The organism is Bacteroides oleiciplenus YIT 12058 (genome assembly GCF_000315485.1).
GTDB classification, from domain to species: domain Bacteria; phylum Bacteroidota; class Bacteroidia; order Bacteroidales; family Bacteroidaceae; genus Bacteroides; species Bacteroides oleiciplenus.
Window position 1 is genome coordinate 1 of sequence record NZ_JH992943.1, and the last position, 57,671, is coordinate 57,671.

Annotated in this window: 42 protein-coding genes and 2 riboswitches (1 of these 44 running past the window's edge); of the genes, 22 read left to right on the forward strand and 20 right to left on the reverse strand. The window is 43.9% G+C overall.

Features of this window, described 5'->3' with window-relative positions:
• On the forward strand, positions 1–1,770 hold a 1,770-nt coding region (locus HMPREF9447_RS16590), incomplete at its 5' end, for a VapE domain-containing protein (RefSeq protein WP_009130910.1).
• A gap of 113 nt (positions 1,771–1,883) precedes the next feature.
• Here the strand turns inward: HMPREF9447_RS16590 and HMPREF9447_RS16595 are convergent.
• Positions 1,884–2,120, reverse strand: a complete 237-nt coding sequence (locus HMPREF9447_RS16595; RefSeq protein WP_009127735.1) for a DUF4248 domain-containing protein — start codon at positions 2,118–2,120, stop codon at positions 1,884–1,886.
• Positions 2,121–2,349: 229 nt separating this feature from the next.
• Here HMPREF9447_RS16595 and HMPREF9447_RS16600 point away from each other — a divergent pair, with 229 nt between their 5' ends.
• The 3 genes from HMPREF9447_RS16600 to HMPREF9447_RS16605 all read left to right on the forward strand — a co-directional run bounded on the left by HMPREF9447_RS16600 (position 2,350) and on the right by HMPREF9447_RS16605 (position 6,375).
• A complete protein-coding gene (locus HMPREF9447_RS16600) occupies positions 2,350–2,850 on the forward strand; it encodes an HU family DNA-binding protein (protein ID WP_009130911.1) in 501 nt (166 codons plus the stop codon).
• Between the two features lie 56 nt (positions 2,851–2,906).
• Positions 2,907–3,002: a smalltalk protein gene (locus HMPREF9447_RS28510; protein ID WP_009127739.1), complete on the forward strand. Its 96-nt coding sequence runs from the start codon at positions 2,907–2,909 to the stop codon at positions 3,000–3,002.
• Positions 3,003–3,435: 433 nt separating this feature from the next.
• Positions 3,436–6,375, forward strand: coding sequence for a PAS domain-containing hybrid sensor histidine kinase/response regulator (locus HMPREF9447_RS16605; protein ID WP_187389041.1), 2,940 nt, complete (start codon positions 3,436–3,438; stop codon positions 6,373–6,375).
• Positions 6,376–6,418: 43 nt separating this feature from the next.
• Here HMPREF9447_RS16605 and HMPREF9447_RS16610 read toward each other — a convergent pair whose 3' ends face one another.
• Complete coding sequence (locus tag HMPREF9447_RS16610) at positions 6,419–10,429, reverse strand: hybrid sensor histidine kinase/response regulator transcription factor (protein ID WP_009130913.1); 4,011 nt, start codon at positions 10,427–10,429, stop codon at positions 6,419–6,421.
• A 355-nt stretch (positions 10,430–10,784) separates the two neighbouring features.
• On the opposite strand from HMPREF9447_RS16610, the gene sucC reads away from it, so the two are divergent.
• Entirely contained in the window at positions 10,785–11,933 is a 1,149-nt protein-coding gene (gene sucC, locus HMPREF9447_RS16615) for an ADP-forming succinate--CoA ligase subunit beta (RefSeq protein ID WP_009130914.1), read from the forward strand.
• Positions 11,930–12,805: a succinate--CoA ligase subunit alpha gene (gene sucD, locus HMPREF9447_RS16620; protein WP_009130915.1), complete on the forward strand. Its 876-nt coding sequence runs from the start codon at positions 11,930–11,932 to the stop codon at positions 12,803–12,805. Before sucC ends, sucD begins: the two co-directional genes overlap by 4 nt.
• A gap of 50 nt (positions 12,806–12,855) precedes the next feature.
• Here sucD and HMPREF9447_RS16625 read toward each other — a convergent pair whose 3' ends face one another.
• The gene (locus tag HMPREF9447_RS16625) at positions 12,856–13,728 is read right to left on the reverse strand and encodes a pyridoxamine kinase (protein ID WP_009130916.1); all 873 of its coding nucleotides are present in this window, start codon (positions 13,726–13,728) and stop codon (positions 12,856–12,858) included.
• Positions 13,729–13,855: 127 nt separating this feature from the next.
• A complete protein-coding gene (locus HMPREF9447_RS16630) occupies positions 13,856–15,541 on the reverse strand; it encodes a putative transporter (RefSeq protein WP_009130917.1) in 1,686 nt (561 codons plus the stop codon).
• A 123-nt stretch (positions 15,542–15,664) separates the two neighbouring features.
• Positions 15,665–15,869, reverse strand: a riboswitch (cobalamin riboswitch).
• Between the two features lie 91 nt (positions 15,870–15,960).
• A riboswitch (cobalamin riboswitch) is annotated at positions 15,961–16,179 on the forward strand.
• 128 nt (positions 16,180–16,307) lie between these two features.
• On the opposite strand from HMPREF9447_RS16630, the gene nrdD reads away from it, so the two are divergent.
• From nrdD to HMPREF9447_RS16655, 4 genes are all read left to right on the forward strand, one after another.
• Positions 16,308–18,401, forward strand: a complete 2,094-nt coding sequence (gene nrdD / locus HMPREF9447_RS16640) for an anaerobic ribonucleoside-triphosphate reductase (RefSeq protein WP_009130918.1) — start codon at positions 16,308–16,310, stop codon at positions 18,399–18,401.
• Positions 18,385–18,846: an anaerobic ribonucleoside-triphosphate reductase activating protein gene (nrdG, locus tag HMPREF9447_RS16645; protein ID WP_009130919.1), complete on the forward strand. Its 462-nt coding sequence runs from the start codon at positions 18,385–18,387 to the stop codon at positions 18,844–18,846. Before nrdD ends, nrdG begins: the two co-directional genes overlap by 17 nt.
• Positions 18,847–18,950: 104 nt before the next feature.
• Positions 18,951–21,371 carry a sensor histidine kinase gene (locus tag HMPREF9447_RS16650; protein WP_009130920.1) on the forward strand — a complete coding sequence of 807 codons (2,421 nt, stop codon included), beginning with the start codon at positions 18,951–18,953 and terminating at the stop codon, positions 21,369–21,371.
• Between the two features lie 50 nt (positions 21,372–21,421).
• The gene (locus HMPREF9447_RS16655) at positions 21,422–22,624 is read left to right on the forward strand and encodes an MFS transporter (RefSeq protein ID WP_009130921.1); all 1,203 of its coding nucleotides are present in this window, start codon (positions 21,422–21,424) and stop codon (positions 22,622–22,624) included.
• Here HMPREF9447_RS16655 and HMPREF9447_RS16660 read toward each other — a convergent pair whose 3' ends face one another.
• Positions 22,625–22,969: a type II toxin-antitoxin system RelE/ParE family toxin gene (locus tag HMPREF9447_RS16660; protein WP_009130922.1), complete on the reverse strand. Its 345-nt coding sequence runs from the start codon at positions 22,967–22,969 to the stop codon at positions 22,625–22,627.
• Positions 22,969–23,214 carry a hypothetical protein gene (locus tag HMPREF9447_RS16665; protein WP_148374843.1) on the reverse strand — a complete coding sequence of 82 codons (246 nt, stop codon included), beginning with the start codon at positions 23,212–23,214 and terminating at the stop codon, positions 22,969–22,971. The genes HMPREF9447_RS16660 and HMPREF9447_RS16665 overlap by 1 nt, the downstream gene beginning before the upstream one ends.
• A gap of 221 nt (positions 23,215–23,435) precedes the next feature.
• On the opposite strand from HMPREF9447_RS16665, the gene fldA reads away from it, so the two are divergent.
• Both fldA and HMPREF9447_RS16675 read left to right on the forward strand, forming a co-directional pair.
• Positions 23,436–23,942, forward strand: a complete 507-nt coding sequence (gene fldA, locus HMPREF9447_RS16670; protein WP_009130924.1) for a flavodoxin FldA — start codon at positions 23,436–23,438, stop codon at positions 23,940–23,942.
• A 22-nt stretch (positions 23,943–23,964) separates the two neighbouring features.
• A complete protein-coding gene (locus HMPREF9447_RS16675; protein WP_009130925.1) occupies positions 23,965–24,318 on the forward strand; it encodes a DUF2023 family protein in 354 nt (117 codons plus the stop codon).
• Between the two features lie 87 nt (positions 24,319–24,405).
• Here HMPREF9447_RS16675 and ccsA (HMPREF9447_RS16680) read toward each other — a convergent pair whose 3' ends face one another.
• From ccsA (HMPREF9447_RS16680) to HMPREF9447_RS16715, 8 genes are all read right to left on the reverse strand, one after another.
• Positions 24,406–26,460 carry a cytochrome c biogenesis protein CcsA gene (gene ccsA / locus HMPREF9447_RS16680; RefSeq protein ID WP_009130926.1) on the reverse strand — a complete coding sequence of 685 codons (2,055 nt, stop codon included), beginning with the start codon at positions 26,458–26,460 and terminating at the stop codon, positions 24,406–24,408.
• Positions 26,447–27,601, reverse strand: coding sequence for a Rid family hydrolase (locus HMPREF9447_RS16685; RefSeq protein ID WP_009130927.1), 1,155 nt, complete (start codon positions 27,599–27,601; stop codon positions 26,447–26,449). The genes ccsA (HMPREF9447_RS16680) and HMPREF9447_RS16685 overlap by 14 nt, the downstream gene beginning before the upstream one ends.
• A gap of 12 nt (positions 27,602–27,613) precedes the next feature.
• Positions 27,614–28,348, reverse strand: coding sequence for a hypothetical protein (locus tag HMPREF9447_RS16690; protein ID WP_009130928.1), 735 nt, complete (start codon positions 28,346–28,348; stop codon positions 27,614–27,616).
• A 20-nt stretch (positions 28,349–28,368) separates the two neighbouring features.
• Positions 28,369–29,580, reverse strand: a complete 1,212-nt coding sequence (locus HMPREF9447_RS16695; RefSeq protein ID WP_009130929.1) for a porin — start codon at positions 29,578–29,580, stop codon at positions 28,369–28,371.
• A 47-nt stretch (positions 29,581–29,627) separates the two neighbouring features.
• Positions 29,628–31,061 carry a di-heme oxidoredictase family protein gene (locus HMPREF9447_RS16700; RefSeq protein ID WP_044138408.1) on the reverse strand — a complete coding sequence of 478 codons (1,434 nt, stop codon included), beginning with the start codon at positions 31,059–31,061 and terminating at the stop codon, positions 29,628–29,630.
• A gap of 131 nt (positions 31,062–31,192) precedes the next feature.
• A complete protein-coding gene (locus HMPREF9447_RS16705; RefSeq protein WP_009130931.1) occupies positions 31,193–32,311 on the reverse strand; it encodes an imelysin family protein in 1,119 nt (372 codons plus the stop codon).
• Between the two features lie 37 nt (positions 32,312–32,348).
• A complete protein-coding gene (locus HMPREF9447_RS16710; protein WP_009130932.1) occupies positions 32,349–33,710 on the reverse strand; it encodes a hypothetical protein in 1,362 nt (453 codons plus the stop codon).
• Between the two features lie 105 nt (positions 33,711–33,815).
• Positions 33,816–34,130 carry a hypothetical protein gene (locus HMPREF9447_RS16715; protein ID WP_009130933.1) on the reverse strand — a complete coding sequence of 105 codons (315 nt, stop codon included), beginning with the start codon at positions 34,128–34,130 and terminating at the stop codon, positions 33,816–33,818.
• Positions 34,131–34,299: 169 nt separating this feature from the next.
• On the opposite strand from HMPREF9447_RS16715, the gene HMPREF9447_RS16720 reads away from it, so the two are divergent.
• Genes HMPREF9447_RS16720 through HMPREF9447_RS16730 form a run of 3 tightly spaced genes read left to right on the forward strand, consistent with a single transcriptional unit; the run spans position 34,300 to position 38,517 of the window.
• Positions 34,300–34,911: a TetR/AcrR family transcriptional regulator gene (locus tag HMPREF9447_RS16720; RefSeq protein WP_009130934.1), complete on the forward strand. Its 612-nt coding sequence runs from the start codon at positions 34,300–34,302 to the stop codon at positions 34,909–34,911.
• 58 nt (positions 34,912–34,969) lie between these two features.
• On the forward strand, positions 34,970–36,790 hold the full coding sequence (locus HMPREF9447_RS16725; protein WP_009130935.1) for an ABC transporter ATP-binding protein: 1,821 nt from the start codon (positions 34,970–34,972) through the stop codon (positions 36,788–36,790).
• Positions 36,787–38,517 (forward strand): ABC transporter ATP-binding protein, encoded by a 1,731-nt coding sequence (locus HMPREF9447_RS16730; RefSeq protein WP_009130936.1) that lies wholly within the window; start codon positions 36,787–36,789, stop codon positions 38,515–38,517. Before HMPREF9447_RS16725 ends, HMPREF9447_RS16730 begins: the two co-directional genes overlap by 4 nt.
• Positions 38,518–38,631: 114 nt before the next feature.
• Here the strand turns inward: HMPREF9447_RS16730 and hcp are convergent, their stop codons facing one another.
• Complete coding sequence (hcp, locus tag HMPREF9447_RS16735; RefSeq protein ID WP_187389044.1) at positions 38,632–40,284, reverse strand: hydroxylamine reductase; 1,653 nt, start codon at positions 40,282–40,284, stop codon at positions 38,632–38,634.
• Between the two features lie 196 nt (positions 40,285–40,480).
• Here hcp and HMPREF9447_RS16740 point away from each other — a divergent pair, with 196 nt between their 5' ends.
• Together HMPREF9447_RS16740 and HMPREF9447_RS16745 are read left to right on the forward strand one after the other, a co-directional pair.
• A complete protein-coding gene (locus tag HMPREF9447_RS16740; protein WP_009130938.1) occupies positions 40,481–41,119 on the forward strand; it encodes a Crp/Fnr family transcriptional regulator in 639 nt (212 codons plus the stop codon).
• An 82-nt stretch (positions 41,120–41,201) separates the two neighbouring features.
• On the forward strand, positions 41,202–41,891 hold the full coding sequence (locus HMPREF9447_RS16745) for a Crp/Fnr family transcriptional regulator (protein ID WP_009130939.1): 690 nt from the start codon (positions 41,202–41,204) through the stop codon (positions 41,889–41,891).
• Positions 41,892–41,958: 67 nt separating this feature from the next.
• Here HMPREF9447_RS16745 and HMPREF9447_RS16750 read toward each other — a convergent pair whose 3' ends face one another.
• Genes HMPREF9447_RS16750 through nrfH form a run of 5 tightly spaced genes read right to left on the reverse strand, consistent with a single transcriptional unit; the run spans position 41,959 to position 47,391 of the window.
• Positions 41,959–43,251, reverse strand: a complete 1,293-nt coding sequence (locus HMPREF9447_RS16750; RefSeq protein WP_009130940.1) for an alginate export family protein — start codon at positions 43,249–43,251, stop codon at positions 41,959–41,961.
• Between the two features lie 8 nt (positions 43,252–43,259).
• Entirely contained in the window at positions 43,260–44,051 is a 792-nt protein-coding gene (ccsA, locus tag HMPREF9447_RS16755; RefSeq protein WP_009130941.1) for a cytochrome c biogenesis protein CcsA, read from the reverse strand.
• Entirely contained in the window at positions 44,048–45,280 is a 1,233-nt protein-coding gene (locus tag HMPREF9447_RS16760; protein ID WP_009130942.1) for a cytochrome c biogenesis protein ResB, read from the reverse strand. The genes ccsA (HMPREF9447_RS16755) and HMPREF9447_RS16760 overlap by 4 nt, the downstream gene beginning before the upstream one ends.
• A gap of 11 nt (positions 45,281–45,291) precedes the next feature.
• On the reverse strand, positions 45,292–46,773 hold the full coding sequence (nrfA, locus tag HMPREF9447_RS16765) for an ammonia-forming cytochrome c nitrite reductase (RefSeq protein WP_009130943.1): 1,482 nt from the start codon (positions 46,771–46,773) through the stop codon (positions 45,292–45,294).
• A gap of 27 nt (positions 46,774–46,800) precedes the next feature.
• Entirely contained in the window at positions 46,801–47,391 is a 591-nt protein-coding gene (nrfH, locus tag HMPREF9447_RS16770; RefSeq protein WP_009130944.1) for a cytochrome c nitrite reductase small subunit, read from the reverse strand.
• 161 nt (positions 47,392–47,552) lie between these two features.
• On the opposite strand from nrfH, the gene HMPREF9447_RS16775 reads away from it, so the two are divergent.
• The 5 genes from HMPREF9447_RS16775 to HMPREF9447_RS16795 form a co-directional block, all read left to right on the forward strand.
• On the forward strand, positions 47,553–50,303 hold the full coding sequence (locus HMPREF9447_RS16775; protein WP_009130945.1) for a heparinase II/III domain-containing protein: 2,751 nt from the start codon (positions 47,553–47,555) through the stop codon (positions 50,301–50,303).
• 267 nt (positions 50,304–50,570) lie between these two features.
• Entirely contained in the window at positions 50,571–53,372 is a 2,802-nt protein-coding gene (locus tag HMPREF9447_RS16780; protein ID WP_009130947.1) for a two-component regulator propeller domain-containing protein, read from the forward strand.
• Between the two features lie 305 nt (positions 53,373–53,677).
• Positions 53,678–54,193 carry a sigma-70 family RNA polymerase sigma factor gene (locus HMPREF9447_RS16785; RefSeq protein WP_009130948.1) on the forward strand — a complete coding sequence of 172 codons (516 nt, stop codon included), beginning with the start codon at positions 53,678–53,680 and terminating at the stop codon, positions 54,191–54,193.
• Between the two features lie 40 nt (positions 54,194–54,233).
• Positions 54,234–55,484 carry a DUF4959 domain-containing protein gene (locus tag HMPREF9447_RS16790; protein ID WP_009130949.1) on the forward strand — a complete coding sequence of 417 codons (1,251 nt, stop codon included), beginning with the start codon at positions 54,234–54,236 and terminating at the stop codon, positions 55,482–55,484.
• A 78-nt stretch (positions 55,485–55,562) separates the two neighbouring features.
• A protein-coding gene (locus tag HMPREF9447_RS16795; RefSeq protein ID WP_394330302.1) for a SusC/RagA family TonB-linked outer membrane protein crosses the window boundary here: on the forward strand, positions 55,563–57,671 show its 5' portion. The gene runs 1,143 nt beyond the window's last position; only the first 2,109 of its 3,252 coding nucleotides appear in the window; its start codon is at positions 55,563–55,565; the stop codon falls past the right edge of the window.

Here is a 57,671-nt window from a genome sequence, read left to right on the forward strand (position 1 = left end):
GCCTGCAAGGAATACTATGAACAGTTGCTCGGCGTAGAAGTGGACGGAAGTGGGAAAGATATATCAAGAGGATTCTTCACATCCTACGATGAGAAAGCCTATCTGAACGAAGAACTACTGAAGGAGATGGACGAGACACTGACAGATATTGTTCCACCCGAAAAGCCACAGGTAGGAAGAAAGAAAAGTGGTAAGGCGATAAGTGATAAGGTGGTAAAGGAGAGAGCTGTGAGTGATGATAAGGTGATAGGTGGTAAAAGTGATAAAGTGGAAGCCGAGCCGTGGGAAAAGATGGAATTCAACAAGGCAGTGCTCGCGGTAAAGAGAGTGTCGAAGTTTGAACCCGGAAACAGGGACAGTTTCATGTTCGCACTGGGAAATAAGTGTTATGCAAAAGGGTTGGAAGAAAGCGTAGTGATACGCCTGGCGCAGGAGAAGTTCGGAAGTGACGGGTTCAATGCGGGTACGCCCATACACAACGCATACATCTATACCGACAAGACCACGGAAGCTGCCATGCACAAGGAAGAGAAAACGGATACCATCAATCAGGTGCTCGATTTCCTAAAGACACATTATGACATACGAAGGAACGTGATACTGGACCGACTGGAATACCGCGACTTCAATGAGAAGGAGGAGAAATGGAAAGGAAAGTTCCGGCCCATGAGGGCGAGAAGTTTCAACTCCATATTCCTGCAACTCCAACTGGCAGGAATCAAGTGTTTCCGAAATTTCCTACAGGCGGTCATCGATTCGTCCTATGCAAGAGATTTCAATCCTTTCATGGACTACATCGGGAAGCTGAAACCATGGGACGGGGTGACAGACTACATCGGCGAGCTGGCGGACACCGTGCAGACCGAAGACCGGGAGTTCTGGCTGAAGAGTTTCCGAAGGTGGTTCGTGGGGATGCTGGCGGGCGCATTGCAGGACGACACGGTGAACCACCTGGTCATCATCCTCTACTCCGAACAGGGAAAAGGAAAGAGCACCTGGATACGCCGATTGCTGCCACCCGAATGGAAAGAGTATTACCGCAACGGCATGGTGGACCCGGGAAACAAGGATCACCAGATACTGCTCAGTACACATGTTATCATCAATATGGAAGAGTTTGAAGGAGTCAGAGTCGGAGACATGGCGGGACTCAAGCGGATTATCACCCAGGAGAGCGTGACCGAACGCAAGGCGTACGACATACAGGCCTATAACTTTGTGCGCCACGCATCGTTCATTGCCAGCACCAACAGCCGACAATGCCTGCAGGATATAGGCGGGAACCGCCGCTTCCTCCCCTCCTCCGTCACCTCGCTGGATTACCGCACACCGGTCAATTACGAAGGGATATATACGCAGGCTTACGCATTGTTGCAGCAAGGATACCAATATTGGTATGAGGGCGGAGAAATAGACGAGCTGAACCGACACAATGAGCTGCACCGCATGAAAGACCCGGTGGAGGAAGACTTGTTCGTATACTTCCGCAAGCCGGAACCCGAAGACCTGCATGTGAAGTGGATGCCGGCGGCAGCCATACTCAGCAAGATTTCAACCTACGGGAAGATACAGGTGAACAGGCAGACGACACAGACGTTGGTGCTGTCCCTGGAAAAGTATGGATTCCGGACAAGAAGAAACGAACAGGGAAGCACGGAGTATGAAGTGGTGGACCTGATGGAAGATGAAATAAACAATGGGTTCAAAGAAAAGAAGGAGGAAAAAGGAAAAGAAAGGGGAAAAGAGGAAGAAGGACAACTACCTTTTTAAGGCTCTTTTAGGAGTAGAAAAGGGAAGATAAATAGCATTATAATGAAAATCCCGTATGGTATCAATCATACGGGATTTTCATTATAATCAAATTCAGAAGAGGGTATCAGTCATTAGGGTTCCCCCAGCGTATTCACAATCAGGCGGACCTGCCGGCGGGTATAGCGATGGTCGCCGGGAGACTCAGCAGCCTGATACATGGCCTTGTGAAGGTCAGGGTTACGGCTGATCCAGTAACGCATCTTGCGCATGGCGGGAACAATGGGCATGTCGGGATTATACAAATGGGCAAGTTCGGACTTGCTGTAGGAACGAATGACGAAGGGTTCTTCGATACAATGATTTTCCATGTCAGTGAATGATTTATGAATTATAAAATAGGAATTGTTTTACCACTCAAAGGTACAAATTTACAGCCATATACAGAAAGGACTGTCACAATATAATCATCTGGAATACATATATTTATCATACAAGCACAAGGACAACAATGTACGACAAAACCACAGATACGGATAACGTATCTTTGTATCACCAACCTGCAGGAAGGGAAAAATAATAATTAAAAATTAAAAAGTTATGGCAGTACCATTTAAAAAGACGGTCCACAGAAAGGACCTGAGGGACAAGCAGTCGCCGATGATGTATTACCCGCGTCTGGTGACCATGGGGCAGAGCGCAAACCTGGAAAGCATTGCGTATGAGATGAAAGAGAAGAGTTCGTTGTCGTTGGGAGACATCAAGAGTGTATTGACGAATTTTGTGGAAGCGATGAGGACGGCTTTGTATAACGGACATTCCGTGAATATACAGGACTTCGGGGTATTCAGCCTTTCGGCACGCACCGCAGGGGTGGAGACAGAGAAGGAATGTACGGCAAAGAATATCAAAAGCGTACGGATCAATTTCCGCCCATCCACCAGTGTAAAACCCAATCTGACTTCGACACGCGCCGGAGAGAGAATCGAATTCCTTGATATAAAAGCGGCTCTGGAAGGCAAGCCGGGCTCAGGGGAAGACAAGCCTTCGGGAGGAGGTGGCTCAGGAGAGGGAGGACTGGAAGAAGACCCACTGGGATAGAATCCAAAGCCAAAGGCTTTGGAAATTAAAAATGAAAGAATTAAAAATGAAAGAGCATGAAAAAATCAATCTGGGATAAAATACTCAAAGTAGTAATTGCGGTAGCTTCGGCTATTGTAGGGGCACTGAGTGCTAATGCAATGAATGTGTAAAAAGGTAAAGTAAATACTCTCTAAAAGTGAATAAGGCTGTTTTCGAAAACAAGACAGCCTTATTTTTAGTAAATAAGGCTAACCTATCAGAAATTCAGATATAGCCAGTATTATTTTACATGATAAAACTATAATTCACAACAATAACAGGGGAAATGTTTGTTAATTAGAGTTAATACAATGCAGAAAACAAGTATAAAAAAACTTGCTTTTGTATTTTTGTATCAATATCCAATATTAATTCAATACAAAAAACACTTAATAATTGATTATGAGACTTTTTTTATCCTGGAAACATATAATCAGCCTCTGTTTTGTTCTACTACACTTAAGTTTATCCAATACGGCCGTAGCCAAAGAACAACATCGGCTACTTATTATTAACTCATACAATGAAGGAGCCCCATGGAGTCAGACTCTTATAAACCCTATTATGCTTCAAACGTCTTCAATAGAAGATGTCAGTGCCGACTTAGTGCATATAAATGGGACATTTATCCGCAATGACTCATTGTACAACCAAATGGAAGAAGGAATCTTCCAGCGTTATGAAAAAAACAAGCCGGATTACCTGGTGCTCATAGGCAATATAGCCTTCACTCTAAGAGACCGTATTCAAAAAGAATGGGGAGACATTCCAATGGTATTAATTGCCAACGAAGACACCTATGCCCCACGAGGATATTATTTCACAGGAAACTCCATAAATATGACAGATAACAAAGCCCTCCCCCTGAACAACATCAGAGAGCAATATAACTTCACATTTATCGAAGCCCCGAATATGTATAAAGAAACCATTGACATGATGGTACAGATGTTGCCCCAAATGAAGAAGATCGTATTTGCGGCAGACGAACTTTACCAGAATCAACGACTGGACCGGCTGATACACTCGTACATTACATTAAAATATCCGAACATCAAATACGAACGTCTGGTAGGTAAAGAAGAAAACAGCAGGCGACTGCAAGAATACTTACTGAAAGATGATCCGACCACAAGCATATTGTTTTCTACCTGGTTCTATGAACGTGAAAACCTTTTCGGATCGCCTACACTCATCAGCGGCGATTTTCAATTAGTAGCATCTTCATCTCAACCGGTATTCGCATTGAGAGGGGCATATATCAACAAAGCAGGATTCATTGGTGGATACTTTTATGACCAAACAGAATTAGAGAAATCATTAACTGCCATTATCGAAGAAATGCTCCGGGGAAAAGAACTACGTGACATTCCATTCGTATATAGTAAAAAGTCATACCCGCTCGTCAACTATGCACAACTGAAATTGAGTGGCCTGAATGCAGACCTTTGTCCGTCAGATACAATATTCTTGAATAAACCACTCACATTTTGGCAAAAATATAAATGGTGGATCATCAGCGGAACAATTCTGCTGCTTTCACTTGTGGTCATTGCGCTTATAATATACTTGTTTCAGCGAAAGAAAATAGCCCTGTTCAGTGCCCATAATACCCTTGTATGCAACATGCCCATATCATATACCCAGGCAAAAGTGGCTTTCGATGAAAAGGGAGAGGTAACAGATATAAAATACCAGGCCGGCAATAGCTTGTTCAATAGTTTGTTTACAGTAAATGAGGATAATGATACGAATAAGAATTCGCTTTCACAGATTGAATGTCTTCCTCAATTTATACAAATGGTATTCAGAGAAAAACAAGCGATTACCTTCACACACTATTTCAAGCAGACCCACACTTTTTACGAGTTCATTATCTGCCAGTCGTCCGAAAAGTACACCATAGATATTTTCGGGGTTGACATCACAGCACGCAATGAAGCGGAAAATGCGTTGCGGGAAATCAATAAGAAGCTGGAAATGACCTTGAGCGTGGCCCGAATCATTCCTTGGCGCTGGGATCTGAAAAGCGATATGATTACTTGTGAATCCGAACAGGTACTGGCCCATATGAATTTTACCAAAGAAGAAGGTTCCACTCCCCAGGCACACATCATAAAGGCTTCTGAATACTTCCGGAAAATACACCCGGAAGATGTGGAACGCATGGAACAAGTCTATATGAATCTTGTATCCGGAGAATTACAACATGCCAAAGAAGAGTTCCGCATCATCACCGAGGTGGAAGGACGGAAATTTATAGACTGGCTGGAAACCAATGCGGTAGTAGACCAATACGATGAGCAAGGATGTCCGATATCCTTGGTAGGTTCGCTGCTATTGATCACAGAACGCAAGAGACAAGAAAAGGCATTGATAACAGCCAAAGAGAAAGCCTTGGAATCCGAACGGCTAAAATCCGCATTTCTGGCTAATATGAGCCACGAAATACGTACACCACTGAATGCTATCGTAGGATTCTCCAGCCTGCTAACCGCCACTGAGGATGAACAAGAACGTGAAGAATTCATCAGTATCATAGAGAATAACAACCAACTTCTCCTGCAACTTATCAGCGACATTCTGGACTTGTCGAAAATAGAAGCAAATACTCTTGAGTTCAATTACCAGAACGTTGACCTGAACGGATTGGCAAGAGACGTGGAGAGTACAGTACGACGCAGGCTGAAAGCGGGTGTCGTTCTGGAATTCATTCCCGGAGTTACTGAGTGCCATGTACAAACCGAAAAAAACCGACTCTCACAGGTACTTATCAATCTGCTGGTCAATGCTACTAAGTTTACTTCGGCAGGCAGCATCACATTCGGCTATAAAATCCGTGGAGAAGAACTTTATTTTTATGTAAAAGATACAGGTTTAGGTATCTCACAAGAAGACCAAGACAAGATATTCGAGCGATTTACCAAAGTGAATACTTTCACTCAGGGAACGGGATTGGGACTTTCTATCTGCAAAAACATTATCGAAAAGATGAAAGGTCATATCGGAGTAGAATCCGAGGGTAAAGGCAAAGGCAGTACATTCTGGTTTACAGTACCATATAAGCCGGGAGCAGTTGCACAACAGAAGAAACAGCAGCAAGTTGATCTTGCCCCCAAAGCACCTCAGCAAAAACCTGTCATCCTGATAGCAGAAGATAATGAAAGCAACTACTTGCTGTTCAATTCTATTCTTAACAAAGAGTACGATCTGGTGCATGCCTGGAACGGTGAAGAAGCCATAGAATTATACCGGAAATTCCAGCCGCATGTCATCATCATGGATATCAATATGCCCAAAATGGACGGATACGAAGCAGCACGAGAGATACGGAAATTCTCAGCAACAGTACCTATTATTGCCGTTACGGCATATTCTTTCTCTTCGGATAAAGAAAAAGTTATGAAAAACGGATTCAACGGTTATGTACCCAAACCGGTTGACGCACACATCCTGAAAGAAAAACTCCACAATACGATCAAACAAAACATTGCAGCAATATAATAGCAAGGAGGGCCTCCACCCTCCTGCTATTCATTTTCTTGCCTTAATCTGAATTTTCTTTTTCTGCCGTTCCTTTTCCCCTATATTCACTGGGGCTGACTCCGAAATGTTTCCGGAATACTTCCCTGAAATATTTTGCATCGCAGAACCCGGTCTTATCCGCAATTTCCGTGATAGAGTACTCCCCTTCCTTCAACATCCGGGCAGCACACTGCATACGGATGAGACGAACATAATCTGCCGGAGAACAATCAGTTAATGCTTTCACTTTATTGTAGAAACTGCTACGGCTCATGTGGTGAAGTGAACAAAGCATGTCTACCGTAAAATCCGGATCAGCCATATTCTTCTCCACATTTTCCCTGACGGAAGCAATGAATTTCCAGTCAAGTGTATCCCGGCATCCTTTCGGCCATTTTTCATTTTCAAAATCCGAACTGCCATACTTTTTATACAGCAAAAGCCTGTTGGCTATCAGCCGGTCGATACTTGCCTTCAGGATATTGATGCTAAAGGGCTTGGCTATGTAGTCATCCGCACCGATTTTCAGTCCTTCCAGCATGTTCTTTTCATCTCCCAATGCAGTCAGCAGAAGCACCGGAATATGGGAAGTCTCGATATTACCCTTTATAGCCGCACACAATTCATCTCCCGACATTTCCGGCATCATGATATCCGACAGCACAAGATGCGGCTTGAACTCGGACAAAATTTCAAGCGCTTCTTTCCCATTAAGACAGGACTGCACCTGATAATCCTCACCAAGCGTATTTGTCAGGTAGATGCGTAAATCATCATTATCTTCCACTACGAGGATACGCTGCGAAGAAGCCGGATTCTGCTTGGGCGTAACTGATGGAGAAAACGGAGAAATAACTTCGGGCACAGTGGCGGGATGCTCCGGAGTTTGGGGAGTGATAGTAGCTTTATGAAAATGTTTGTTTCCTTTAGGGAAAACGATTTTTACTTGTGTGCCTTGTTCCGCTGTACTCTCTATAGAGATTTTACCACTATGTAGTTGTACTAATCTATGCACCAGCGCCAAACCGATGCCACTGCCACTCACTTTAAGATTGATGACATTACTACCCCGGAAATAAGCATGAAATAATCCTTTCTGTTCATTGCGGGGAATTCCAATACCTGTATCTTTCACCTCAATGCACCAATTGTCCTCACACTCTGAAGCGGAAACATGAATACTTCCATTTTCAGGCGTATACTTCATGGCATTCGACAGGATATTTTTCAAAATAGAATCCATCTTGTCCCTGTCAAACCAGACATTCAGATAACTGAAATGACTCTCATAATCCAGTCGGATATGCTTGACACTTGCATACGAACGGAAAGTATCGCAAATGCCGGACATATACGAACCCAGTTCATACTCGGACACATACAAGCGGGATGAGTAAGTGTCGATACGTTCAAAATTGATGAGATTGGTCGTAAGCCGCAAAAGTACATCCACATTCCGCAATGCCATACTTACATGGCTCTTCCCTTCTTCATTCACCATGTCCCCATTCCGTAGTTCCTCCAACGGAGCCTTTATCAACGTCAGAGGCGTCCGGATATCATGAGCTGTATTGATAAAGAAACGTGCTTTTTCTTCTGACGCTTTCTTCTGTTTTCTCAACGTGACGATACGGAACAGAATCACACATACCAGAACCGCCAGCAGGACATAACCGGCTATAGCCCACGGAGTAGCCCATAGTGGAGGAGAAATAATAATCAGCATACTGCGCTGTTCATAGCTCTTATATTTCTCCTCATTGGACACCGAACGCACATGAAGCATATACTTACCCGATGGAATATTGGTAAAACGCATCAGCCCGTCAGCCGAAGGAGCTGTCCATTCTTCATAAAAACCTTCCAATTTCCATGAGTATAACACATTGGAAGGATAATCATAATTGATAGAAGAAGCTCTCAATGAAAAAGTATTCTGCCCATACTTCAGTCGTAAGACCTCTGTATTGTTGAGATCCGTTTCCAGAGGTGATCCTTCATCACCGGGATACACAGCCTGATAAGATATATTCAAATCACTGAGCAGCATCGGAGAAAAAGCGGGAACCGGAATGTGCATATCCGAAGGAAAACCGATAACCCCATCATTACTTCCCAAGACAAAGCGCCCGCTGCTATGCAGAATTCCGGCACCGGGATTAAAGCAGACACTCATAAGCCCTTGTTCTCGGGTCCAGTTATTGAAAGACATCCTGCGAGGAGAGAAATGAACAATCCCGTTTTCCGTACTAAGCAATAAGTCTCCGTCCGGTTTAGGAAGAATCGTATAAATATTGTTGGAAATAAGGGCACAATTGTCCGTATAGTATTGGGCAAAAGCTTCCTCTCCGGGATCGTAGAGTACCAGGCCGGAACCGCTGGTACCTATATACAACACACCGTCATCTCCCTGATACAAAGCACAAATATGCGATGATTCCACCGGCATATCAATGCTGCGGTACTTCCCGGAAACCTTGTCGAGCAAATACAATCCCATCGAAGTACCGATCCACATTGAGGAACTATCCTTCTCTTGAATACAAGTGATGGAACTCAATCCCGGATATAAACGGGATTTTCCACCTGTCAGATCAAAGCACTTCAGGTTATAAAAACCGCCTGACCAGATATTGCCTTCCGAATCTTTCTTTATATCACGTATATACTGATCGGGACGTAAATCAAGGTGAAAAAAAAGTGAAGAAGCGATATAATCAACCGTTAGTGTACGTTTATCTATCTGGTAAAGACCGGAAGTGAAGCCACCTGCCAGAATAATACCCGGTGAAATTTCGCAAAGTGTCAGAAAAATGTGGTTCTTATCTTCCAACTCATGATCGAAAGTACTGAAGAAGGAATGCCACTCACCCGTACCGGAATTATAAAGACTGATACCGTTACTGGTACCGAACCAGAGATCACCGTCACTGTCTTCAATGACATCATGTACCTGATCATTGACAAGCGACTGGCGGTTACCAACCGAATGACGTGTCCAGCGATACCCTCCATAGCGGTTGTCACGAATGGTTATACCACTGGGATAATTGGCAATCCAGATACGGCCATCATCGTCCACATACACATCATTGATATTGTTGCCGTTCATTCCGTTATGAATCGTATAATCAGCTACAATGTAAGGAACTGCATGGCATGAATCGACATTCATTCGGTAAATACCTTTCCCGTCAGTAGCTATCAACACCTCCTTTTCGCCCAAGGGCACAATCCGCTTGACGTTCACATCGCTAAGGGTTCTGTCCGAACTGGTTTTCGAAGAAGTACTGAGATCACAAATCCATATCCCCTGTTTGAAAGTACCGACAAACAGTTTTTTTAAGGTATCCGAGAAAAACAACTCGCTTACCGGTATATGAAGATTATAGGCAGATTTGCATGTGAGTGACATACGTTGCTCATCCAGTATAGCCTGATACAGTCCGGATTCAGTACCTATGAAGAAGTTCATCCCGTCCATCTGTTCTATGGAGGTGATGTTACTGATTATGCCGCATGACAACCGGAAAGCCTTTTCTGTATGGGTGTCAAACAATGTAATCTGCTCCTTACTACATAACCATATACGGCCGGAATGATCCATATAACTATGGGTGATATTCGGTGAAGCAATTCCTTTCTCCGGCAGAGAAGGCATATACACCTGTTCAAAGCGGTCGCGTCCCGGCTCATAACGGAAAATGCGGCCTCTTCGCCCTATTCCCCACAAAACACCGTCACCAGCTATATAAAGCCAGTTCAGGCTAAACTGCATATTAAGTCTCTGTCCTTTATCCGTCAGTTCGTAATGTTTGATTTCCTTACCATTGTAACGGTCCGGACCTTCCTGAGTGAGAAACCACATGTATCCCAAAGAGTCTTGCAGAATACGGTAAACTTTCTGGCTACCCAGCCCATCCTCCATGTTTATGTATCTATATGCTTGGGCTGCACATACCTGAGTAAAAAATACGAGTATGGCAAACAGCACGGAGGTGTTTCTCAATTGATAGAATCTTCTCCTGTTCATCACGGTTCGTGTGTGTTATCACATTAAAATACAAGATTAATACGCAAAAATACGTAAAAAGGAAGAAAAAATCATAGGATAAAAAACGTTTTTTTTCGTACTAAAATTCACTTATTATCACCTTGGAAATATTTTTAAAATGACAAAATATAACAAGTAATAAATCATAAAAACAAAAAGAACTGATTTTCATAAAAATAGAACGTAATTACTGAAATATTTCAGTAATTACGTGTAAATAACATTATAAAAAAAATTGCCGGCCTCTTTCTTTTATTATTATTAATCACTTATTTGACAACATTTTAGTCCTTCCGTTTGTTTATGATAGACAGTAATCCATAATCCATAGTCCATGAAAGCACATGAATATCAGGCAAAAGAGATTTTCTCCCGTTATGGTATCCCGGTAGAACAGCACGTGTTATGCAGTACCCCCGATGAAGCAGTGACTGCTTTCCGGCAATTAGGAGTGAACAAAGTAGCTATCAAAGCCCAGGTGCTGACCGGTGGACGAGGAAAAGCCGGAGGCGTCAAGCTGGCAGACAGCGAAACACTTGTGAGGCAACATGCTCAGGAAATCCTTAATATAACCATCAAAGGATTTCCAGTAACCCGAATCCTGATTAGTGAGGCCGTAGACATCGCGGCTGAATACTACACCAGCTTCACCATCGACCGTAACGCTCGCTCAGTCGTCCTCATCATGAGTGCGGCAGGCGGAATGGATATTGAGGAAGTGGCCCGTAAAACTCCGGAAAAGATTATCCACTGCAACATTGACCCACTGATAGGATTGCCCAAATATCTAGCACAACGTTTTGCATTCACGCTCTTTAAACAGGCGGAACAGGCCAAACGCATGACCACTATCCTACAGGATCTCTACAAAGCTTTCATAGAAAATGATGCTTCACTGGCCGAAATCAATCCACTGGTATTGACGGCTAAAGGCACACTGCGGGCTATCGACGCCAAAATGGTATTCGATGATAACGCACTCTACCGCCATCCCGACGTACAGGCTCTTTTTGAACCGACTCCGGAAGAACAACTGGAAGCTACGGCCAAAGAGAGAGGATTCAGTTATGTACGCATGGACGGTGATATTGGCTGCATGGTGAATGGAGCCGGACTGGCAATGACCACAATGGATATGATTAAACTCTATGGCGGTTCGCCGGCAAACTTCCTGGATATCGGAGGCAGCTCAAATCCTGTGAAAGTGATTGAAGCCATGAAGATACTGTTGAATGATTCGAAGGTAAAAGCTGTCTTCATCAATATATTCGGCGGCATCACCCGTTGTGACGATGTGGCCATCGGCCTGATACAGGCTTTCGACCAGTTGCAAACAGACATACCCGTCATTGTAAGGCTAACGGGAACCAACGAAAATATCGGCAGGAAATTATTAAAGGACAGCAACCGTTTTCAGGTGGCGGAGACTATGAATGAAGCTACCCTGATGGCAGTAAAATCTGTGAAAGGAGAAACATTATGAGCATACTTATCGATAAATCGACCCGCCTGTTGGTGCAAGGAATAACAGGCCGAGACGGGCACTTTCACGCTGTGAAAATGAAAGAATACGGCACTCATGTGGTAGGCGGTACCTCTCCTGGAAAAGGCGGCAGCACCATCGATGGACTTCCCGTTTTTAATACCATGTACGAAGCGGTAGAAAAGACGCAGGCCAATGCCTCCATCATATTCGTGCCGGCAAGTCATGCGGCAGATGCCATTATGGAAGCGGCTGATGCGGGAATCAAACTGATTATTTGTATCTCCGAAGGTATCCCCACCCTTGATGTAGTAAAGGCTTATCGCTTCACCCAACTAAAAGGTGCAATGCTTATCGGCCCCAATTGCCCCGGTTTAATATCTCCGGAGAAAAGTCTGGCAGGCATCTTGCCCGGTAATGTTTTTAAAAAAGGAAATGTCGGAGTCATCAGCCGCAGCGGCACATTGACTTATGAGATAGTTTACCACCTTACGGTCAATGGCATGGGACAGTCCACCGCCATCGGTATGGGAGGCGATCCTGTAGTGGGCCTTTACTTCCGCGAATTGCTGGAGATGTTCCAGAACGATGAGGACACGGAAGCCATCGTCATGATTGGTGAAATTGGCGGAAATGCAGAAGAACTGGCAGCCGAGTATATAAAGAAGCACGTGACCAAACCCGTCGTAGCCTTCATAGCCGGGCAATCGGCTCCTCCGGGAAAACAAATGGGACATGCAGGAGCTATTATTTCCGGCAGTTCAGGTTCGGCAGAGGGGAAGATTGCAGCACTCACAGCAGCAGGAATACGAGTAGCCAAAGAACCGGCAGAAGTTCCGGTCTTATTAAAAGAGTCACTTCCAAACAAATAACATAACTCATAAGGGGTTGGTCCGAAAGCGGATTCAGCCCCTTATCCCATTCAAATCAATTCGTAGCTGGCACTTTGGATTGGCATATCCAAATTATGCAGTACTTTTTCAAGCAAAATACCCTCCCGATTATCATACTCATAACCGAAAGTGGCACGGATGCCCTGAAGAATGAATTGCGTGGCACGATCCAATGCAATGGGAAGACTGTCGCCTTGCAATAAGGCTCCGGTGATGACGCTCGTAAAGGTATCTCCCGTTCCCGGATAATGCGCGGGCAAATACGGGCAGGTAATTTTCCAGTAGCGGTCTCCTACCCGATTATAAGCATATACTGAGGTCTTGTGACTCTCGCCATGAACGGGAACACTGGTAATAATGACTACTTGCGGGCCTGCATCGGACAAAAGCCGGAGATAGGTCTTCAATTCTTCATCGGTATTATCTGCTTTGTAAGGCTTGTCCATCAGATAGAAGAGTTCAGTCAGATTCGGAGTAATTACGTCCGCCTTTGCAGTCAAATGGCGCATCTCCCGAATCATAGACTCGTCAAAGTTAGTATAGAGTCGTCCGTTGTCTCCAAGTACCGGATCTACCACTACCAAGTCATCCGGCTGGCGAAAATCATCTATAAAGTCCGAAACAATCTGCACCTGTCGCGGAGAACCCAGATAGCCTGTATAGAAAGCATCAAACTGTATATCCAGCTTCTTCCATTCGGCAATAATCCGAGGCATTTCATCCGTCAGGTCAAGGATAGAAAACTGCGGGTATTGTGTATGGCTGGACAGTACGGCCGTCGGCAAGGGACAGACCTGAAAGCCCATTGAGGACAGAATAGGGATAACGACTGTGAGGGATACGCGTCCAATACCCGATAGGTCATGAACCGCTGCTATTTTCTTTACTTTATTTGTGTACATCTTAGAGTTTATTACGCAATACTACCACATTCTTCTTTCACACAAAAAATCCCCGCAAAGATAACTTTACGGGGAGTAAAGAACAAGCTTAAAGAGAAAATGTTTAGAGATATTAAAAAATAAAAGGTCAGGCTAATGCAAGTATCAATATTTGTGCCGTAAGCACACGTAAGAACATAGTAAGCGGATAAACCGTAGCATATCCCACGGCAGGCGCATCACAAGAGGTCAAGTCATTGGAATACGCCAATGCCGGCGGATTGGTGGTTGAACCGCCCAATACCCCGATCAGCGTATAATAATTCAGTTTAAAGACATACCGCCCTACAAGGCCTGCTATCAGTAACGGAACGATAGTGATTATGACACCATATCCTACCCAGACATAACCGCCGTCATAAATCACTGTTTCTACAAAACCTTTGCCCGCACCCAGTCCGACACAGGCCAGGAAAAGAGAAATTCCAATCTCCCGCAGCATCAGGTTGGCACTCATAGTAGTATAGGTAATTAACTTATATTGAGGTCCGAAACGGCTGATCAGAATGGAAACGATAAGAGGTCCGCCCGCCAACCCTAATTTTACGGGTTGCGGAATCCCCGGGAATACAAAAGGGGTGCTACCCAGAATACACCCCAATGCTATACCCAGAAATATAGGTATCAGATTCGGATGATCCAGGCGCTTCATTGAATTCCCCAACACCTTTTCCGCATGGCTCACCGCCAACTCACTACCTACGATAGTAACACGGTCGCCCATCTGTAACTGCAACTGTGGAGCAGCTACCAAATCGACCCCCGAACGATTCACACGGGTGATACTGGCACCGAAATTATTACGTATCTTCAATTGCGAAAGCATCTTCCCATTCAGCTCCGGTTTGGTAATCAGGATGCGGCGGGAAATCAGCTTTTTGTCCAATTGTTCCCATTGCATGTCAATCTGTTTGCCGAAGAAGACAGTAATCGCTTCAATATCCTTGGGAGTAGAAATTATCAGGATTCTATCATGCAAATGCAATACTGTATCAGAATTTGCCAACTCAGTTTCCTGTCCGTCGTTATACCGCACACGCGAAATCACAAAATTGCGGTTCATCAACGGACGTATATCTTTTATCTTCTTTCCGTCGATAGCTTCATTGCGGATTTCCAACGATATAGGCCGTACAGTGAGCTCCTGTAAATGTCCCAATCCGCGCTCGGCTTCCGCTTCTTCCGTTTTGGTATCGATACGCAGGATATACTTCAAAGCTATTAACGACAAAATAATGCCCACCACACCCAACGGATAAGCGACTGCATATCCCAATGCTATCTCAGGCGCATCCACACCATTCAAATCGCTGTTTGCCTGCTGGGCGGCTCCAAGACCCGGAGTATTGGTAACGGCACCCGACAAAATGCCCACCATAGTGGTGATAGGCGTGCCCGTGACAAAATGCAATATAATCGTGATAACCACCCCAAGAAAGACTACCAACATAGCCAGCAGATTCAAAGTCAACCCGCCTTTCTTGAAAGCTGAGAAAAACCCCGGCCCCACTTGCAAACCTATGGAGTAAACAAACAGTATCAATCCGAACTCCTTCATAAAATGAAGCAGGTGTTCATTCAAAGTCATATTAAAATGTCCGAACACAATACCTACAAAGAGTATCCATGTGATACCCAATGAAACTCCCGCGACTTTGACCTTAGCCAGCATGATGCCAAATGCTATCACAAGCGAAAGAATCAACACGGAATGAGCCACTCCACCACCCCAGAGATCCGGGTATCCTTCAAACAGGTTACTTAATAATTCCATAATTTAAAGCATATATAATTATACCACAACATAGACATACCTTTTTCATCAGGCACCCCTCTCGCATGAATTATAAAAAAACAATTATTCTTTGCGCACTGTTCCCCTAATCCCACGAGTGGAAACAGTCTTTAACGAATGGCAGGTCTTCTGACTGACTCCCCTTCTGATTCCTTCCCGGCCTTCAATTCACAGCCAGTGGCAAAAGTATTTATCAGAAAGTTATGGAGTTTCACAGCAGCGGGACTGTCCGGGATTTACACCCGATTCCCTTTTAATCCGAATGACGGAAAACGTTCATCCGAAACCAATTCGGGGCAAAGATAGCGGAAATTATCATTGAACATCCTTTTTAAAACAAAAAATGTAAGCCGGGAATATTTTTTCCTATCATCCGTTGGATTATAGATTTTATTTCTAACTTTGTCAGCGATAACGGTTTCCAAATCACCGCAAGCGTGAAACGGAATTAAAAGGGAATCCTGTGAAAATCAGGGACTATCCCCGTAGCTGTAAGTTTCATCTCCCTACCATGTGGAGAAAAGAGTGTGGCATTCTTTAGCCACTGGTCGTGCAAAGACCGGGAAGGCGCCACAACGGAAACAAGTCAGAAGACCTGCCGATATCTGTAATCATTCAGGCTTTCGGGTGAAAAGCAATAGATGCATCCTTCAAGATTCATTTTATTACTCTGTCTCCGTATTTTGCCGTATGATTAATATAGCTGAACAAAGAATATTTGTTTGTTAAATCTTAAAATACAGGTATGATTAATTCGGAAACATTCATCGTCAAGAGAGATGGTAAAAAAGAAGCTTTCTCGCTTGACAAAATCAAAAATGCAATAAGCAAAGCATTCTTATCGGTAGGTAGTTTCGCCACACAGGACGTTATCACCAACATACTCAGCCGCGTGAACATCAGTGATGGAACCAGTGTAGAAGATATACAGAACCAGGTAGAAGTGGCATTGATGGCTGAACATTATTACAGTGTAGCAAAAGCGTTCATGCTATACAGACAGAAACATCTGGAAGACCGCGAAGTACGCGACAAACTCCGCTTCCTGATGGATTACTGCGATGCCTCCAACCCTGCCACTGGTAGTAAGTATGACGCTAACGCCAATGTGGAAAACAAAAATATAGCCACACTGATAGGCGAACTCCCCAAATCGAACTTTATCCGTCTGAACCGCCGTTTGCTGACTGACCGTCTGAAGGACATGTACGGCAAGGAACTTTCAGACCGCTACATCGAATTGCTGAACCAACACTTCATATACAAGAATGATGAAACCAATCTTGCCAACTATTGCGCAAGTATCACCATGTATCCGTGGCTGATAGGCGGAACTGCATCCATAGGCGGTAACTCCACTGCACCCACTAATCTGAAGTCTTTCTGTGGAGGATTCATCAATATGGTATTTATCGTATCGAGTATGCTCAGCGGCGCCTGTGCCACTCCGGAATTCCTGATGTACATGAATTACTTTATAGAAAAGGAGTTTGGAGAAGATTACTACCAGCATCCGGAACAACTTGCCGATTTGTCTACCAAACAAAGAACCATAGACAAGATCATCACCGACTGCTTTGAGCAAATAGTATATTCCATCAACCAGCCTACCGGTGCCAGAAACTTTCAGGCAGTGTTCTGGAATGTGGCATACTACGACAAATATTATTTCAACAGTCTTTTCGAACATTTTGTCTTCCCTGACGGAAACGCTCCTCATTGGGAATCATTGAGCTGGTTACAAAAACGTTTCATGAAGTGGTTCAATAAGGAACGTACCAAAGCCGTTCTTACCTTCCCCGTGGAAACAATGGCTTTGCTAACCAAAGACGGAGATGTATTGGATAAGGAATACGGTGACTTCACGGCTGAAATGTATGTGGAAGGGCACTCTTTCTTTACATATATGAGTAATAACGCCGACTCGTTAAGTAGCTGCTGTCGTTTGCGTAATGAAATACAGGATAACGGATTTAGTTATACCCTGGGAGCAGGCGGCGTATCTACCGGATCAAAAAGTGTGTTGACTATCAACCTGAACCGTTGCATCCAGCATGCAGTGAAATCCGGATTGCTTTATCATTTCTTCCTTGAAGAGGTAGTAGATCTGGTACACAAGGTACAACTGGCCTATAACGAAAACTTAAAGCATCTGCAAAGCAAAGGAATGTTACCCTTGTTTGATGCCGGGTACATCAATATGGGACGCCAATACCTGACAATCGGTGTAAACGGGCTGGTGGAAGCCGCCCAGTTCATGGGAATTGAAATCAACGATAATCCTAAATATGAAGCTTTTGTGCAGGAAATTCTGGGAATTGTAGAGAAATACAACAAGAAATATCGAACGAAAGAAATACTCTTCAACTGCGAAATGATACCGGCAGAGAATGTAGGTGTGAAACATGCCAAATGGGACAAAGAAGCCGGTTTCCAGACCTTCCGCGATTGCTATAACAGTTACTTCTACATTGTAGAAGATGAGTCGCTGAACATTATAGATAAGTTCCGTCTGCACGGACACAGGTACATAGAGCACCTGACGGGTGGTTCGGCACTCCACATGAACCTGGAAGAGCATTTGAGCAAAGAGCAATACAGACAATTACTTCGGGTGGCCGCCACTGAGGGCTGCAATTACTTTACTTTCAATATACCTAACACGGTTTGCAATAAATGCAACCACATTGACAAAAGATACTTGAAAGAGTGTCCGGAATGTCATAGCCAGAACGTGGATTATCTGACCCGCGTCATTGGCTACATGAAACGAATCAGCAATTTCTCTCAAGCCCGGCAAAAGGAGGCTGCCCGAAGATATTATGCTGAAGTACACTGATTATGACATCGTTTTCCAGGAGATACCGGATGAGGTGACATTGGCAATCAACCTATCCAATTGTCCGAACAGGTGCAAAGGTTGCCACAGTCCTTATCTGCAAAAGAACATTGGAGAACCGTTGACAGAAGAAAGCCTTTCCGTACTTTTACAGAAGTACGGAAAGGCCGTTACATGCGTTTGTTTCATGGGTGGAGATGCCGCTCCTTATGACATAGCACATTTGGCTGAATTTCTCCAGAAGCAGCAGATTGCTTCGGTAAAAGTCGGCTGGTATTCTGGAAAGTCGGAATTACCCGCAGAATTCTCCACACAGAACTTTCAGTATATCAAACTCGGACCGTACATAGAAAGTTGTGGTGGTCTAAAATCTGAAAAGACCAACCAAAGGCTTTACAAGATTCTACAGGGGAAAATGAATGATATTACATATCGGTTTAGATAGGTATAAACATTCTTTTTACAACAAAACCACCAAAATATAAAAGTTATCTCTATATTTGCCCACTGAGATTTTAATAGGAGTATAGAAACAGGAGCAAAAAAATTATGAAAGAGAAGCCAAACTTTGACTGTGATAAATATCGCCAAATTGCGCAAATGGCCCAAATGGGATGGTGGGAATCAGACCTGAAGAATCGTCAGTATATCTGTTCAGACTTTATCATAGACTTGCTTGGACTCGAAAGCGATCGGATCAGCTTTGAAGATTTCCACGGAAGAATACGGGAAGACCACCGGAAACGTCTCAGAAACGAATTCTTTTCGCTTACGAACATAGAAACCTACGAGCAGATGTTTCCCATTAAAGCAAAAGATGGAGAGGTATGGGTATATTCTAAAATCAGCTATAAACAGCCGGATGAAGAAGGATATAGAAATATCATAGGATATTTGCAATGTATAGACAAGCAAACCGAAGAAACGAATACCCCCATCGACTTTCTGCAGGTAAACAGCTTGCTTTATCAGCAAAACAATATTTCCCATTCACTACTCGCTTTCCTGCAGTCGGATGACATCACAGAGATTATCAATAAAATTCTGGATGATCTCCTTAGACAAATCAAAGGAGACCGTACCTATATTTTCGAAATAGACCGTGAAAACAAGGTGCAGAGTTGCATTTATGAAGCAACAGCAGAAGGAATATCTGAAGAACTGGAGTTCTTGCAGAATGTGGCCTGGGATGATTCTCTTTGGTGGGACCGACAAATTTCAGAAAAGAAATCAATCATTCTCAATACGTTGAATGATATGCCCGCCGAAGCTCAGGTTTATCGGGATACATTGGAAGCACAAGATATTAAATCAGTAATGGTGGTTCCGCTTCTATCCAAAGATAAAGTATGGGGATATATGGGTATAGATATGGTGAGAACACATCGCAACTGGAGCAATATAGACCATCAGTGGTTCTCATCTTTAGGAAACATCATAAGTATCTGCCTCCAGTTGCGCAAAGCGGAACTGCAGGCCAATGAGGACCGTCAGGCATTGGACCATAGCGAAAAAATTCTTCGCAATATTTATAAAAACCTGCCCGTAGGCATCGAGCTATACGATAAGGACGGTTATCTGGTGGATATGAATGATAAAGAAATCGAGATATTCGGTCTATCCGATAAAAATGAGGCGTTGGGAGTCTCCTTATTCGATAATCCTAATATACCGAAGGATGTAAAAGAAAAACTAAGAGCCAGGGAAAACGTGGATTTCTCAATCAATTATGATTTCTCGAAGATTGATAAATATGTGAAAAGTCATAGAGGGGACATTATCAACCTGACCACAAGGGTAACTCCTCTTTATGACTCTCAAAATCAATTCATCAATTATCTCTTTATTAATATAGATACAACAGAGACAACGACTGCACACACCAAAATACAGGAATTTGAAAATTTATTCCTTTTAATTGGCAACTATGCCAAAGTAGGCTTTGCCCATTTCAATATAATGACAAGGGATGGTTATGCACAAGATACATGGTACCGCAACTTAGGAGAAAAAGAAAATACTCCCATGCCGCAGGTTATCGGTGTCTATTCGCATGTACATCCGGAAGACCGGGATGTATTGATGACTTTTGTACGCGGAGTGAAGGAAGGAAAAAACACCAGCCTAAGCAAAGAGGTGCGTGTAAATAGAGGAAATGGGAAATATTCGTGGACCAGTATAAATGTAATGGTCAGAGATTATCGTCCACAGGATGGAATCATTGAAATGCTGTGTATCAATTACGATATTACACCTCTGAAAGAAACAGAACAGAAACTAATCATTGCCCGTGATAAAGCAGAGGAACTGGACCGTCTGAAATCTGCCTTTCTGGCTAATATGAGCCATGAGATACGCACTCCGCTTAATTCTATTGTCGGTTTTTCCAGCCTTCTGGCAGAAACGGATGACAGGGAGGAACGCCAGGAATACATAAAAATAGTCGAAGCAAACAATGAGTTGCTTTTACAACTGATTTCCGATATTCTGGATCTTTCGAAGATAGAAGCTGAAACCTTCGACTTTGTTTATACGGATGTAGATGTAAACGATTGTTGTAGGGAAATCATCAAATCCATGCAGATGAAAGTGAAAGGAGATGTTGAATTGACTTTTGAGAAGTATATGCCCGAATGTCACATCCATACGGATAAAAACCGGTTTACGCAAGTCATCACCAACTTCATAAACAACGCACTGAAGTTTACGAGGCAAGGCAGCATAGCTTTGGGATACGAACAAACGTCGCCTCAGGAGATTAAATTCTATGTGCGCGACACGGGTCTCGGAATTCCCAAAGAGAATCTGGACAACATATTCGAACGTTTTGTGAAACTGAACACCTTTGCGCAAGGTACGGGACTTGGACTTTCCATCTGCAAAAGCATTGTCACACAGATGGGAGGAAAAATAGGGGTAGAATCGACCGAAGGGGAAGGTTCATGCTTCTGGTTTACACATCCGTATTAATCATTTTATTTTGTATCTTTGCGCCCAATTTACACTAAAGCGCAACAATCATGCAAAAGAATACACAACGTCCGGTCAGTTCTATTGCTTATCCTATATTGATAGCATTAAGTATTTCACATTGTCTGAACGACCTGTTGCAATCGGTGATTACCGCCACTTATCCGCTTTTTAAGGAAGACTTGACACTGAGCTTCGCACAAATCGGATTAATAACACTGGTTTATCAAATGTCTGCATCCGTCTTTCAGCCGGTATTCGGGTTATTCTTCGATAAACGTCCGTTTGCATGGACGCTGCCGATGGGTATGTTATTCACCATGACAGGATTGTTGAACCTGGCATTTGCCAACAACCTTTATTGGGTGTTGTTTTCCGTATTCATCATAGGTATAGGGTCATCGGTACTTCATCCGGAGGCATCGCGCATAACTTCCCTTGCTTCCGGAGGCAGAAGAGGACTGGCACAATCACTGTTCCAAGTGGGTGGAAACTTGGGAGGATCACTTGGCCCGTTATTGGTGGCGCTGATAGTTGCACCTTACAGCAGGCATAACATTGCACTGTTTGCTATTTTATCTGTGATAGCAATCATAGTGATGATTCCCGTTGGTAAATGGTATAAAGGTTATATAACCCGGCTGAAACGTGACCACATCGCTCTCCAGCCACATATGCAGATGCCTCTGCCAATGGATAAAACGGTTCTATCCATTTCTATACTACTCATACTAATCTTCTCGAAGTATATTTATATGGCAAGCCTCAGCAGCTATTATACTTTCTATCTGATTCATAAATTCGGGGTAAGCGTGCAGGATTCACAGCTCTATCTCTTCGTATTCCTTGTGGCCACAGCTATCGGGACATTGCTGGGCGGTCCTATCGGTGACCGTGTCGGACGGAAATATGTCATCTGGGGGTCTATCCTCGGAGCTGCACCATTCAGTTTGCTGATGCCTCATGTGGGATTGATTGCAACAATCATATTGAGTTTCTGTGTCGGGCTGACGCTTTCATCTGCTTTCCCCGCCATCTTATTATATGCACAAGAATTACTACCCAACAAGCTGGGATTGATTTCCGGATTATTCTTCGGATTCGCTTTCGGAGTAGCAGGTATTGCCTCTGCCGTATTGGGCAATATGGCAGATAAATTCGGTATTGAAGCGGTTTATAATGTCTGCGCTTATATGCCTTTACTGGGGTTGGTGACTTGGTTCTTGCCTAATTTGAAAAAGAAGAGTCAATAATTACATCTTTCCATAAGGAGATACTTCCTCACAAACCCCTATAGGATAGTCTTTCAATATATCAGGGTTTCGATGGATATGCCAAAAAAGATGAATCCTTATAATATCTCCTTTTATGGAATATATTATTTTGTATGGTTTCACTAATAGGAACCTATACTCATGTTCCTCGTCGGTTAACAACCACTCAATGTTACCAATTAAAGGATTTTGTTTTAAAGTGCTTATTTTTTCTCTGAGTTTCTCTTTATATTTTAGAGCAGTCTGAACACCAAATTTCATTTTCCCATATTTGAAAATCTCACCTATTTGGCGTTTTGCTTCAATGTCGTATTGTATTTTCATTATTGCAGTGCATTATAAAACTCTTCCATCTCCTCTTCGCTGACATACTCTCCTTCTTCAAATCTCTTTTCAGAATCTTGCAACAGTTTTCGGGCTTCTCTAACGCCCATCCGATAGGGAGTGTTGGTTAGATCTTTACCTTTTCGTATGACGTCTTTTATGGTATCGAGCACCTCTTGGTTATTGATGTTCAACACTTCCCTGGCTAATTCAGCTTTATAAGCCTCCAATTCTAAAGTGTTCATAATCGATTTCTTTTTAAGTCCATACAAAGATAAATAAAAGTTCTGTATTCCTAGTAGATTATCATTTGTTTCTGGGAGAACCAATAGTAATTCAATAACCATCTCATCAATCATACCTATAAGTGGTTAGGTACAAAGAAACATTTCATTATTTGTGGGTATTTCATAAACCCCTCTGATACCGTTACTTTGCAACCGTACAAATTAAACCATTTTATAGTATGAAAAAAATAGGAATATTTTATGGTTCCTCAACGGGAACTACGCAAGGCATTGCCGAAACAATCGCTTCTAAGCTTGGTGTCCCCGCATCTGATGTAATCGATGTCAGCAAAATGAATGCCGATATGGTGAAAGGATATGAAGCTCTGCTTTTAGGAACTTCAACCTGGGGCGACGGTGAATTGCAGGACGATTGGTATGATGGCGTCAAAGTATTGAAGGATTCAGACCTGAAAGAAAAGACAATTGCCCTCTTCGGATGTGGTGATTCTGAATCTTATTGTGATACATTCTGCGATGGTATCGGTATCATTTACGAAGATATCAAAGATTCCGGTTGTACCATCGTCGGTAAAGTGTCTGCTAAAGATTATTCTTTCTCCTCTTCTATTGCAGTGATCGACGGCATGTTTGTCGGACTCGCTCTTGATGACATCAACGAAAGTGATAAGACGGAAGAGCGTATCGACGCTTGGGTGAACGACATAAAAAATCACTTGGCATAATTTTCTCTTATTCCATAGCCTTATGACAATATCTGACATTAACCCGGTAGAATTGAAAGTATTCCTGAACCACATCTACGAATTTAAGAAAGGAGTACGCCAGATGGTACTTTATACTACAAACAAGAAGTATGAAGCTTTTGCCGTGAAGCGCCTGACCGACCAGAAGATAAGTTACATTATCCAGCCCGTAGGAAACGGTAGGATAAACCTTTTCTTCGGACGTAAGGAATGTATAGAAGCTATCCGACTTTTGGTGAAACAGCCTCTGAATAAGCTTTCGCCCGAAGAGGATTTCATACTCGGAGCAATGTTGGGTTATGATATATGTGCTCAATGTGAACGGTACTGTGAAAGAAAAGTACGGTGCGCTTGATTTAACTTTGCATGTGTTTAGTTAGTTGTTTTTTGTTAAGAATGCCTGCGGTTCCCCGCAGGCATTCTTCTTTTTATTGTGACTCTATCAGGCGTAACTGTGCATGCCGCCAAGCAGATAATTCACTCCGAAATAAGTCATCAGTACGGTAAGGAAAGCCAGCACCATATAACAATGGAAAAAACGGGGTTGCCGGAATATAGCCAGAGACTGTCCATGAAATGCGGCACCATAAATCATAAAAGTGATTAAGGCCCAGACTTCTTTCGGGTCCCAGGCCCAATAACGCCCCCAGGAAACATTTGCCCAGACGGCACCTATAAAAATACCGGCCCCCAGACAAAAGACTGCTGGATAAAGCATCAGGCGGCTGAGCAGCATTAATTGTTTCACCCGGATCTTTCGCCCGTCCGGAATCTCGTTGCCTACGTTCTCTTTTCTCCACCCTCCTATACAAAATGCCAATAATCCGTTCAACATCATAAATGCAAAGAGGGCATAAGATATCATAATAAGAGAAACATGAATACTTAACCACGGAGACAGTAGAACAGGCATTAGTGGAGTTATCTGAGGATTTTTCTGCCCAAGATAAGCCACTAATAAAGCGAATCCTGAGAGAAGAAATCCGAAAGGTAATACAAACGAAAAACGGCGCCGGAACAAGCACGTCAGTAAGAGCGTACATAGCGCCATGAATTGCATCGTTTCATATCCATTGCTCAATGGAACGCGCCCACCAATATACCACCGCAAGCTGTAACTAAAAAGTTGACAGAAGAGTGACACATAGAGAGCAATAGTAAGAACAGGAATCAACTTGCCAGCCAAAGAACGCATGCTACAATAAAGCACGTAAAAGAATGCCAGCAATCCCACCGCCAGATTGAACATGAACATCAGTTTACTGAACGGAATACGGTTATACAGCAATTCGGCACACACCTTTGTTTCTGATAAAGGCTTTACACTCCCATCTTCCGGCAAAGGGCGGATCAGTGTTCCATTTCGAAGCATCAATATCAGACCTACCTTTTCATCTGTTTCCATAATGGCCTTTTCCAGCGAAGTCATTTTTTGATGAGGTTTCTGACCGCCTTTCCAAAACTCCTGTAAACGATAGTTTTGTCCGTCAAACAAGTCAGTAAGGCGGGCATAAGGAGACGACAGTTGAAGTAAATGACGGAGTTCCGCACTCTTTATATAGATCATCGGCTCATTCTGCCAAACTTCCGGACGCAATAGCCAACCGCCAATCACTTGTTCGGGGGTCATGCCTCCATATGAAGAGGTTCCGGTCAGTTTTAAAACAAAGTCATGTGCAAGCGTATTAAAAGGTACCACACGGTCGTGGTAAATCACTTGTTTGGAAGCCAGACTATCCGCCTGTTTGCGTGCCAATGCAGGAAGACTTCTGTTTTCAGCCTGTACCGTTCCACCCAGACCAAATATCAGCAATACAAATACGCCTCCCTTTCTGAGCAACGGATGCCTGAGCAGCCTGCGAAACTCTCCCATACGGCTGGCAAGCATCCATAGCATAGAGATACCCAGCATTATATATCCTGCATAAGTAACCCCTATCCCCCACGGATCATAGTTCACAGACAACCAGCTACCTTGTTCATTTTCATCAAAAGAAGACTGATAGAAACGATACCCCTGACGGAAAAGAATACGGTTCATGGAAATAGGTTCCGCACCATGGATATAACTGATATAATCAGCGGGAGCCTCTGTTCCCGGATAATACTTCACACGGAAACTGTCCAGACACAATGCGAAAGGCAGTTCTACGACCCGCTTGCTGTCCTGTTCTATGAAACACCCCACCTCAGTGCCTACCGTGAGATGCATATATCCTTTTTTGCTACATAGAAACGTAATCATGGCTCCCACCAAGATAACAAGGAAGGAGCCATGCAACAACAATGTCGGGAGACGCCGCCACAATTGCCGCTTGACCAGCGCGGCAATCATCAAGGCAGCAAGTACTCCCCACAAACAACAAAACCAAATCGTGTGATAAACATACTTTTCTACAAACTCTGTCCCATATGCATGTTCCATAAATGTTGTCGCAGCAAGCAAAGCTACAAGACAGATATATAAAATGACAAGAGAAGATTTAAAAGGACGCATAATCCTCATTCTTCAAAGACTTGACACCCATGCACTCCATTTCTATCAGCCACCCCGGACGGCATACGGGTGCATGTACAAAAACTTTAGGGGTATCAGGAAAACGCTTGTCATACATCTTTTTCACAACCGTATAATCTGCAATGTCACGCAGATAAACAATCATATGCCCCAAATCATCAAACGTGCAGTCTGCTTCTTTCAGCAAAGTTTCCACATTTTCCCACATCCGTTCAGCCTGCTTGCGGATGTCACCGGGATACACCACCTCACCTTTATTATTGATGCTTGCCGTACCGGAAATAAATACCTGACGGCGGTCACCGTAATCCACATAGGTGCCGCGTTCAAAGCTGACACCATATTCATAGGTAGGATTCAGATGTGTAGGAGCATAAAGGAAGTGAATTTGTTCCGTTTTCAAACCAGCCACAGCATAAGTATCCATTTGTACAAACACTTTGGGGTCTGCATGGCGCCCGCCGATACCTGTACTGGAAATGTAATGTGTCTTTTCTGTCAGATTCTGGGTGATAAAGACTTCGTTACGTGCCTTTACCACACCGGCATAATTCACATCTACGTTTTGTACGAAGAACCAGGTGCGGATACAGTCGTTTGCCAATGTGCAGCCTTGTTCCATAAGTTGCATCACGTAATCGTTCAGCAGCAAACGGGTCTGATATTCTGAGCTTGCGGCACGATTGAAAGCACTGCCTCCCCAGAATTGACGGTAAGCTCCATGCTTCACTTCAAAAAGTCCATTGTGCAATACTCGCGTCTGCACATTGGTCTGCAAATAAACCCACAAAGCTATTTTTGTTCCATCCAAAGGAGGCTGTTCCACAATGGAAAGGGCACAATCGGAGCTCTCGGTAATAAGAGCCAGCAAAATGTCCGCCTGATTGGCTGCATCACTTAAAAAGCAACGTTTAAATACGGCTACAGCACCTTTTAGTTCACCTGCCAGCAAATCGTTGTAGGCATCGGCTACCGCATTCAATTGCTGTTCATAAGTATCTTCCGGCCGGGTGGAGTGAATCATCACATGATACTCTGAAACTCCTTGCTCTACTTCATATTTAAAAATCTCGGTCAATGTATTCTCTGATTGGTTAATTCGTTGTTTATTGTTGTTCATATCCAATATAAATTACTTGTTGTTCAAAAAAGCACCGTCATTAATCCAGTCATCTATCAGCTTCAAAGATAGCTGCTCTTTTTCAGAAAACAAATCCAAATGGTGCATATTCGTATCGCCATCTCTGTTTAAAACCAGATGCAAAAAACTTTCTTCTGCTTTGCCGGGCTTCACCAACAGTATATCACTGTTTTTATGGGCAGGTTGATTGACCATCGCATCATAACTTTTACCTGCCGTTAAAAATAAGTTACCTGATGCAGAACCAGTCTCACCGTGACACATCGTACATTTCTTATCAAACACCTGGGACTGAATAGTGCTGTACATGCCGACATCCAGTGTACCGGCATTTATCATGATGGTATCTGTTACAGCAGCAAGCTCCTCGCTTTCTATCGTATGAAAGTCAACGACGCACTCTCTCAGGCGATTGACAACACACAACTTCAAGGCTGTCACCTCATCACCGATGCCGCCGAGTGTCATCACAATCTCACTTCCATCGGCCACATTGACGGGCAGTGACTTCGTGATAACTGCATACTCACTCTTATCATTGAAGCCTGCCACAACCACACTGTATCCGTCTGCCCAATTGCTGAGTCCACTGAAACGGCCTGTCAACTTCAAGGTGCGTCCTCCGCGTGCTATATCGACCTTCTGTTCATAGATTCTTCCGTCATCACACGAACAAAAGCAAACCGTCATCCAGATAGCAGCAAAGAATAATATATAGTTTTTCATAACCACTCTCTTCGTTTTTTTTAGAAAGTATATTGCAACATTACTGTTGCAGAATGAGTTGCCAAACCTAAATTATCGTTATCACGGTCGAGCTGCGTTTCATGACCTGTACGGGCGATGTACTGGTACATAGCCTGCAATTTCAGATTACAACCCTTAAAGAAATAATTCATACCTACTGCCGGCATGTTCAGGAATCCGTCATCACTTGTACCGTTACGGTTAAAGAAGTCGTAACGCAAGGCAGCCTGCAAGCGGGGGGCAACAAAGTAACCACCTTGTACATAACCACCAAGGTAGTTGTAAGATTCATTAATCTTCTGGCGGTCAGTGAAGCCTACATTCATATAGTATGCTTCGGCAGCCAGATAGAGCTTATTCTTCAACATGGCAAATTCCAATCCTACACGGCTATCGTTGGTACTTTCATTCTCACTTTCCACATTAATGGAAGCTGACACACCGAACATGATTTTATCTTCACTCAAACGGTTGGGGTTACCCTGAGTAGATGGCATCACACCTTTAGGCATGTAAGTGAAACGTCCTGCATACAGCAAAGAAGGGATGTGCCAATCGTCACTCATCGTTTTTGTAGCCGTATTCACAGCAGCACCGGTACCATTGAACAGGCCCACTTCATAACCAAACTTGTCAGCCAGCAATCCGTGAATTTCGACCCCCAAATCAAAGCCTGTACCGATATTGGGAGTTACTGCATTCAGGGAGTAAGGCAGAATGACGGAAGAAGTCAACGAAACGGGCAACTGCGGCAATAATGTTTCGCCCAACGTTGTCAGATAAGCATGCGCAAAGGGAGTCTTGAACTTACCGACACGCACTGCAAATTGTTTTTTGAATTGCACATCGAACCATGCTTGCTGAAGCAATGCACCACCACTGGCAGCCGCATTGATAGAAAGGTTGAAAGCTACTTTGCCAAATGCCTTACCAGTGAAACCCAGCACGGCATAAGGGATAGAAAAGCCGGAGTTGGCTATATTGTCCTGGTTGTATGCCTTATCCAGACCTTCATCGTCGTACCAATTGAAATTAGCACAGGTCTGTACCAGCAGATAGGGTTTGAATACAAAGTCACCCTTCTTTGTCTCGATAGTGAATCCCTCTCTTCCGGCAAGTGAAACCACACCGTTTTCAGTATCTTCTTCATGCTGTGCCCTAGCAGCCAACGAAAGGGAGGCCATTACAACCATTAAAATTAATTTCTTCATAATTGCTTATTATAATACTTATTGGTTTTATTGTTCGTTATTCGCTTTTACAGTGATTTTAAAAATGCGACCATAGCATCACGGTCTTCTTTGCTCATCTTCTTGAAAAGATTCTTAGATGCTTCACCTTCACCACCATGCCACATGATAGCTTCCACAAAGTTGCGGGCACGTCCGTCGTGCAGAAAGTAAGTATGACCGTTTACGGTTTCCTGTAGTCCGACGCCCCAAAGCGGAGTAGTGCGCCATTCGTTACCACGGGCCAGACCGCTTACGTAGTTATCATTCAACCCTACGCCCATGATTTCAGAACCCATGTCATGAAGCAAAAAGTCGGAATAAGGATGAATAGTCTGGCTGCCCAACCACGGAAGACGAGTTCCATTCAACAGGACAGAACCGCGTGGTTTGGTATGAAGAGTGGTGACATGACAAAGATGGCATTTTGCTTTATAGAAGTTCTGTTCTCCTCGCTTCACCTGTTCATCATTTATATTGCGACGTGCCGGCACACTGAGGCTCTGCATGTAGAGATCCACATTTTCCATTTCCTCTGTCGAAACTTCAAGCTGGGCATAAGAAAGTCCCATCATACTGCCTTGATTCACTTGTGCCTGTCCTTCACAGATTTCTTCGGGATAACGGCTATTGGTGACACCCATATCACTGGAGAAACCAAGCTCTACCGTCAGGTCGGCATGCTGCGCCTTGTTACCGGACAAGCCTAAACTTCTCACACCTCTCTCGGTGATATAATTACAACGACCGCTGATACCATACTCCGGATAATTACTCTTTGCGGCAAGAGCTTCTATTTCAACAGGGTCGAGGGCCATCATCTGTCCCATACCTACGTGACGCAAAGGAATGCGCACCGTACAAAACAAATCTTCCGGTTTGATGCTGTCTGCATACCATTCATAAATGGAATAATTAGGCTTGCAGAGTTCATACTTCTCCCCATCAGGGAACTGGAAAGTTTCATAAGTATATTCTACTTTCAGCTTTCCCTCCGGCTTCACACCATAAATTGCCTGATCGTGAAGCACACGCCCATAGTCCTGGAAGAAAGCTCCGTTCTTACGGCTAATATAAACCAACATAGACGAAAAACCGGAACTTCCGGAACCACCTTCACTCCATAAGGTAGGTTGCGTGCGTCCTGCATTGCGGTGACAGCTACCACAAGAATAACCGGCATAGACCGGTCCCAATCCACCACCTATTCCGCTGCTACTGGTACGATTGTCATCATACAATTTATCGCCACGGGTAAAACGCTTGTCGTATTCTCCCGTTATCCAGTCGGCAGACCTGTCATAAGCGAAAGAGGAGGTCAGGAAGTTGGTAGCAGTACCGGCAGAAAGGGCAAACCCGGAAGGTACTTCTATATCATCCACATCAATTCCATCGTTTTCGCAGGCGCACAGAACCAGAAGCGAGTAACATATTGAAAATAAATATTTTAATAAACCATTCATGCGTTCTTGAATTATTATTGCAAAATACGTAACTAACATTTATCTTTTTAACGCAGATGTTGCGGAAGCAGCAGAATATTCATTTTATCCTGCCGTTTCCGCAAAATCTCATTTCCTGCAAAACAGGAGTTTTACTGAACGGTACGAGCTTCACCGTCTTTGAAGATCAGATACTCCAAAGTGTGGTAACCACGCAATGCCTGCGCACCGGCAATTTTATCATCTTCTTCATCATAGTCACCATCCCAATTCAAATCAGAATAGTTACCGGAAGTCAAAATCTGTACGATACCATCCTGGTCGAGCGGCCAGCTATCCATATTGGGGTCAAGACCTTTGTCTGCAACAGGACCGAAAAGGAACGCTTCACTGGTTTCCCATGGTTCGCGGGCAGTGAGCCATGCTGTGGCACAAGCCTTAAAGTTAGCATTACTGGGAGAAGTACGGAAAGTTTCAACAGCATTGAAGAGAGCCTGATTTCCTGCTTTCAAGTCAGCATAGGTAGGCAATACAACCACATCCACATAATTCGCTACAACTTTTGACAATACGGTTTTATCAATACTTTCAATGCAACTCTTCAGACTTCCCTTGAGCACTTCCTCTAAAGTTGCACAAGCTTCCATAGCACTTACAGCTTCTTCGCTATTAATATTGTTACGGAAAGGACTCGGGATAGCCCAGATAGCTGCTGCTGCATCATCAATAGCTTTTTTCACTTCTGTATCGAGAGAGGCATTTACTGCCGCTACCGCTTTTGAAAGAGATGACTCGCTAATAGCACCTGTACGTGTTCCATAATAGGCATTACGAATAGAATAGATATTGTTACGATAGTCTTCACGAGAATGCCAGCTATACCATGATTCCACAGCATACAAAGCCTTTTCTTCATTATTATGTATGAAAAGATCATAAGGGTCACCAATCTTGGCAGTACCTACTTCATTGGCAATATCAACACAACCGTCAATCAGTTGCTCAACACTCGTTAAAGCATCCTGATTCTTAAAGAAATTAGCATAACTGTCACCTTCGTTGTATTTAACTGCCCAGTCATCATAAAGAGCCGTGGCATCATTTACCAACAATTGCGCAACTACACGCATGTAATTTCCCCAACTACTTGCATTCTCAGGCGTGTAGTCCAGATTTTTAGCATCTACATCTGTGGTATCATCATCACTGCAAGCAGTAGCAGTGAACATCAAGCCCAAAGCCAGGGCCGACAAATAAAAAAACTTCTTCATATTACTTAAACATTAAATTATAAAAACCTATCTAAAACTATTTTTTCACAAACCAACCGACATAAGCTATGCCGATGGCAAACTCATTCTCATTGTTATATTTGGTAGATCCAAATACTTTGTTCGTACCAATCTTGCGTGTAGTGTAATCGGCTTTCACAACCAGATTAGGCAAAGCGAACCAGTTAAGTCCTGCCGTCCATTTGCTCACCTGGCAACGTTTCTCAATCATGGCAGTTCCCTCAGCCTCTTCCTGCGGATTATAGTACTCATAGCGAACATAAGGATAGATGACCGGACACTTTTTCCGCTGGAAGAAAGCACTCAAATTGACCCCAGCTTCGAGACCATAGCACATCGCATTTTTAGCAACATTACGCATGGCACCATGATAGTAATTGGAATTATTGGAAAGAGTAACTTTACTTATCTTTGAAGAGTTATCCAAATCTCCATAAATGATATTACCACGGGCAGTGACATACTTATTCTTAAATTGCGCATCAGCAGAATATATTGTCACTGACGAACGGCCTACGCTGCTATACTTATAGTTCTTATCAGCATTGGCTGTAACATCCCTACAATAGTAGAATGAAGCGCCTACCCGCAATCCCGGCACACCTTTATAGTCCAGACGAGCCACATAAGCCGGTGAAGTGAAATTATCCGCTTCAAAGAGTCCTTGTTTGCCGCCCGCTACCCAATTATCACGACCGAAACCGTCCGCATTCAAACCTGCAACAATCAGCGCCTGATAATCGAAGCGTGCATATCTCTTACCAAAAGAACCGAAGAATTCCAAACCTGTTTCATGCCAGGTAGAAGGAATAATCATTGTCTCACCCTCAGGACGGGAAGTTCCGAAGAAGTTGATAGGCTCGTGATGAGCGTTAGTCAAACCGATAGGTACAATCAGGTGACCTGCACGAACATTGAAAGCCGAATGTATCAGACGGGTAATATGGAACTGTTCGAGAGCCACTTCTCCACCCTTTTCCATTTCTGTTTCATACTCACCGTTTTCTGAATTCTCAAGTTCAGTTTCGATACCTACACCTCCTGCTTCAAATTCAATTTCAGCACCCAGTATCCATTTAGAACTGAACTTGTAGTCAAAAGCCAACACAAAACGGGGAATAGCAATAGTGTTGCGATGATCGCTATTATCGACGCCGCCATAGAAACGGTTTGTTCCGTAGTTCATGAATTTCGCCACCATCTCTCCGTATCCACCAAAGCGGAACTTTTTGTAGTCATCGTCATTTGCTACCTGCTCTTTTTTCACCGTAGTTTCCGTTTGTTCTTCCACTGAGATAACTTTTTCGGGCTCAACAGCCTGTAAAGTATTGGTAAAGAACAAGAAACATAGGGCACACAATCTTGTTAATTTTTCCATCTTTTATCTTAAATTTTGTTGGCGCAAAGGTAGAGGGAGTTTAAAAGGCGAACAATACCCAAATATGAGTATAATATCATTAAAAATAATAACATGTAGGTACTTTTACGAACGTTTTTTCTTTTTGTTCTTTTTTACAAAGCAACAGTTGGCAAAAAAGATAATAGCAAAAATGACAGCAATCCAAATCAGACTGATAAAAATCAGATAGCGATTATATACATACTCTCCTTCCTCAGGAGTATGGCTAAAAGTACAAATTAAGCAGTTACACAAAGGATTACCCGCATCATGCGAGAAATAAGAATAGAGCAGGAAAGACATGCTACCCACAAAAACAACAAGAATAGACAGCATTCCCCATCTCTTACAATTAGAAGAATGACCGACTATTTTTCCACTACGAGTTAATTTTACCATATAGTAGTTTACATCTTTAATTATTCGCGGCAAAGTTGCGTGCTTTTAGCCATCTTGACAATACCCAATAATTGTGATTTTTATAAAAATCTAACAAAAAACCATCATTAATAGGTATTTCACGAAACCCGAATTCTCCCCTACTTTGCAACCGGAAAAAATAAAGTTCATGCAATACCCAAAAGATGACATACAAAAAGATATTCTGAAAGCCGCCGAGAAAGTTTTCTTGCAGAAAGGCTTTCAGAAAGCATCCATGCGCGAAATAGCGCAAGAAGCACAGGTGGGCTTGAGTAATATCTATAATTACTTTAAAAATAAGGACGAAATCTTCCGCACAGTAGTAAGACCTGTCATCAGTGCATTTGAAAGGATGCTGCACGAACATCATGGACGCTATGGAGCAGACATCATGGAAATGTATTCCGCCGATTACCTACGATATGTGATAGAGGAATACATAACACTGATACAAGAACATCGCAAATTATTAGTATTGTTGTTCTTCCATGCACAAGGCTCTTCTCTGGAACGCTTTAAAGAAGAATTCACTGAACACTCCACCTCATTGGTGAAAGAGTACTTCAAAGAAATGAAAGAAAAACATCCTCAAATGAACATCAACGTATCCGACTTTTCCATCCATCTGCACACGGCGTGGATGTTCACCATGTTTGAAGAATTGATAATGCATCGAGTCGGGATAGGAGATCTGGAACAGATAGTGACGGAATACATCACATTCGAAGTAACTGGTTGGAGAGAGCTTATGAAAATATAAGCTCTCTCTTTTTTTTGAACGGTTTTGAATATTGTTCGTTTTTAAAATGTAATAGATTATGAAAGAGAAAAGGAAAAAGAAAAAAGGAATCGCCCGCCTGTTTGAGATTGCAGGCGAGCGGAAAGGGCTGCTTATATTGGCCGGAATTCTGTCGGCAGGAAGCGCTTTGTGCATGTTGGTGCCTTATTGGTCGATATATTGTGTGTTGCAGGAGCTGCTGGAACATGCCGGCAATCTGGCACAGATAGACAGTGAATTGCTGATATACTGGGGATGGTTTGCTTTCTTCGGGTTGATTGGAGGGTTATTGCTGCTTTATGCGGCACTGATGGCCTCGCACGTGGCGGCATTCCGTATCCTTTACGGTTTGCGCATCAAATTGTCGGAACACATCGGACGGCTGTCACTGGGATACCTGAACAACACGTCCACCGGAAGCATCAAAAAGATTATGGAACAGAATGTAGAAAAGATAGAAAACTTCATCGCACATACCATTCCTGATCTGGTAAATGTAGTGGCTACGGTGACCATGATGTTCATCATCTTCTTCTCACTCAATGGCTGGATGGCGGCAGTCTGTTTGTTTTGCATCGCTCTGAGCATAGGGCTGCAATTCGCTAACTTCTTCGGAAAGAAAGCGCAGGAATTCACTAAAATCTATTTCGATACACAGGAACAAATGAGTGCATCGGCCGTGCAATATGTACGCGGCATGCCTGTAGTGAAGATTTTCGGTCAGAGTGTACGATCGTTCCGACGTTTCAATAGCGAAATTGAAGCATACAAGGAGTATGCGCTGAAAGTGTGCGATACTTATGAATCCGGAATGGTGACTTTCACCATATTGCTGAACTCTCTTATCACGTTTATTCTGCCGGTGGGCTTACTCCTGTTGAGCCATGAGCCGCACAATCTGGCACTGGCTGCCATTTACCTGTTTTTTATTATCATGGGCCCCGGCGTGGCATCTCCTATTTATAAACTGATGTTCCTCGGATCGGGTACACGAGAAATTGATGAAGGGGTAGAACGCATCGACCGTATCTTCTCTGAACAACCTGTGCCGAAAGCACAAGTGCTGCAAGTGCCTGCGGACTATGATATAGAATTCCGTAAAGTGAGCTTTGCCTATGAAAACAAGGCAGAGACAACACGTACCGAAGCGTTGCGCAACATCAGCTTCACGGCACGCCAAGGCGAGATTACGGCATTGGTAGGTCCTTCAGGTTCCGGAAAATCCACGGTAGCCAATCTTATTCCCCGCTTCTGGGACGTAACAGAAGGTGAAATACTTATCGGCGGAGTCAATATTAAAAATATATCTACCGAGAAACTGATGGATATTGTTTCCTTTGTGTTTCAGGATAGCTTCCTTTTCTTTGATACGCTGTATGAAAATATCCGGGTAGGCAATTCCACTGCGGGACGCGAGGAAGTGATAGCTGCTGCGAAAGCGGCACAGTGCCACGATTTCATAGAAAGTCTGCCGCAAGGTTACGAAACCCGTATCGGTGATGAGGGAGTTTATCTTTCGGGGGGTGAAGCGCAGCGCGTTTGTGTGGCAAGGGCTATCTTGAAAAACGCCCCTATCCTGGTGCTGGACGAAGCCACTGCTTTTGCCGACCCGGAGAACGAATATAAGATGCAGCAGGCTTTGCAGCATCTGATTCAGAACAAGACCGTCATCATCATTGCCCACCGCCTTTCGTCCATCGTTTCGGCACAACAAATCATTGTTCTGAATGAAGGAGAGCTGATGCAGCACGGGCGGCACGAGGTCTTGAGTAAAACAGAAGGTTTATATAAGAATATGTGGGACGCTTACACCGACGCGTTCCAATGGGAACTAAACAGTAAGAAGGAGGTAAAAGAATGAATGCAATAAAAAATATTACGATAGGACACACTGAACGGCTTCGTAAACCTGTGGGCTACACGATGCTCGCCAACCTGGTGAATATTGTCCCGTTCTGCCTGTCCATCGAAGCAATCAATGTGATATTCCGCGCTTTCGACGGTAGCGGAATGCCATTGGACACGGAACGGCTCTGGACGATCTTTGCTATACTTGTAGCATACATATTTGTCATGGTATTTGCCGAACGGGCTTCGTACCGTGCCAACTTCCGGGGTGCTTACGAAATGAGTGCAGCAGGCCGCGTCAGTCTGGCGGAACATTTGCGGAAACTTTCATTAGGTTTCCTGTCACGTCGTGATCCGGGCGACTTGTCATCTATGCTGATAACAGACTTCACGATGGCGGAAACGGGAATTTCACACCATTTGCCCCAGTTAATGGGAGCACTTGTTATGCCGGTACTCGCCTTCCTCGGATTGCTATGGATAGACTGGCGGATGGCCGTTGCCATGTTCATCGCACTGCCGCTTGCCGTGGGAATTTTGTTTGGCAGCACCTATATACAATACAAACTGAGCGGCAAGCAGATTGCAGCAAAAATCAATGCAGGCAACCGATTGGAAGAATACTTGCAGGGAATACGAGTGATGAAAGCCTACAATCTGCTGGGTGATAAATTTGTCCGTCTGAAAAATGCTTTCGCAGAACTGCGCCGTGCGTGTATCCGGCAGGAGGCGTTGCTAGGTCCGTTCATCCTGTTGTCTGTCACACTGATACGGGCAGGGCTGACACTGATGATTCTTTGCGGTACATACCTGCTTATAGGCGGAGATTTATCCCTGCTCACATTTGTCATGTTCCTCGTCGTCGGTTCCCGTGTCTTCGATCCGTTGACTTCGGCACTGACTAACTTCGCAGAATTCCGCTATTTCTCCATCGCCGGCGGACGTATCCTCAACCTGATGAATGAACCGGAAATGCAGGGAAGCGGGGAAGCGCCCCAAAGCGGTGACATCACTTTCTATCATGTATCGTTCGGCTATCAGAAGAAACAAGTGCTGCATGACGTCTCAGTAACGTTGCGTAAGAATACGCTTACCGCACTGGTAGGTCCTTCGGGCAGTGGGAAAAGTACGATGCTAAAGTTATGTGCCCGTTTCTACGATCCACAGCAGGGACAGGTTTTATTTAATGGAATAGACATGAAGGACCTGGAACCGGAATCGCTGATGAGCCATATCTCGATGGTTTTTCAGGATGTTTATCTGTTTCAGGATACCATTCGTAATAATATCCGCTTTAGTAAGACGGATGCCACAGACGAAGAAATAGAAGCGGCTGCACGCAAGGCATGTTGCCACGACTTCATCATGCGATTGCCAAAAGGGTATGATACACAGGTAGGTGAAGGTGGCTGTACCCTATCAGGCGGAGAGAAACAACGTATCTCCATCGCCCGCGCCATACTGAAAGATGCTCCTGTAGTGCTACTGGATGAAGCAACCGCATCACTCGATCCGGAAAATGAAGTGGAAGTGCAGCGTGCCATCAATACACTGATTGCAGGACGCACAGTTATCGTTATCGCCCATCGGCTGAAGACGATTAAGAATGCCGATAACATCGTGGTACTGGAAGAAGGACGCATTGTAGAGCAGGGCAAGCATCAGGAATTACTTGATAATAATGGTCTGTATGCCCGATTATGGGGGATACAGGAAAAGACTCTGGGCTGGAAATTGTAGTGATTATCTAACGACCTAACACAAAAAGAATGTGCAAATACTCGTCTGGAATATAACCCGGCGACTTTTGCACATCCTTTTTTCAGCTCTTTTAAATAGAGTCTTTTAAAAAGCTTATGATAACTGGAATATCTTCAAATCATCCTCCACATCGCTGATAGTGCCTATCTGGAAAGTATCTACCAGCACCTTCGCTACATTAGGCGACAGGAATGCCGGCAACGTAGGTCCTAAATGAATCTTCTTCACACCCAGGCTTAACAGTGCCAATAAAACAATGACCGCCTTTTGTTCGTACCAGGCAATGTTATATACAATAGGAAGTTCATTAATATCGTTCAGTTCGAACACTTCCTTCAATTTCATTGCGATGACTGCCAAAGAGTAACTGTCGTTACACTGTCCGGCATCCAACACACGCGGAATGCCATTGATGTCACCCAAAGGCAATTTATTGTAACGATACTTGGCACAACCTGCAGTCAGAATAACCGTATCTTTAGGTAATGCTTTGGCAAACTCAGTGTAGTAGTCACGGCTTTTCATACGTCCGTCACACCCTGCCATCACTACAAATTTACGGATAGCGCCACTCTTCACAGCATCCACCACTTTGTCCGCCAGTTGCAATACCTGATTGTGAGCAAAGCCACCGATAATCTCACCATGTTCTATTTCCGTAGGCGGCTGGCATTGCTTGGCTATCTCGATAATTTCAGAGAAGTCTTTTCTGCCTTCGGCATCTGCCTGAATGTATTTACAACCGGGATAACCGGTAGAGTTCGTAGTGAACATACGTTCTTTGTATTCAGCATTTGCTAACGGGGGAACAATACAGTTCGTAGTGAACAGGATAGGGCCATTAAAGGTGGTGAACTCTTCACGTTGTTTCCACCACGCATTTCCATAGTTGCCCACAAAGTGAGAGTATTTTTTGAAAGCGGGATAATAGTGAGCAGGAAGCATTTCGCTATGCGTATATACATCCACACCTGTGCCTTCGGTTTGTTTTAGCAACTCTTCCATGTCTTTCAGGTCGTGTCCGCTTATCAGAATGCCTGGACGTTTTCCTACTCCGATATTTACTTTGGTAATCTCCGGATTACCGTAACGACTGGTGTTCGCCTTATCCAGCAAAGCCATAGTCTTCACACCATATTCTCCGGTTTGTAGCACCATCTTCACCCATTCGTCTGCTGAGAGTGACTTTGCGGCGCTGGCAGCCAAAGCATGTTGCATAAAAGTGTGAATAGAGGCATCATCATAACCTAGGCGCATAGCATGTTCCAGATAAGCAGCCATACCTTTTAATCCATAAGTCATCAACTCTTTCAGAGAGCGTAGGTCTACGTCCGGCTCACGCAACACACCAACCGTTTCCGCCTTAGAAGCATATTCTTCACGACCACCCTGCCATTGCAGTTCGTCAATTGCCGGCAGAGAAATGCCCTTATTCCCTGCTTCTTCCATCAAACGATTGCGCAACTCCATACCCTTATCAACTCTGCAGAGAATACTTTCATCATCGAAATTGGCATTCGTAATAGTGCAGAACAAAGAATCCACAACGAAACGGTTCACCTCAGGAGATACAGCATGTCCGGCATTCCTCAGTTCGTCAGCGATTACTGATACACCACGCACTACAAACATCAGCAAGTCCATTGCTTTTGCCGTATGACTCTCTTTTCCACACACACCTTTCAGGATGCAGCCCGTTCCTTTCATGGTTTCCTGACATTGATAACAAAACATTTTAGCTTCCATCATCTTATTCTTTTTATTTAGTTATAAAATACATTTGCATTATCTTTAAAGAAGATAAGCTGCATCTCAGCACAACTTTTTCATGCGAGCATGAAAGTTCTGCATTCGATTTGCATTATCTTTGTGCAAAGATGGAGTGTTTACTGCAGGTAAATTGTCACCTATGTTACACCCAATCACAAAAAACTTAAAAAGAATGGAACCACATGTATTATTGCAGATGCCATTGTTTCAAGGTATAACAGAGGAAACGCTGTTGCGGTTCATTCTGTCACACCAACATACACTTAAGTCTTATAAACCGGGAGATTTCATTGCCTTGCAAGGAGACATATACCGCTCGCTCTATATCCTGTGCTATGGGACTGTCCGCACACAAATGGTCAGTTCAGAAGGAAAGCAACTGACCATAGAGACCTTGCGGGCTCCCAGACTCCTTGCCCCTGCGTTCATCTTTGCATCCGAAAACCGTTTTCCGGTAAATATCGAAACACTGGAAGCTGCCGAAGTAGTTATACTGAACAAAGATGCATTTCTGGAGTTCATACATCAACATCCGGTAGTTATGCAAAATTTCCTGAAACTGATATCCGACCGTAGTCTCTTCCTCTCCAAGAAATTGAATGAGTTTGCCTTGCAAAGCCTGAAATCACGCTTACTTAACTACATAAAGATGCACGGCACCATCACTTCACAACAAGAGGTAGCACATATACTCGCAGTAGCCCGCCCATCGCTGGCACGTGCCTTATCGGAGTTGACTAACGAAGGTTGCATACTAATAGAGGGTAAGGAGATGAGAATTGACGAGATAAATGCCGGGAAATACCTGTAACTTTAAAAAGTTCTTACTTTCACTTTGCCTTGTATCCGCATATAATTCCTATATTTGCGCAACCAAACATCTAATATAAGCAATGAAGAAAATCGCATTGACCGATGAGTATAAAGAGCAATTATTCCGCATTCCCTTATTCCGGGATTTGCCGCTCAACATCAAGCATTCATTGCTTGACAGATTGGACCTCTCAGTATATGAAGTCAACAAGAAAGATATAATAGTTACTCAGGGAACCCTTTGCAAAAAGCTATACGTATTGCTGGAAGGAAAACTGCGGGTCGATATCATCGATGGATTAGGCAATGAAGTCATGATTGAGTATATCGTAGCTGCACGCGCATTTGCCACTCCTCACTTGTTCAGCTCGGACGGAACACTACCGGCAACTTTTACGGCTATAGAAGACGGCATACTACTCACGGCCAGTAAAGAGTCTATGTTCAAACTCATCAGTGAAGAGCCAAAGATATTACACAATTTTCTATGTATCACCGGTAACTGCAATGTCTGCACGGTAACGCGCCTGAAAACGCTTTCACGGAAAACTGTACGGGAACGCTTTGTGGTCTATCTGTTGGAACACAGGAAAAAGAATACCACGACGGTCAACATTATACATAACCAGGCCACACTTGCTGAATATCTGAACGTAACCCGTCCGGCACTGTCGAAGGAAATCAATAAAATGATAAAGGAAGGAATTATAGAAATGGAAGGAAAAACAGTACGGATTTTGGATGAAGCATTATTAGAAAAGTACGTATAAGAGATGTCTTATACGTACTTTTCTAATATAGTAAACAATAGTTTAGAGAGAAAAATCATTTTTTATCTTACCACCTTACAAACAATACACGGGGATTGATATTGACTGAAACCCATCCCCAATCTTGCCAACTTTTATGATTGCCACCTTTCACTACGTCCATAGTCTCTGTTCCGCGCATGATGGAATATCCGGCAGAGAGCTTCACATCTTTCATCACCGACCAGTTGATTTGGTAATCCATTTCCGAGCCTAATGCTTTCTTCAAGCCCGATAACTTTGCCGCTGTAGAGAAATGATGGTAGTTCAAGTCCATATCCACCTTATCGGAAGCACGGAAACGAACGCCCAGACGCTTGTCAAACAAACCGGGAGCATACCCGGATACAAAGTCGGAAGCATAGAAATAATCCATGGCACCATAGAATTTATGGTGCGTGCCATACAGAGGGTTGAAGGCTTTATATTTATCGCTACCACCGCTGTTGCCACTCAGATAATCGGCGCTTGCCACTATCGTCCAAGTAGGTTCAAGGCTGCTCGATGCGAAAGCATAAGCCACTTGCAGGCTTGCCATAAAAGCAGATACCTTTTCCGCATTCAGATTTTTACCCATCTGGTAGTAGAAAGCACCGTCCACATTCCAGCCGTTATCCTTATAAGTAATATAAGTTCCCATCGTTTGCAGATAACGGGTGTGAGATTCTTTAGTGGCGGCATCACCGGTTTCCATACCCAGATTCATGAACAATAAAGATGCATCGAAAGAAGTATAGCTGGAGAAATAATGATACCAGAACGTCTGCATATTCTTATAGGGCTGCGCGCCGTTTTGCTGATAGTAGGTACCGCCTATTTTAGTCTCATCATTCTGATTGAAGGCGAGAATAAGATGCAGTTGATTGTTGGGGTTGGCATAGCCCAGTTTCAATGCATCATGGTAGCGTCCGGCTATGTTCCAGTCCAGTCCTCCCAAGATGCGTTCATCATCATAAACAAGACTTTGACGTCCCAGTTGGGCAAAGAATCCTTCACCGAAGTTCAGTTTGGCCCATGCCTCGTTCATAATGAAACGGCCGTTCTTGTCAATCTGCGGATCCTGTCCCCATACACCAACGTGCTGTGCAGAAATCTTCATCTGCAAGTCAGAACGCTTGTACTCCATAGAGAGGCGTGCACGGTTGTTGATGAACCCCGCAGGCTCCTCCCCTTCATTGCGGGGAACCAAAGCACCGTTACGATACTCTGCGCGGGGTCTGATTTGGATAGACATTGAAAATTCATTCTCTTTTTCTGTAGTTTGCGTATACGCCATGCTTGGCAAAAGCATGAGAAGCATTGCCCAATAAGTAGTTTTCATAATGATTATCAGTTTAAATTATAAGTATGAATACTCGCTCCCTGTGCGGAAGGCAGGTAGTTGATGCCATACCAGCACATTTGCAGTAAAACAAATGATATCAGAAGTAATATTAAAGCCCTGCGATGCAGCAGCGGTTTGCCGAGCCGGAAATGTATATATATAAGGTAAGAGAACCAAGTGGCAGCCGCCCATGTTTCTTTCGGGTCCCACGACCAGTAATGTCCCCAAGCCTCCTTAGCCCATACAGCACCTGAAAGCATACCCAATGTCATAAATGCCAGACCTACGTAAGTCAGGTTATCGCACAAGTCCATTTCCCTGCTCTCAATCGGTTTCTTCTTGAACCATAGCAGATAAATGGCCATCACCGCAGCCGCTCCCAACATAGCATAAGCAAACATATACACTATGACATGAGGCGTAAACCACGGACTTTGCAAAGCTGGCATCAGGGTTTTGTTGTGTATCTCCGGTTTGAAGATATTGATACAGATAAATACCAATGATAGGATAAAGCTGAAACTAAGTATCCACTTATACCTCCAGCGACTATACGTGATAAGTCCGGCCAACGGAAGGAAGAAAGAATACCACAGGCGGGTCTCTCCCATCGTTCGCATAGGCGGGCGTTCCAGCGAAATCCACATACCCACAATGAAGCAGAAGAAAATGGCAAGTCCTATCAGAGTAAGCCCGCCCGCTATCACCGGTTTTCTCCCTCGCCAGGCGGCAAACGCGCCGAAGCCCCAGAAGTGCAGGGCAGCAATGGCAAACGGTACAAAATAATCCCACGTCATTCAGCGTCCTCCTCTTTTCTTTTTTGTGCGTTAATAAACAAACAGACAGCACCAAGCATCATCATAACGATACCTGTATAAACAGCCGGCAACCACGGATCACGAACCAACTCGAAAACGCTGATGTCGCTCCAGCGTCCTTTCGTGTCATCATAACTCAATTGGTAGATGTTCCATCCCGCCACATTCAGGGGGTGGTTCACTGCAATCGTATCTTCCAGTGTCTTGCCATCTTCCGTATAAACTTTCACTGTCGATGCAAAGCGTTGCGGCTCACGTTCCGGCATAATAAGGCTTGTCAATGAGTCAAGGCGCAATGCCTTATAAGGGAAAATGAAACTGCCGCAACTCACCCAACCTTCTTTCGTAGCTTTCGTCTTCTTGTTCAGAGCTTGCAGATAAACGGCATACGTGGCACCTACGGAATGGAATTCGGTAAATTTCAATGTATCTTCCGTGGCGATGGAAGCCGCCCACGGGATAGTCTGCCGGATAGATACCAACCAATCAGCCAACTGTCCATCCGTCACACCTTCTTCAAGCAACAGATGTTCAGGTGCTTTTTCGGGTAATGTGCGTCCTGTTTCATTGTCAATCAACATCAGTTTTGGAGGATATTCGTCAATTGTGAAATCTTTCAACTCGATGGCCAGCGGAAGTTCTATCAACTTACCGTGTTCATCGGTTGCCCGCCACTCGGCATTGTCTATACGGGTAGTCATCCGCAACCTGTGCATATCAGCGTTGCCTAAAGTTGCCGTAACCAAAGCAATAAACAGCCCGGCATGATTCAACAGAAAAGAAAGCTTCTTCCACTTGAAAGGAAATCCTGCACGGAGTGTAGTCAGCCCCAGCACTATCACCAACCATATATAGAGCAACACGAAAGGCCATGCCGAAAGCATCCGTGAAAATCCCAATACATCCGCCGGATGCCCGGAAGGAGTCTGGCGAATGAGTCCCATCACCACTGTAATGCCCGCTACCCACAGAAGGGAAGACACCGCTGCCGTATAATGGCTCATCCATCCAAAGAAATAAACGCGCTTGCGCAGGCAATGCATAGCTACTATTCCGGCCAGATACACCACCAATACAATGATGTTAACCGGATAGGCAAACAAACTCCAGTGTATCTCGCCTATAGTCACCTGCAATAGCAGGCCCGTCAACAGCAGACCTGCGCCAATCAAGCAGCCTTCTTTATATCCCCACGGTCTGTTCCACATATGCCTCTTTCTTATATCTGAGCCAGACGACCGTTAGCTTTCGCTTTCTCCAACCAGGCGGGTACGGTTGTCTTCAGGAACTTGTCCTTAGCAGCTCTTTCCGCATCCATATCCAGGCCGATATAGTGTTGTGCCTTGTCTTTAGTAGAGATATCCGGCATGGGCACATCGTCCGTATAGCCGTGTTTAGCCAACACTTTCGATACAGCCAGACGGGCTTGCATAGCCTTGTCCAGTCCGTGTGAAAGGATACGCTGAATTTCTTGCGGAGCATGGAAAGCGCCGCCATGAGAAGCCACACCGAAATCCCAACGCCACTGAGCCTGGCGGATAAGGGCGAGCACATCCTTCATCTGATCATCCGTAGCACCCTTGTCCCAGGCAAACTTAGCCTCAATGTGAGCTTTGGCAAGTTCCTGTTCCAGACGGTTACGGATTTCGTTAGCCTTACGCTGACGTTCGTACACATTATTACGCAATGTCGCTTCACTCTCACGATGGCAAGTCTGGCAAGTGCGGTCAATCATCGCCAACGGACTTTGAATGTGATGGTCGCTGAACTTCACGCCCCCCTCACTCTTATAAGGCATGTGGCAATCGGCACAAGAAACGCCTCTCTGCCCGTGAATCCCCATCTGGGCAATTTCATAATCGGGATGCTGTGCTTTTAATATCGGTGCACGACTCAGTTTATGAATATAGTCGTAGAAACCTTCATTATCATAATAAGCCTCCATATCTTCCACTGTGAAGCCCTTATCCCAAGGGAAAGTCAGATACTTGCCATCCCCCTTGAAGTAATATTCCACATGGCACTGCGCACATACCAGCGAACGCATTTCCTGCGGAGTAGCTTTCGTGATGTCCCTTCCCTGACGTGCGAAAGCCTCAATCAAAGCCGGGCGACTGATATGCAGATTCATATTCTCCGGTTCGTGGCAATCGGCACATCCGATAGGATTCACTATTTCAGAACCCATGGCACCCCACTTATTATTATAGAAAGCATCCACACCAACAGCTTCCATCATGCGGGGAACATCCGGGCTCTTGCACGTCCAGCAAGTAGAAGGTTGCGGACCGTCTTCCGCCGTGGCAGGCGCACCCGTACGGAGGCTTGCCGTGATGTCTTCAATCGCGTGCATATGTCCGCGGGGGGTGGAATAATCTTTAGAGAAGGCATATCCCGCCCACAGAATCACCATTTCGGGACGTTGCTCCAACACATCAACGGCGATGTTTCCGTTGAACTCGCTTTGGAAATCAGTCTTTGCCGTCTCCGTCCAGGTCTGGTATTCACGGGGAAAATCATCCTTAAAGACTTCATTACGGGCTTCGATGCCTGTAATGACGGTCTTGCGGTTATTAAACACGCTTGCCAGTTCCGCCCGTCGCTCCGTCAGTGCGGAAACACATAATCCTAATACAAACACGACCACCATCGAACCACCGAACAGCAGCCAGCCTTGCCATGATTTCAATTTCTTTTCCATAAGTATATTGATTTTATTTCATTTTCATTATTTCTTCAGCATCTTTTGTAGCCACTCGGGCACAGGCGACTCGGGATAAGGAACCAACGCATTGGGCGTAGCCGACAATGAATTCTTTCCGCCATGCGGCACATCACGGTGGCAGTCCCAGCAAGCCTTTCCCTCTCCCACCTGAGACATCATGTAGTCTATTTTTCCGGTCTTCACAAATTCCGTGTTCAGTTGCGTATGGCAACGGATACAGTTGTTCATGATTACCTCCGAACTGGCTCCATGAGCCTTGATGACCTGCGGCTCGCTCTTGGTGAGGAAAGCCGCCACGTGCTTCATACCGTCCACCCCTTTGAACGTCCATTTCTTGACGGCATTCTCATGAGGAACATGACAGTCATTACAAGTGGCATCACGACTATGCGAACTATGGAACCAGGTGGCATAATAAGGTGCCATGATGTGGCAGTTCACGCATGCCGACGGATCATCCCCCAGATAGGTATGCGCCCGCAGCAGATACATGAACAAGCCTCCCCCGCCCACAACAATGCCACAGATGACAATCGCGGCCACTTTCCATTTGTACGAAGGTAAAAACCTGTTTATAAATGACAATTTCTTCATAGGAAATAGTATTTTTCACAAAAGTAGCGGGTTTATTTTTTAAAAAGTGTAATAATGATTACATCTTTTGCATAGTTTTGCGCTATCTTTACATAGTTTCGTTGAGTAATTATCCACCCTCATCCGTATATTCTTTAAACACCTAATGTTATTGATAGAATATGAAAGCACTTAGTTTATTGATATGCCTTCTTTTTTCAGGAATATTACAGGCCCAGGAGGTAAAAATCGCCTTCCAGCAGCAGTTGCCGGACAGCCATCCGCGTTACCTGACAGACAGCGACGGTAAGAGTGAAACCCTGAATCTGATAGAAAAAGAAGATTGGGCAAAAGACGTATTTGAGAAATTGAAAAGGCGAACCGATCTTTATGCTAACCTAACAGACGCCCAACCGGACTGGTTACTTTCGCGCCTTGCCATGTATTGGAAGTCTCATGCTACGGATGTATATATAAAAGGTGAAACCTTCGACCATGCCGGAGGTGAAAAAGCACCGGCACCCACCGTTCGCTACACCGGTACGCGCGGCACATTTGCCACCCACGGACGTCCCCGTCTGGAAGATGTAGTGCCATACGATGACGATGCGGAAGGAAATGTGACCTTCTGTAACAATGCCTTGCCCGGCCGCCCTATGGAGAGTGTACATCCTTCTAAAACCGGACGCAACATTGAGAGCCTGAACCGTGAAATCATGGGTATAGCCCGTGATGCAGCCTTCCTCTACTGGCTTACCGGAGAAGAAAGATATGCAAAACTCGCCGCCGGAGTATTCGACACCTATATGACTGGTATCTATTACCGGAATGTTCCCATCGACCTCAACCACGGCCATCAGCAAACGCTGGTAGGAATGAGTTCTTTCGAGGTTATTCATGAAGATATTCTTTATGATATCGTTCCCCTTTACGATTTCCTGTATGATTACCTGAATGCCCGGCATACCGACAAGATGGATATATACGCAGGAGCTTTCAAGAAATGGGCGGATAATATCATTGCAAACGGTGTTCCTCACAACAACTGGAACCTGATGCAGGCTCGCTATGTCATGAATATCGGTATGATACTGGAAAACAATAAGCAATATGCCGATGGTAAAGGACGCGAATATTACATTGATTATGTACTCAATCGCTCCAGTATCCGCCAATGGAGTCTGACAAAATTAGCTGATTATGGCTTCGATCCGCAGACAGGTATCTGGGCCGAATGTCCCGGATACAGCAATGTAGTACTGAATGACTACACCAGTTTTGCTACCCTCTTCGACCGGAATCTGAATTATAACCTGGTGGAAGCAATGCCGGTTCTCTCTAAAGCAGTAGCCGCTACTCCGCAATATTTATTCCCCAACCGGATGATCTGTGGTTTTGGCGATACCCACCCGGGATATCTGAACACCAACCCTATATCCCGCATGATACGAAATGCACAGCACAATGGAAAGAAAGAGCAGGAAGAATATTTCACTGCCATGCTGAAATGCTTCCATCCCGATGCGGGAAAAAACAAAGACAATAAAAAAAGTGTCCCCGTCTCTATCAGTTCTTTCTTTGATGAAAAGCCATTGGAACTGAATCCTAATATCGAAGCCGGAAAAATAGAACAATATGTCTCTCCCCTCTTTTATGCACCGAACGTTTCCTGGCTGGTACAACGAAACGGAATGAATCCCCGTCACAGCCTTATGATATCCCTGAATGCCAGTGAAGGAAACCACATGCATGCCAATGGCATATCCATGGAGCTTTACGGTAAGGGATATGTCCTGGCTCCTGATGCCGGAATTGGCCTCTATTTATACAGTGGGCTGGATTATCTGGAATATTACTCTCAATTTCCCAGCCATAACACGGTATGCGTAGACGGCATTTCCAGTTATCCGGTTATGAAAAGTAATCACTCCTTCAATCTTAAATCCAGTTTTCCTGTTTCTTCCGAACCGGGAAAAGCTTTCACTGCTGTAACCTATAGCGACGTTTCTTTCCGTGAACCGGAAAGCCGTGCCGACCAGACCCGTATGATGAGCATTGTCACTACCGGTCCGGAAACCGGTTATTATGTAGATATCTTCCGTAGCCGGAAAGAACGCGGCGGTGATAAAATGCATGATTATTTCTACCATAATCTGGGGCAAACCCTAACACTGACAGGCACAGACGGTGCAGACCTGAATCTGCAACCCACCGAAGAACTGGCCTTTGCAGGTGCCCACCTTTATGCTTATTCTTATATCTATGATAAAAAGTCGGCTACTACTGACAAAGATATAAAAGCTACATTTACCATTGCCATGCCCGACAAGGACGATATTTCAATGAACTTATGGATGAAAGGAGAAACAGACCGGGAAATTTTCACCGCCCTGTCTCCCATGACGGAAGGGCTGAGCCGTACTCCGGGTATGCCTTATAACATAAAAGAACAACCCACACTGACCTTCGTAGCCCGCCAGCAGGGAGAAGCCTGGAACCGCCCGTTCGTAGCCATCTACGAACCTTCGTCGCAGAAAGAACCCGGCTGCATTTCCGAAGTCAGTTTCCCAGAAGTAAAAAGCAAAACGACCGGCAGTACCGTCAGCGTATGCGTCAGACAAAAGGACGGACGCACCGACTATATCCTTTCTTCCGACCGCCCGGAAGAAAAATGTACCAGCGGAAACATGAGTGCACAAGCCACTTATGCATTATGGGGAAACAAACAAGGAAATGACTGCATATTATTCCTAGGTAATGGCACCTTATTGAGTACCCCTAACATAACCATCAAGACGGCAACTCCTGCCAATATATTGTTGGAATATAAAGATAGAATCTGGCATTATACAGCATCAGCCAACTGTACCATCATCCTAAACAAGAAAGCATATAAACTGAAAGCATCTTCGGAAGCGATAGAGTTGAAATAAACAATGATTTTTTAGTTGTTTTGTTGAGATTAATCAACGCCAAAGGTTGATTTACAACTAGTTGGTTATCAATAGTATAAAATGAGATATAATAAGGCATCGACTGAATAGGGATAAAGTAACGACTGTTTCTCAAGGCAATCCCTCTTGTAAACAACTTTACACAATCCCTAAATCAGTCATAAAATCATCATTTATGTCAACCTGAATGCTTTTTATTCTTTTTTGCGTATATTTGCTGTGCTGAAGCAAATGCATAAAAACGAAATGTATTATACAGTGAAGAACATATCAAGATATATCATCCTATTATTATTCTTATTTAGCTTTTTTCCAAGCTATTGCCACACCTATGTCTTCCGGGGACTATCCGTGACCGAAGGACTTTCCGACCTCGTGGTGAATGCCTTATACAAAGACTCTATTGGTTACGTCTGGATAGGTACCGGTAATTCATTGGAACGCTATGACGGCACACGCCTGAAACATTTTCTAATTTCCGGTGCCAACGAAAAGATAAAGCGCGTCAATGCCATTGCCGAAATGGAAGGAAACCAAATATGGATGGGCAACGGCATGGGGCTCTGGCGAGTAAATACCGAAAAAAACATTCTTGAACCCATCGCCACCGAAACACTACACTATGGCGTCCGCACCCTCCTACCCGATGGAAAAGGCACCTTATATATAGGCAGTGAAGCCGGGCTGTTTATCTACAAAAAAGGAAACCTGGAACAAATCCTGATAGACTCCAATATACTCTCCTCCTCCAATATCATCACTGGACTAAGCCTCGATGAAAATGATATTCTTTGGATGGCTACCAATAATGGGCTCTATTCCTTGACACTGACTGATAAGAAAATCACTCCTTATCATAATATAGTAGAAGACAAGCACGTCTGTTCCTACAATAATGTCGCCCGTATCGGCAATAGGCTCTATCTCGGCACAATGGGACAGGGCATTATCAGCTTCGATACGCAGACACACCGATTCAGTCACTCCGTTGATGTAGGGTGCAACGTGATCTCTTCCCTGTCCAGCGACGGAAAGGACATTCTATATGTAGGTACCGATGGAAATGGTGTCCATTTTGTCTCTACCCGGCAAATGAAAACCATACGCTCCTTCCGCCACGAACCGGGGCAGGACGAAAGCATCCGCTCCAACTCCGTATACTCACTGCTGGTAGACCGTGACGGACTTATATGGATAGGTTTCTATCAACTGGGACTGGACTACAGCCTGTATCAAAGCGGCCTCTTCTCCACATACAGCTATCCGCCCTATTTTGATTCCAAAGATATGCCCGTGCGCAGCATCGCCATAACCGAACATGAAAAACTGATTGGTTCTCGTGACGGTCTGTTCTATATTAACGAAAAGGAGCACCGTTTCAAGAATTTTAAATCACCCGAACTACGTTCCAGCATGATTTTCTGCATCTACAAATTCCAGGATAAGTATTACATCGGGACTTATGGCGGTGGCATGTACATCTTCGACCCCGCTGATCTATCTATCCATGACTTCGAACCCGACGAACCGCAACCCTTCATGCGGGGACAGATATTCTGCATAAAATCCGATTATAAAAACCAACTATGGATAGGTACTTCCATGGGGCTTTATTGCTACAAGGACGGAGAAAAAATAAAGCACTACACCAGTGCCAACTCTAAACTGCCGGAGGGAAACGTCTACGAAATCTATTTCGACTCCACTCAGAAAGGATGGATTTGTACGGAGAACGGCATGTGCATCTGGGACCCGTCTTCGGAAAGTCTGAAGACCGACATTTTCCCGGAGAATTTTATCCATAAAGAAAAGATCAGAGTCGTATATGAAGACTCCTCCCATAACCTTTATTTCCTGCCGGACAAAGGAAGTTTATGCATATCCGACCTTTCTATGAGCCGTTTCAAGAGACTACAACCCGACACTCAACTGGAAGGAAAAGACGGTATGTTCATACTGGAAGATGACGAGAACTGGCTCTGGATAGGAACCAACAATGGACTCTACCGCTATGACAAGAAGGAAACTTTCATTCCATATAATTTTATAGACGGCATTCCCAGTTCCATCTTTACGCTATGCCCTCCCATGCAAGACAAGCAAGGCAATATCTGGATGGGCAACTCCAAAGGCCTCATCTACATGAATTTCAAACAGAATAATCTGATGAAGAGTTATAACTATCCGTTGACTATTACAGATATCTACGTCAACGGAAAAAAGCCCATTCATCCGGTCATTGAAAGTAAGGAAGTTTCCGAAATACAACTTGAATCATCTCAAAATAACCTGACCTTCCACTTCTCCGGATTCACCTATACCGACCCCGCCTATATGACTTACGAGTACAAGCTGGAAGGTGAAGACGAAGACTGGCAGATATTGACCGGAACGTCAGAGATTACTTACTACGACTTATCTTCCGGAACGTATCTCTTCAAAGTACGCTACATCGGAAATCCTGAATCAGTGGTATGCACAGCTGTCCATATCGCATACCCTATAGAGACATGGAGCATCATTGCTGTTTCCATTGCATTAGTCTTTATCGGTTACGTTTACTATCAACGGAAGAGGAAAGTGAAACAAGCCCAAGCAGCTCCGGCAATCCAGCTTCCGGAAGAAGAGCCGAAAACTGTAAAACCAGAAAAAGCAGCAGAAGAAAAGTACAAAACCAATAAAATAAGTGCTGAAGAATGCCAGCACCTGACGGAAAAGTTGGAAGCATTGATGCTCCGCGACAAGCCATACACCAACCCGGACCTGAAAATTGCCGACCTGGCAACCATGCTCGGCAGGTCAGCCCATACACTGTCCTACCTGTTCAATCAATATCTTAACCGGAACTATTACGACTATATCAACGATTATCGTATTGAGGAATTCAAACGCCTCATCAATCAAGACGAATCTTCCAAATACACATTAGGTGCGCTTGCCGAACTATGTGGTTTCAGTTCACGTGCCTCTTTCTTCCGTTACTTCAAGAAAGCTACCGGCATCACTCCCAATGAGTACATCCGAAGTATCGGAAAAAACAACGAATAATCCATCTGATAGAGTACATCGAACGTTTTTCGGCGGTTATCTTTCAGTATACTGAAAGGTGGCCGCCCTTTTCATTGTTGCAAACAGGTATATACAACCATGTTTTCTCTCCCAGAGTCTCAAATTATTAGTTGATACTACGAGTCTCAAATTCTTAAATAGATATATTTCAGCAAATTAGCTTATTTATAGTCCAAGTTAATGAGATGAGATTTGTTAAGCACTATAAAAAATTGTTTTCCTCTTTTTAGCTTTTATATTTGCAATCGTAAAGCTGATGTAAAACCATTAACCAAGTCTGAAACATGAAAGACATAACCATGACCTCCACTCAAATAGTAACAGACTCCTATACGAGTTATCGTCGTTCTGTCTATCTTTATATCTATTATAAGATAAACAGTAAAGAGGAAGCTGAAGATTTAGTCCAAGATGTATTCTTGCGCTTAATGGATTATAAGAAAATGCTTCGCCCGGACACTGTGAAGTTTTTCATTCATACCATCGCCCGCAATCTGGTAACAGACTACTTGCGCCGTCACTATAAAAGACAAGAAATAACCTCTTATATGTATGACCACGCAGTAATCTATACTAATGAAGCTGAAAGTCAGATTATTGCAAACGATCTATTGAGTTTAGAGAAACATAAACTACAAATGCTTTCCGATCAACGGAGAAAAGTTTATGTTATGAATCGTTTTCAGGAACAGTCTGTTTCAGAGATTTCCATGAAATTGAATCTCTCCCAGCGTACAGTTGAAAACCATCTGTTTGTCAGCCGTAAGCTGGTACGTGATTTCATTAAACAGTGCATCTAATTAGATTAAAAATAATAGTGTTAATTTTAAATTTATAGTTATGAAGAAAGATTTGCTAAAGTTCCCGTTGAAGAGAGCCTTTTTCTCTGCGGTGATTTTGTGTTCTCTGTCTGTCTTTTTCGGTTCTTGCAATGACGATGGAGAAGGAAGAATAAAACTCAATGACAAGGCACCGGCCAAAGTAACAAATGTAAGTACGGAATCCGGTCCCGGAGAAATATATCTCACCTGGACCAATCCTACCAGTGAAAGTTTCATGTATACTAAAATTGAGTACACAAATACAAAGGGAGTAAAAAAGTATAAACTCATTTCAAAAGAAAAAGCGAATGATAGTGGGGTTGCACAAGCCACTATCAGTGGTTTTGGTAATACCAATGCTGTTTCTTTCTCGCTATTTGCTTGTTCTGTAAGAGGTAACAATGAAGGAGCTGTCGAAGTATCCGCATCACCGGAAACACCGGCATTTGTAGACGTAGCTAAAACCATTACACTAACTCCCGACCTTGGAGGAATATATGTAAACTGGAAAAACACCTATAACACTCCGGTTTACATTGCCCTCAATTACTATGCAGCAAGTGATTCTAAGAAAGCCGGCACATTCAAATTCCAAGTGAATGGAAATTCAGAAAGCAAGCAGTTTGTCCAACTCTCATATGGTAAAGATGAGTTTTTATCAGGCGAAGAGTGCATCGTAAATGTAACTACCGAAGATACGGACGAAAATACATCTGAATCTATCGAATTCAAAATTACTCCTACTGCTGTAGTGAAAATATCCAAAGCTAACTGGTCATTCCCGGGTTATAACGACGGTTCCAATGCCGGTACTATCGGTTACAGTTCACAAGAGTCAATCGGAGAAGGCGGTGGCAAATCACCGGCAGGACGTGTTATTGCCATGCTCGATGATGATTTAGCTACCTATTGGCACGCTTCCTGGAAACAAGCCAGCAGTTATCCGCACTGGTTCATTGTTGATATGGGTAAGGATATCACCATCAGCAGCATTGAACTGATACGGCGTCAAGGCGATGCCAGAGGTCAGAAAGGACAGTTCTTCTACACATGTTCTGACAAAAATGCAGTAAACAAAGAAAATCCTGATAGCTGGACATGGACTGATCATGGTGCCTTTACTTTTGATCCGGGCATTGATGCTCCGCAGGTATACCGTATAAACTCCAACCCGGTTGCCAGATACATCAAAGTGTATTTCGGAACAGAACATAAAGGCACAGGTGCGCAGGCAATGGTTTCCGAAATCAATGTCTATGGTGCCGAATAATAAATCTAATACTAAAAACGTAAATATGTTTATATCATGAGAAAGAAATTTATATTTGCGGCTACTTTATGCTTGGCAATGTTATCTCCCGCACATAACGTCAGCGCAGCAGTACAAGAGTCGCAGGAAATACAACAAGATGGACAAACCATACGCGGTAAAGTGATAGATAATACCGGAGAGTCCGTTATTGGTGCAAATGTCAGTATAAAAGGGACAACTAATGGGGTCATCACCGATATTGATGGAAATTTCGTTTTAAATAATGCCAAAGGTACATTAGTCATTTCCTTTGTAGGTTACAAAACTCAGGAAATTCCAGTTGCCGGAAAAACTGTAATTAATGTCACATTGCAGGAAGATTCAGAATTATTGGATGAGGTAGTAATCACCGGCTATGGTGCACAAAAGAAAGCATCCTTGACCTCCGCTATCAGCCAGATTAAAGGTGATGAAGCTTTTGCCAACAAAGGTATTGCCAATGCTACGGTAGCTTTGCAAGGTGAAATTCCGGGACTAACCATTACCCGTAGTTCTTCTCGTCCGGGTAGTGAAGGTGCTGCCATGAAAATTCGTGGCGACATCTCCATCAACGGTAACTCTTCACCATTGATTATTATTGATGGTATGTCCGGTTCAATGGATGAATTGAACTCAATGGATGCAAGTGACATCGAAAACATTTCTGTATTAAAGGATGCTTCTGCCGCCATTTATGGTGCCCGTTCTGCTTCGGGCGTTGTATTGGTAACTACCAAACGGGGAAAGAAAGGTAAAGCCCAAATTTCTTATAATGGTTCTGTCAGCAGAACAATCAATGGTATTCAAATGCCTCTGGCTAATAATAGTGAGTGGTTGGGAATGTTCTATGATGCACAATACTATGATGCAGTTGCCAATAATCCAAGCTTGACCACCCCGGAAGAAATTCATAAGAACATCAACTGGTGGATTTTCAACTCTTTTGGTGGTCCTACTTTGGATAAAACAGATATCGACCCGGCAACAGGTCAGCCAACCATTTATAAAGGAGAGAAGTTATTCAATGCCCTTAGAAACGGAAGTATCCTCACACTTCAAAATGGTGACAAAGTAGAACGTTGGGACCCCAATGTATATATGCAGGATTACCTGTACGGTCAGGCCACTTCACAAAAGCACTCGGTAAGTATTGCAGGAGCTGATGACAGATTCAGCTATCGCGCTTCTTTGAGCTACTCTGAAAACAACTCACAGTTGAAAGTAGCAGAGGATGGAGACCAAAAGTACGGTGCACGTCTGAATGTAGATTATAATGCTACTGACTTCCTAAGATTTGAAACAAGCATGTCTTATGATAAACGTGATATTACCACCCCGACTACTGACGTAGGAGCAGGATGGTTCGACCCCTGGTTCTGGGCTATCTATAATCAGAATGGAGATGCGTATGATACATTTAATGGCAGCCGCAACCCGATAGGCGGACTTATTCAAGGCGGACAGAAGAAAAACTCACTGACCACTTTCCGCGGTAACATGAAAGCTACATACGACTTCTCAAAATGGGTGAAAGGCTTTTCTCTCTCAGCTTCCGGCAATTATAAACTGGTGCAAAGAAGCATTCAGGAAACTAAGAAACCGGTATATTATTATGACTGGGTAGGCACTCCTACCGGTAACAAACAAGGTCCCGGCTCATTGGATGAAAATATCGAAAAATGGGAAAATGTTACTTTGGGAGCTTTCGCCAACTATGAACGCACTTTTGCCAATGTCCATGCCGTATCTGCTATGGTTGGTATGACTGCAGAGCAAGAAACATCTAAAAAAATAGGTGGAACACGCAAAATGGGAGCCCTTTATCCGGATTCCGACCTCACAGACCTTGAAGTGTGGATTAGTGGCACCAATAATGCAGCTTACGGTGGCCAAAGTTCTTGGGGATTCGTTTCTTACTTAGGTCGCGCGAACTATAGTTACGATAATAAATACTCTATCGAAGTATTAGGACGCCGTGACGGTTCTTCTAAATTATCCAAGCAACAACGTTGGAAAAACTTCTATTCAGCTTCTGGATTCTGGAGAATCTCACAAGAGAACTTCCTCAAAGACTTTTCCTGGTTGAGCGATTTGAAAGTTCGCTATAATTATGGTAAGACCGGTAGTGTAGAAGGAATCAGCAACTACGAACGCTATTCGGCAATC

Bases quoted from the DNA above. Each gene is read 5' to 3' on its own strand.
- HMPREF9447_RS16595 (WP_009127735.1), bottom strand. From the start codon at position 2,120: ATGGAAAATCATTGTATCGAAGAACCCTTCGTCATTCGTTCCTACAGC.
- HMPREF9447_RS16600 (WP_009130911.1), top strand. From the start codon at position 2,350: ATGGCAGTACCATTTAAAAAGACGGTCCACAGAAAGGACCTGAGGGAC.
- HMPREF9447_RS28510 (WP_009127739.1), top strand. From the start codon at position 2,907: ATGAAAAAATCAATCTGGGATAAAATACTCAAAGTAGTAATTGCGGTA.
- HMPREF9447_RS16605 (WP_187389041.1), top strand. From the start codon at position 3,436: ATGCTTCAAACGTCTTCAATAGAAGATGTCAGTGCCGACTTAGTGCAT.
- HMPREF9447_RS16610 (WP_009130913.1), bottom strand. From the start codon at position 10,429: ATGAACAGGAGAAGATTCTATCAATTGAGAAACACCTCCGTGCTGTTT.
- sucC (WP_009130914.1), top strand. From the start codon at position 10,785: ATGAAAGCACATGAATATCAGGCAAAAGAGATTTTCTCCCGTTATGGT.
- sucD (WP_009130915.1), top strand. From the start codon at position 11,930: ATGAGCATACTTATCGATAAATCGACCCGCCTGTTGGTGCAAGGAATA.
- HMPREF9447_RS16625 (WP_009130916.1), bottom strand. From the start codon at position 13,728: ATGTACACAAATAAAGTAAAGAAAATAGCAGCGGTTCATGACCTATCG.
- HMPREF9447_RS16630 (WP_009130917.1), bottom strand. From the start codon at position 15,541: ATGGAATTATTAAGTAACCTGTTTGAAGGATACCCGGATCTCTGGGGT.
- nrdD (WP_009130918.1), top strand. From the start codon at position 16,308: ATGATTAATTCGGAAACATTCATCGTCAAGAGAGATGGTAAAAAAGAA.
- nrdG (WP_009130919.1), top strand. From the start codon at position 18,385: ATGCTGAAGTACACTGATTATGACATCGTTTTCCAGGAGATACCGGAT.
- HMPREF9447_RS16650 (WP_009130920.1), top strand. From the start codon at position 18,951: ATGAAAGAGAAGCCAAACTTTGACTGTGATAAATATCGCCAAATTGCG.
- HMPREF9447_RS16655 (WP_009130921.1), top strand. From the start codon at position 21,422: ATGCAAAAGAATACACAACGTCCGGTCAGTTCTATTGCTTATCCTATA.
- HMPREF9447_RS16660 (WP_009130922.1), bottom strand. From the start codon at position 22,969: ATGAAAATACAATACGACATTGAAGCAAAACGCCAAATAGGTGAGATT.
- HMPREF9447_RS16665 (WP_148374843.1), bottom strand. From the start codon at position 23,214: ATGAACACTTTAGAATTGGAGGCTTATAAAGCTGAATTAGCCAGGGAA.
- fldA (WP_009130924.1), top strand. From the start codon at position 23,436: ATGAAAAAAATAGGAATATTTTATGGTTCCTCAACGGGAACTACGCAA.
- HMPREF9447_RS16675 (WP_009130925.1), top strand. From the start codon at position 23,965: ATGACAATATCTGACATTAACCCGGTAGAATTGAAAGTATTCCTGAAC.
- ccsA (WP_009130926.1), bottom strand. From the start codon at position 26,460: ATGCGTCCTTTTAAATCTTCTCTTGTCATTTTATATATCTGTCTTGTA.
- HMPREF9447_RS16685 (WP_009130927.1), bottom strand. From the start codon at position 27,601: ATGAACAACAATAAACAACGAATTAACCAATCAGAGAATACATTGACC.
- HMPREF9447_RS16690 (WP_009130928.1), bottom strand. From the start codon at position 28,348: ATGAAAAACTATATATTATTCTTTGCTGCTATCTGGATGACGGTTTGC.
- HMPREF9447_RS16695 (WP_009130929.1), bottom strand. From the start codon at position 29,580: ATGAAGAAATTAATTTTAATGGTTGTAATGGCCTCCCTTTCGTTGGCT.
- HMPREF9447_RS16700 (WP_044138408.1), bottom strand. From the start codon at position 31,061: ATGAATGGTTTATTAAAATATTTATTTTCAATATGTTACTCGCTTCTG.
- HMPREF9447_RS16705 (WP_009130931.1), bottom strand. From the start codon at position 32,311: ATGAAGAAGTTTTTTTATTTGTCGGCCCTGGCTTTGGGCTTGATGTTC.
- HMPREF9447_RS16710 (WP_009130932.1), bottom strand. From the start codon at position 33,710: ATGGAAAAATTAACAAGATTGTGTGCCCTATGTTTCTTGTTCTTTACC.
- HMPREF9447_RS16715 (WP_009130933.1), bottom strand. From the start codon at position 34,130: ATGGTAAAATTAACTCGTAGTGGAAAAATAGTCGGTCATTCTTCTAAT.
- HMPREF9447_RS16720 (WP_009130934.1), top strand. From the start codon at position 34,300: ATGCAATACCCAAAAGATGACATACAAAAAGATATTCTGAAAGCCGCC.
- HMPREF9447_RS16725 (WP_009130935.1), top strand. From the start codon at position 34,970: ATGAAAGAGAAAAGGAAAAAGAAAAAAGGAATCGCCCGCCTGTTTGAG.
- HMPREF9447_RS16730 (WP_009130936.1), top strand. From the start codon at position 36,787: ATGAATGCAATAAAAAATATTACGATAGGACACACTGAACGGCTTCGT.
- hcp (WP_187389044.1), bottom strand. From the start codon at position 40,284: ATGGAAGCTAAAATGTTTTGTTATCAATGTCAGGAAACCATGAAAGGA.
- HMPREF9447_RS16740 (WP_009130938.1), top strand. From the start codon at position 40,481: ATGGAACCACATGTATTATTGCAGATGCCATTGTTTCAAGGTATAACA.
- HMPREF9447_RS16745 (WP_009130939.1), top strand. From the start codon at position 41,202: ATGAAGAAAATCGCATTGACCGATGAGTATAAAGAGCAATTATTCCGC.
- HMPREF9447_RS16750 (WP_009130940.1), bottom strand. From the start codon at position 43,251: ATGAAAACTACTTATTGGGCAATGCTTCTCATGCTTTTGCCAAGCATG.
- ccsA (WP_009130941.1), bottom strand. From the start codon at position 44,051: ATGACGTGGGATTATTTTGTACCGTTTGCCATTGCTGCCCTGCACTTC.
- HMPREF9447_RS16760 (WP_009130942.1), bottom strand. From the start codon at position 45,280: ATGTGGAACAGACCGTGGGGATATAAAGAAGGCTGCTTGATTGGCGCA.
- nrfA (WP_009130943.1), bottom strand. From the start codon at position 46,773: ATGGAAAAGAAATTGAAATCATGGCAAGGCTGGCTGCTGTTCGGTGGT.
- nrfH (WP_009130944.1), bottom strand. From the start codon at position 47,391: ATGAAGAAATTGTCATTTATAAACAGGTTTTTACCTTCGTACAAATGG.
- HMPREF9447_RS16775 (WP_009130945.1), top strand. From the start codon at position 47,553: ATGAAAGCACTTAGTTTATTGATATGCCTTCTTTTTTCAGGAATATTA.
- HMPREF9447_RS16780 (WP_009130947.1), top strand. From the start codon at position 50,571: ATGTATTATACAGTGAAGAACATATCAAGATATATCATCCTATTATTA.
- HMPREF9447_RS16785 (WP_009130948.1), top strand. From the start codon at position 53,678: ATGAAAGACATAACCATGACCTCCACTCAAATAGTAACAGACTCCTAT.
- HMPREF9447_RS16790 (WP_009130949.1), top strand. From the start codon at position 54,234: ATGAAGAAAGATTTGCTAAAGTTCCCGTTGAAGAGAGCCTTTTTCTCT.